Here is a 57,671-nt window from a genome sequence, read left to right on the forward strand (position 1 = left end):
ATGGCCTATGAGTGGCTTTTCCTACGATTTTACATAGGATGGTGGGAAGAAAAAAAGCATGAAAGGAAGCGATGCGAATGCAGGACAAGGAAGTAATTCCTGTTTTAAAGCGGTGTTTGGGCCTTAGGGAATCCATCACAATCACGACCGGAACCGTCATCGGCGTGGGGCTCTTTACCGTGGGGGCCAATGTGGTGGGACTATTGGGACCCGCCGTCATCTTGGCCACTCTCACCGCCCTTTTGATCAGCGTCTATCCTGCGCTGCTCTATGCCGAGATGGGCGCCGCGCTCCCCTATTCCGGCGGTACCTATCAGTATGCCTCTTTAGGGCTGGGGCGTCCTTTCGGCATGCTGGCGGGCTGGTGTTTCATCATCTCCATGGTATCGGTGGCAAGCGGCGAAGCGCTGGCTTTCAGTTATTACATTAGGACCCTCTTGGAGGCGCTGGGGATTTATCTCCCACTCAGCGACCGGTGGATCGCCTGTCTAGCGGTAGTGGGATTTCTCCTCTTAGCAGCCCGGGGCGTGGAGATGAGCGGACGGATGCAAAACGGGTTCCTCTTTTTCTTTTGGGGCGTGGCCGTGGTTTGGATTTTTTCCATGCTCCCCTCCATGCACTTTGGCGGGACGCTTGTGATTCCCAACCCCGCAAGCATGACCCTCGCCGGGTTTCTGCCCTGTGTCGCCATGATCTGGTGGTGCTTTGCGGGATTTGAGACCTGCTGCGCCATGGGCGAGGAAATCCGCCACCCCCAGATCAACCTGCCCCGCGCTTTGATTCTGGCGCCGTTTCTGGTCTTTGCTGTCAATGGGCTTTTCCAATGGGCCCTGCTGTGCATCGTGCCGCCCGCGTCCCTCGCCTCTTTGGCAAGCGCCGCCGCGCCCTACGCCGAGGGGATGAAGCTGGCGGGGGTCATCGGGTTCCCACTTATTCTCCTTTGCCTGGGCATTGCCTTCGGGGGCGACTTTTCCACCCTCAATGCCAGTGTTTCCGCGCCCGCCCGCTACCTGTATTCCATGGCCAAGGACGGCGCGCTCCCCAAATTCCTCGGGAAGCTCCACCCCCGTTTTCAGACGCCCATCCCGGCTATCCTGGTGCTGGGCGGCTGTATGCTGCTCTTAATCTCCACCAATTCCTTATCCATTATCGCCTCCCTCTCCCTCTTTGCCACACTGCTGTATTACGTCATCGGCATAGCGGCCGCTTGTGGGCTACGCATCAAGAATCCGCAGCTTGACCGCCCCTACCGTGCGCCGCTCCTTTGGCTGGGAGCGCCGGTCAGTGTGTTGATCTATCTGCTCCTGATGACCCAACTCGACCCCACGGCTATCGTCGCCGGTGTGATCTGGTGTCTAGTGGGGCTTATTCTCTTCGCCGTCTGCCGCCGCAAATACAAAAAGAGGGAAACACAGCCAACGCTTCCTCCTCTGCCCCCGCCCCCTTCCGCGGAAACAAAGCGGAAAATGGACCGGGAATATCATATCTGGTGCGTTGTGGTGGCCGCCGCCGCTTTGGTGGTCCTGGGGCTGCACCTGGCGTTTTTGCTCTAACATAACGGCAATCCCTGATGCATAATTATGAAACAGACAGGCCAAGCCGGCCTGTCTGTTTCATAATGGATGGAGGGCGAGCCATGGCCAATCATAAGCTGCTGACGGAAGGGAGCCCCTTCTCAACTTTACTGCGTTTCTCCCTGCCTTTTTTGTTATCGAATATTTTGCAGGCGTGTTACGGCGCGTCGGACCTCTTCATGGTCGGACATTTCTCCGACTCCATCGGCGTCTCCGCCGTGGCTACCGGCGGACAAGTGATGCAGACCATCACCGGTCTTTCCATCGGGCTCACCGCCGGCGGCACGGTGCTCATCGGCCGCTATTTCGGCGCGAAAGAGCGGCAAAATATCGCCCATGCCATCAAGACCATGGTCATCGTCTTTACCCTCATTTCCTTAGCGCTCACCGCCGGTACCATCCTGCTGCTGGGCCCCATCTGCTCTATGATGCAGGTCCCCGCCGAGGCGGTGGAGACCACCCGGCAGTATCTGTTGATCTGCGCCAGCGGGATTTTGTTCATTGTAGGCTACAACGTGGTCAGCGGTATCCTTCGTGGGCTCGGAGATTCGAGGACCCCGCTCATTCTCATCACCGTGGCCTGTATCATCAACGTGTCCACCGATCTGCTGTTTGTCGGCGTCATGCGTTGGGGCGCGCCAGGCGCCGCCATTTCCACCGTCCTCGCCCAAATCATCAGTCTAGTGCTCGCCGTCTTCTACCTGGCCTTCAAGGGCTTTCTACAAAAATACCGGCGTAGCGGGCCGCGATTCCGACTCTATGCGGCCAAGGGCGTCCTGTCGGCAGGACTTCCCATCGCGTTGCAGGAGGGCCTTGTCAATATCTCCTTTTTAGTCATCACCGCTATGATCAATAGCCTGGGTCTCATCGCCTCCGCTTCGGTGGGCGTGGTGGAAAAGCTGATCGTCTTCAGCATGCTGCCCACCACCGCCTTTTCCGCGGCCCTTTCCGCCATGACCGCCCAGCACCACGGGGCGGGGCTGATGGAACGGGCCAGGCGTTGCCTTTGGATTGCCATCGGCCTATCCTTAATCTTCGGCCTGGCCTGTCTAGGGCTTTCCCAGTGGGACGCTCCCGCTCTGGTGGGACTCTTCACCGTCGATGCCCAGGTCATCGCCCAGGGCGCGCTATACCTGCGCTCTTACAGCTTAGACTGTGTGCTGGTCTGCTTTGTCTTTTGCATGAACGCGTTTCTCAGCGGCAGCGGCCATTCCTTCTTCCCACTGGTCCATAGCTTGGCCACCACCTTTTTGGTGCGCATCCCCGCCTCCTATTTTCTCATCCATGCCAAGCATCCGTCCATGTTCCACATCGGCTTTGCCGCGCCCGCCGCTTCCTTCCTCTCCATGCTTCTGTGCCAGTGGTATATTTCCAAGCATTATCCAGAACCTCGAAAGGCCGGGAAACACGGCATGTCTCTCTCCGCTCTGTCGTCCTGATATTCCCTATTTCCCGGGCAGCAGGGTGCGAAGCTCCACCGCCGCCTCCAAAAAGGTGCGGTTGGTATGAGGGTCCCCCAAGCTCTCAATGGCCTGCATGAGGCGCAGCGCCTTTTTCCTCGTGCGCTTGCCATGGGAGAGATAGTCGTGAAAGTTGGGCAAGAGCCGGGAAAAATCACTGCGGTATTCTCCCCGTACTTCCACCGCCCCAGAGAGATGGACGATCAGCGTCTCCAGAGCGGGAAGATCCCGGTAGAGCGATTCGACTTTGTGCCCCAGCCGCACCTTTTCCATGGAGGCGATGGTGATGTCGAAGATGAGGAAGGTGAGCATTGCTTCCAACAGCGGCGGAAGCAGCCCGTCGGACAAAAACTGGTTGACCGTCGAGGAGCCAAAGAGGCAGACCGATGCCAGCTTGCCGGAGAGCTTGATGCAGGTCGCCAGAATGCACAGGGCGCCCATCGCAAAATAAAGGGCGGGGCGGCAGCGCATCAGAAGGTGCAGAAACACCACCCACATCAAAAACAACAGATAGCGGCAGGCATAAATCAATCCGTCCTGCACACCAGCCAGACGCTCATAAAAGGAAAAGAGCTCTGAAAGGCTGGTTCCCATTTGGCGAAGATGCGCCAAATAGATAGGGTTACCGGCAAGATGGTGGGCGATTTCCCACTGTTCCCGGCTGATTTGTCCCGCTCGGCCGATCAGGTCCTTTTCCAGGGATATGCCGGTCAGCGTTTGTGGTACCCCGGTCTGGCGGAGCACTTCCTCCGAAAAATAGACGTCTCCGGAAAACTTTCCGCCGGAGGCGTACTGGTAAAGAAGCGACGGGTGCTCCCGCTGCATCCATTGGCAAAAGCCGGAACCCCACAAACGAGAAAGAAATATGACCAGAAAAAACGCGGCGATAGCGGCCGCTGCCTTCCCCATCGTTTTCCACAAATTACTTCACCTGCACTCTCTTTGCCCATTCCTTCCTAGTATTTTTCTTTTGCCCGTGAATAAACATGCCTGCTTGTCCCAAAGCAAAAAGCATGGGAATTTTCCCATGCTTTTTTAGTTTTGCTTTAAAAATTAATGCGTAGAGCATTCGCGCCAAGCGCTTTGCCCTCCATGCGCAAAAATAGCCGCTACTGCGGCTATTTTTTTATTAAGTAAGGGAAAACATCCACGACATAGTCCCCCATAAAGGAATCTTTTTCCTTCGATTTGCGGTCCGCGGCGATTTCGCTGTCAGCCGGTTTTGTCGGCAATCTTTTTCATCCGCTATCGTTCCTATTTAGCCATGATTGTACGTGAGCCCACTTTTGCCGATTTTTCGGTAGTAAGCAAACCCCACCCCGTCGGCAATTACCCAGCCAATGGGAATCGCCCACCAGATACCCTGGAGTCCGATGGCGGGGATGGGGGCCAGCAAGTAAGCCAACACCACCCGGATACCCAGGGATACCACCGTCAGCACCACGGAAATGCCCGGACGCCCCATGCCACGGTAAAGGCCATAAAATAAAAATAGACAACCGATGCCGCAGTAACAGGCTCCTTCGATGCGAAGGTATCCCATACCGATGGCCACAATTTCCGTTTGGGCCGGGTCAACAAAAATCTCCATCAGGGGTCCTGCAAAGGCGAAGACCAGGACGGATATTGCCACACAAAAGAGCAAGACTGTAACCACGGCGGAGCGAATGCCCGCACGTATGCGCCTTTCCTCACCTGCTCCATGGTTTTGTGCGATAAAGGTGGAAAAAGCATTACCAAAGTCCTGGACAGGCATATAGGCAAACGCATCGATTTTCACGGCGGCCGCAAAGGCGGCCATTACCGCGGCTCCGAAGCTGTTAACCAGCCCTTGAATCATTAAAATACCAAAATTCATCACCGACTGTTGGACACAGGTAAGCAGAGAATAGGAAAGAATGTTGCGCACCGTCCTTTGCCGGAATCGAAGATGCCGTTTATGTAGCCGCATTAGGCGGGTCTTGCGGAAGGTATACCAAACGATGCATGCGGCCGATACCCCTTGAGCAATCACCGTCGCTTCCGCCGCCCCCGCGATGCCTCGGTTTAGCGCCAGGACAAAGAAAAGATCCAGCCCCACATTCAAGAGGGCGGATACCCCCAAGAAGACGAGAGGCGCCGCTGAATTTCCCACCGCCCGCAGCAGGGAAGCAAAGAAGTTATACAGGAAGGTAAAGCCCAGCCCCCACAAGACCACCGATAGGTATTCCCGGGTGGGCGCGTACACCTCAGCCGGCACCTGAAGCAGATGGAGTATGGGATCCAGAAGGAGCATGACCCCGAGGTTTAGGAGTACGGTAAGTCCCGCAATCAGCACAAAGGAAACAAAAATGCCTTCCTTCATCCGCTCCTCCTCCTTGGCGCCAAAGCACATGGAAAAGAATACGCCGCTGCCCATACACAGTCCCAGCAAAATGGACGTGAGAAACGTCATCAGGGTAAAGGAGGCCCCCACGGCCGCCAAAGCATCGGATCCGATGCACCGGCCCACAATGAGGGTGTCGGTGACGTTGTAGAGCTGCTGCAATAAATTGCCTAAAATCATGGGCAGGGCGAACAACAGCATGGAACGGGTTACGTTCCCTTGTGTCAAATCTCGTTGCACTTCTCGCACTCCTTACGATTAGAAAGTTTACTCTTTCGTTTCGTTTATATAATACATAATTGACTTTCTAATGTCAATCATGTATCATCATAATGTAGAAAGAAGGAATGCAGGATGTTTCTGGATGGATTGGACGAGATGGACCGCCGCATCGTGGAGCTGCTCATTCACAATGCGCGCATTTCCTATTCGGATCTCGGCAGCGCGGTGGGACTTTCCCGGGTCGCGGTTGCCGCGCGGGTAAGCGCACTGGAAAAACGGGGGATTATTGAAGAATACACCACCGTCATTAACCCCCAAAGGATGAATGGAGCCGTTTCCTGCTACTTTGAGATCGAAACGCAACCGGCCTGTCTGGAGGAGGTCATCGGCATTCTCAATCGCTGTGAGATTGTGACGCAGATCTACCGGGTCTCTGGGAAAAGCAAACTCCACGTGCATGCCGTTGCGGCGGGGCAGCAGGAAATGGAGGATTTCCTAGCCGGTGTGATAGACAGCCTGCCAGGGGTTACTTCCCTTTCCACCAACATCATCCTTTCCCGCATCAAGGACATCAAAGGCCTCCGCCTTTAAGGGTGAAAAGCCGGCGCTCGCAATGGCACCGGCTTTTTGTATGCGGAAAACCGGTGGCTTGGGAAGGGTGGATCCATTAAAATAGATTTCCAGCCTTATCCATGTTATAATGATAAAAGTAATAAAAACAGGAAGGAACAAGCGATCATGGAAAGCAGTATGACAGATATTATTTTTGATTACTTTACTTCCCGGATTCAATTTGGTTATTATGGATATGGGGATTCCTTGCCCTCCATTAGCTATATCCGCCGCCACTTTCAAGTCAGCGCCCTAACAGTGCGCACCGCTTTTTCCCGGTTGGAAGATGAGGGGTATATCAAAACCGCAGAGCGGCGGGCCGCTACCGTCATCTACCGGCAGGTGGGACAGTTGGAACGCCGGTATGCCGCCACCTTTTTAACGCGAAAAGATGGAATGGACGACATCTGCCGATGCAGCGGCATTATTTTTGACCCCATTGCAGCCACCGCTTTTCGGCGCCAGAACCCTGCCGTAATTCGCCAAATTCTGCTGCAGCTGAAAAAGGCCGAGGGGCACGAGGCCAAACAGGTTGCAGGTTTTATGCGGAGGCGATACAGCAGCTCCAAAACCCGCTAGCCCTTAACCTCTATTGGGAAGTGGTGCGCTACATGCGTCTCCCCTATCTGCGCCAACCCGCCAACTTTGGCCAAACTAACGAGGAGGCGGCTACCCACATCAAACGGATCCTTTCCTTCGCGCGGAAAGAACGCTTCGATGAAGCCGTGGCTGAGATGGCAAACTTTAACGGTAACGTCGTGCAAATGTTTCTGCGGCGGCTCCACACCGCCTTTGACCGGGAGGCAGACGTGCAGCAAACTCCCTTTGTGTGGCAGATTTACCGGGACCGTCCCCAGGTATGCTATACCGTTGCCGCTCAAATTATAAGAAAAATTGATGGAAACATTTATCGGGCTGGGGAATTGCTCCCCTCCTGCCAGGCGTTGGCCAAGGAGTACGGCGTCTCCTCCATGACTATGCGCCGCACACTCGCACTTTTGGGCCAAATCCGTATCACCGAGACGATCAACGGCGTAGGCACCAGGGTCATTCCTCAAGGATGCAAAACACCTCCCAATTTTTCGTGTCCGCAAATTCAAAAGAATCTGCTTTTGTTCCTGCAAGCCTATCAGCTTTGTGCTCTGACCTGTCAAGACGTGACAAAACACACCTTTTCGTCGATGGATGGCCATGGATATAGGGCATTGGCCGACCAAATTCAGAAAATTAAAGAAGCAGGACAGATTTTTCTGCTGCCTGGGGTCTGCATCCAGTTTATCGGTGGCCGCAGCCCCTCCCCCTTCATCCGGGAAGTCTATGAGAAACTCAGTGCGCTGCTCCTTTGGGGCCACGCCCTGCGCATCTTCGACCGGAGGCCGGAGAAGAACGAAGCTTGCAGCCGCTGTGCCGTTGAGCTAGAAAAGGCCCTCGAATGCCGGGATGTAACGCGCATTGCCGCCCTGATTTTTGAACGCCTCCATGCGGGTGTGGCGGCTTCCAAGAAGTTGCTTTTGCAGCTCGACTTTGCAGAAAAAGCGCTTATCTAGCTGTCAATCTAAGGATCATGTACAGAAATGAAGGTCCTACATGGAGTGCGGGGAACAATAAGGGTGGGCCTCTTCATCAACTAAGCTGCAAAGCCTCAGATACCCATCCTGTGTCCATCGGCATTTTATATAGTTTTCTTCTCTGTTTGTCGAATTTATTATTGCAATGAGCTACCATGATACGTTATAATAAAAAGGTATCTGCGGCATTTACCACAGCCAAGTGCGACGGTCAGACACCGGCGTGCGGAAAGCGAGGAAGAAGTATATGGAGCCTTATGTGATTAGCTGTTGTTCCACAGCGGACCTAACCGAAGAGCATTTTTTACAGCGGGACATTCGCTATATCTGTTTTCACTTTTATCTGGACGGAAAACAATACGATGACGATCTGGGAAAGTCCATTCCCTTTGCGGATTTTTATAAAGCCATGCAAGATGGCGCGCAAACCAAGACTTCCCAGGTCAACGTGGATGAGTTCATCGACTATTTTACCCCCTTCTTAGAACAGGGGCAGGATATCCTTCATGTCTGCCTGTCCAGCGGGATCTCCGGGGTCTACAATTCCGCCAACGCCGCCAGGGACGAACTCATGGAGCGCTACCCCGACCGGAAGATCTATGTGGTGGATTCCCTGGGCGCCTCCTCCGGGTATGGACTACTCATGGATCAGCTTGCCGACCTGCGGGACGCCGGCATGGGAATCGATGAACTGGCTGCCTGGGCCGAAGCGCACAAGCTGGAAGTACACCACTGGTTTTTCTCCACCGATCTCACCTTCTATATCAAAGGCGGCAGAATCTCAAAGGCTTCCGGCTTTGTGGGAACCATTCTGGGCATTTGTCCCCTGCTCAATATGAGTGACACGGGAAAATTGATTCCCCGCTCCAAAATCCGCTCGAAAAAGCGGGTCATACAAGAAATTGTCAAGCGGATGGAGGAAAACGCCGACGGCGGTCTCGACTACAGCGGCAAATGTTATATCTCTAATTCCGCCTGCTATGACGACGCCAGGGCGGTGGCCGATCTGATCGAGGCACGTTTTCCCAAGCTTTCGGGACGGGTGGAAATCAATCACGTGGGCACCACCATCGGCAGCCACACTGGACCGGGAACGGTGGCCCTCTTCTTCTGGGGCAAAAAGCGGGACAGCTAGTCCTTATTTGTAAACAAACAGGATCATATAAAAGCGAGGGGACATCATGAAGATCAAAGTCACCTCCGACAGCACCTGTGACCTGTCGGAGGAACTCATCAAAGAATACCATATCACCTTGACGCCTTTGACCGTCATCAAAAATGGGGAAAACTTTAGGGACGGGGTGGATATTTCACCAGCGGAAATTTTCGCCCATGTGGACGCGGGCGGGGATTTGTGTTCCACGAGCGCCGTCAACATCGACGAATACCGCGCCCTCTTTTCTGAAATGTCGGCCCAGTACGACGCGGTCATCCATGTCAATCTGGGCTCAGGTTTTTCCTCCTGCTATCAAAACGCCACCCTTGCCGCTCAGGATTTTGACAATGTCTTTGTGGTGGATTCCCAAAACCTTTCCACCGGCCAGGGCCACATCGTCATGGAGGCCTGCAAACGGGCACAGGAGTGCCGGGATCTCACCGACGTTGCAAATTTATGCGAGGAGCTCCGGGCGCTGACCAACCGGGTGGAAACCAGTTTCCTTCTCGACCGGCTGGACTATATGGTCAAGGGCGGGCGTTGTTCCATGGTTATGGCGCTGGGTGCCAACCTTTTAAAGCTCAAACCCTGTATCGAAGTGGTAAACGGTAAAATGCAGGTGGGTAAAAAATATCGGGGCAGTTATGCCAAATGTCTGGAAAGCTACGTCAAGGAGCGCTTGAACGGCCGGGATGATCTCATCGAAGATCGGCTCTTTATCACGCACACCCCCGTTTCCGAAAAAGATCTGACGGTAGTCAAACAGGCCGTTTCCCAGTATGGTCGTTTTCCCCATGTGTATGAGACGACTGCCGGCTGCACCATCTCTTGCCACTGTGGGCCCAACACCCTAGGCGTCCTTTTTATCAGAAAAAAATAAGTACTACAATAAAGCCCGGCGGAATATTCCGCCGGGCTTTTTATCTACGCTATGCGATGGGTTCCTGGGCCGGGCCGCAGATGAGCTTTCCGGTAAAATCAAACCGGGAGCCGTGGCAGGGGCAGTCCCAGCTCTTTTCGTCGGGGTTCCATTCCAGCTGGCACCCCAGATGGGGACAGCGGACGCTTACCACATGGGCCTCCCCGTTCTCGTCCCGGTAGACGCCCACCTTTTGCCCATCCACCTCCACAACGCCGCCGTGACCCATAGGAAGGTCCTCGATGACGGCACGGGGCGGCGCGAAAATCTCCCGGGAGAGGTCTCGGACGGCGTGGCCTCCCTCCTTGAGGAAATTCTTGGCGGAAGCACCGGGAGTAAATCGTTGGGGAGAAAACACCTCCGAGTTGGGGCTGTGCCCGCCACAGATGAGGTTGGTGAGGATTGTTGCCGCCGCCATGGAGCTGGTCATCCCCCACTTTTCAAAGCCGGTAGCCACATACCAACCTGGCGCCGAGGACGCATAGGGCCCGATATAGGGGACGATGTCGAGCGTCATGCAGTCCTGTGCAGACCAGTGATAACGCTCTTCGCTTTGGGGCCAGAGTTCCCCAGCCTTTTTTCGGAGCATATTGTATTTTCCGCCCCCGCGGTTTTCCCCGGTGCGGTGATTACCCCCGCCAAAGAGGAGAAGCCCTTCCGCACTGCGCAGCGACCAACCGTCATCCTCGTCAATGCCCAGGTACATGCCTTTCACCTGCATGGCGTGATCCAGCGCCAGGACATAGCTGCGCTCCTGATGCATCCGCATGAAATAATAGCCGGGCGCGTTGAGGAAAGGATAATGGCAGGCAAAGACGATGTGCTTGGCCCTGACCGTTCCTTTGTCGGTGACAAGTTGGTCCTCCTCCACAGTCTGCACCCGGGTCCGCTCAAAGATGGAGAGCCCCTCCACAATGCTCCGCAAAAAGAGCAGCGGGTGGAACTGGGCCTGTCCCTCAAAGCGGACGGCCCCCTGGACGGGAAAGGGCAGCTCCGTCTGGGTGGTAAAGGAGGCCGCAATCCCTAGTTTAGCCGCCGCTTCCGCCTCTCGTACAAGAGGGTTCATTTCCCGCAACGAATACAGATAGGCGTCCCTTTCTTCAAAGTGACAGTCGATGTTTTCTTTGGCAATGATGTCGCGGTAGGAAGCAATGGCTTCCTCATTAGCTTTCGCGTACTGCCGGGCCAGCTCCTCCCCCATTGTTTCCATGAGCTTGTGGTAGATGAGCCCGTGCTGGGATGTGATTTTGGCCGTAGTGTTCTGGGTCTGTCCGCTGGCCACCCGGTCCGCCTCCAGGACGACGGCTTCCACACCCCGCTCCCTGAGTAGATAGGCCGTCAGGATACCAGCCATGCCGCCGCCGATAATGGCAACTTCCGCCTCATAGTCCCCTGATAGCGCTGGAAACTGGGGCAGGTCCGCCTGATCTCTCCATAGTGCTTGCATCTTCATTCCTCCTTGACCCTTTGCCTTTAGCTTTTACAGCAAATCCCCTTCTTAGTCCAGGCTTTAGAAAATTGCTAAGAAAAAAGCCTTCCCCAAAGGAAAGGCTTCGCAGGTCATAACAAAAAGATTATCGCCCATGAGGGACATAAAGCGCAAAACAAACACGGTTACCCCTGTGAAAACTCACTAGATCCGCCGGGAAATGATACCGGAGTCGGCCATAGAGGTAAAGTCGTCCTCCGCTACGATGATATGGTCCATCAGCTGAATCCCCACTAGGCGCAGAGCCTGTTCCAGATCCCGAGTGGTCGCCACATCAGCGCCCGACGGGATGGCGACGCCGTTGGGATGGTTGTGAGAAATGATGACCGCCGTAGCGTTGGTACGGATGGCGATTTCGATGATATGGCGGGCAGAAACTTGAGTCGCGTTGACGCTCCCCTCCATCACCTGGGTTGTGTTGATCACTTTGCCCTTGTTGTCCAGACAGACGAGATACACCACTTCGTTGGTCCGGCCCACAAATTTGGGGAGGAGAAACTCCCCGGCCCGCTGGGTACTGTCGATAATAAAGCCGTTTTGGTATTTATCATTCAGATAATAGCGGGAAATCTGGGGAATCATCTTGAGAAAAACCGCCGTATTCTTTCCCATCCCCTTGACTCCGCGCAGATCTTCCACCGCGGCGTCCAAGACGCCGGACAAACTGCCGAAAGTGTCGATGAGCCGGTGGGCCAAAGGGTTCATATCGCCCCGCGGTTGGGCATAAAACAGGAGAAGTTCCAGGACATTGTGGGGCTCGAAAGAGTCCAGCCCATCTTTCAAAAAGCGATCTCTCATCCGCTCCCTGTGGTTGGTGTGAAGCTGTTCTTCCATCATTTCCTCCTGACTGCCAGCGGCGGCCAGCATTGTGATGAGATATCGCGTCGATTATTTTTTGACCGGTAGTTTACGGCTGCCGGGTTTGACCAGTTCCACTTTTCCCTCTTTGCACAGCGGGCATTCGTCGGGCTCCCACGCCTGGACGTCCACGGCGATGACGGATTTAAAAGGCACGCCGAAGTCCATTTTGCCATTGGTGCGATCCACAATGGAACCCACGCCCACAATTTCGCCGCCCGCCTCACGGACAAGCTCCATGACCTCTTTGACCGAACCGCCGGTGGTTACCACATCCTCCACCAGCAAAACCTTCATACCCGGTTTGACAACAAAACCGCGGCGCAGCGTCATTTTACCGTCCTCGCGCTCGGCAAAAAAGTTTTCGCACTCCAGGTGCCGGCTGACTTCATAGGCCATCTGCACCGCACCCATGGCCGGGCCGATGACGACTTCTACGCCAGCGTCTTTGAACTGTTCCGCCAGCGCCGCGCAGAGCTCCTCGGAATATTTGGTATTTCTGAAAATTTTGGCGCACTGGAGATACCGGTTGCTGTGCTTGCCGCTGGTCAGCAGAAAATGGCCCTCCAGCAAAACGCCGGCTTCTTTGAGGACTTCCAAAACTCTTTCTCTCGTAATCATCTGTTTACTACATCCTTTTCCTGTCAAATTACTTTGATTCGACCGCCTTTTTCAGCGCTCCGCCGAAAAACGTCGACAACTGTCCCTATTATAAACCAAGCGCCCCCTTTTGAAAAGGCACAATGCGAAGATTTTCGCTCAAAATACCATTTCGCCGTCCAATTATGCTATAATATATTCCACTGATTTTTACTGGAGGAACATCCATGCGTGAGTATTTGATCGGCAAAAACGACGAGGGCAACCGGGTGGACCGCTTTGTCTCCCAGGTCCTTCCCCGGCTCCCCAAATCGCTGCTGTATAAATCCATCCGGCTGAGAAGAATCAAGCTCAATGGGAAGCGGTGTGAAATTTCCACCCGGCTCAGAGAAGGGGACGTGCTGCGCCTTTATATCTCCGACGAGTTTTTCAGCGACGCGCCGGAAGAAAAACGCTTTCTCCTGGCGCCCGCCGTCGTCGATATTCTATATGAGGATGACAACATCCTCTTAGCCGACAAAAAGCCCGGGCTTCTCGTCCACGAGGACGAGAGCGAACAGGTGGACACCCTCATCCACCGCATCCAGCACTATCTCTACGACAAGGGTGAATACCGCCCGGAAGAGGAGCATGTGTTTGCCCCGGCGCTGTGTAACCGCATCGACCGCAACACCGGCGGCATCGTCATCGCCGCTAAAAACGCCGCCAGCTTGCGCATCCTTAACCAGAAGATCAAGGACCGGGAGCTCCATAAAAAATATCTGTGCATCGTCCACGGACAACTGCCCCGGCCATCCGACACCCTGCGCGCCTATATGGTCAAAGACGAAAATAAAAACCAGGTGGAGGTCTTTGACAGCCCGGCGCCCGGGAGGCGGACCATGGTGACCAAATACAGGGTGCTGGACGAGAAGGGACGCTTTTCCCTATTGGAAGTTAATCTCATCACCGGGCGCACCCATCAAATCCGGGCCCACATGGCCCACATCGGCCACCCTCTCTTGGGCGACACCAAATACGGCCGCAACCGGGACAATCGGGACACCGGCTTTCGGTATCAGGCGCTTTATTCCTATGCGCTCACCTTCTCTTTCTCGACCGATGCGGGTATCCTCTCCTACCTGGACGGGAAGACCTTCACCGTCCCCGATGTGTGGTTTCAACGCGAATTTGAGGAGGGAAAAATTCACTAGTCTCAGTACGCAAAAAAGCCGGACGAATTTTCGTCCGGCTTTTTGTTTACTAGTGTTAAAAGGTGGTCATATCCCCCAGCAGACTGCCCACAAGGGCCTGGGTCCGCACGATAGCAGCGCAGAGGGTGGCGCCCACAGCAACCACAGCGGCTACGACACCGATCACTTTTTTGGTTTTGCGCTCTTTCATAGGGCCACCTGCTTTCTTCATTCTTTGTTCATGATTATAGCACGGATGGGCTCCCATGACAAGGGCAAATCTGCACAAAATACGACATGTAAAGACAAAATACTTTACATGTCGTATTTGACCGATTTAAGTATTGCGGTCCACGTTTTTCATGACCTTGAGGTTGGAAATCTTCTTTCTTCTCTCCTCCAGCACGTCCATGACTTCGGAAAGGGGCAGATCGCACTCTGCCATGAGCACCAACAGGTGGTAAAGCAGGTCGCAGATTTCGTTTTTGAGCTCGTCGTTGTCGCAGTTTTTGGCCGCGATGATGGTTTCCGCACATTCCTCACCGCATTTTTTCAGGATTTTGTCCTTGCCCTTTTCAAAGAGATAGCAGGTATAGGAACCCTCACTGGGGTTTTTCTTGCGGTCACAGACCACATCGTAAAGGCCTCGCAGCGTATCGTTCATCCGGATTTCCTCCTATTTGAGTTTTTTAAAGAAGCAGCTGTGGGCGCCGGTGTGGCAGGCGTTGCCGGTCTGCTCGACGATAAACAGGAAGGTGTCGTCGTCGCAGTCTGCATATATCTCCAGCACCTTTTGCAGATGTCCCGAGGTCGCTCCCTTGTTCCAAAGTTCCTGCCGGGAGCGGCTGTAAAACCAGGTATAGCCGGTTTCAAAGGTCTTTTGCAGGCTCTCCCTGTTGACATAGGCGAGCATCAGGACTTCTCCCGTCCCCGCCTCCTGGACGACGGCGGGCAGAAGCTCGGACTTAAGAAAATACTGGTCGTAATTCATGGCGCTACTCCCCCTTTGTCTTTCTCACTGGAATGCCGCATTCCCGCAGGTGGTCTTTGACCTGCCCCACCGTCAGTTCCCGGTAGTGGAACAGGGAGGCCGCCAGCGCGGCGTCTGCGCCGGAGTGGAGGAACACCTCGGAAAAATGCTCCAGCTTGCCGCAGCCGCCCGACGCGATAACGGGGATATTGACCACACCGCAGACGGCGTTGGTCAGCTCTAAATCAAAGCCGTTTTTGGTGCCGTCGGTGTCCATGGAGGTGAGCAGTATTTCGCCCGCCCCCATCTCATAGACCTGCTTGGCCCACGCGATGGCGTCGAGCCCTGTGTCGATGCGGCCACCGTTGACCACCACGTGAAAGCCGCCTGCCCCGTCCCGGCGGGCGTCGATGGCCACCACCACGCACTGGCTGCCGAACTTGTCGGCGGCGCGGGCCACCAGCTCCGGGTTGCGCACGGCGGAGGAATTGACCGACACCTTGTCGGCCCCCGCCCGCAGGATGGTCTTAAAGTCCTCGATGGTGGAGATGCCGCCCCCCACCGTCAACGGAACAAACACGTTTTTGGCCGTTTTACGCACCACGTCGGCCATGGTCTTGCGCCCTTCGTGGGTGGCGGTGATGTCCAGAAAGGTGATCTCGTCGGCGCCCTGCCGGTCATACATGATGGCGCATTCCACCGGGTCGCCCACATCCTTGATGCCCACAAAGTTGACGCCCTTGACCACCCGTCCGTCCCGGACATCCAGACAGGGGATGATTCGTTTTGCTAACAACGATGCTCACCTGCCGTTTCTATGGCTTCTTTCAGATCCAGCGTTCCCTGGTAGAGGCTTTTGCCGCAGATGGCGCCATAGAGCCCCAGCTCCATCAGCGCGCGGATGTCGGAAAGCTCCTTGATGCCGCCGCTGGCGATGATGTCGCAATCGACCGCCCGGTTGAGGGCGTCGAGCTGTTCTAAGTTGGGCCCGGTCAGGGTGCCATCCCGGGATATATCTGTAAAGATGATACACTTTACACCGGATTGTTCCATGGTTTTGGCCAAATCCAGGTAGCTGACGTCGCTGGTATCGAGCCATCCTTCGGTGGCCACCATGCCTTTTTTGGCGTCGATTCCCACGGCGATGCGATTGCCGTAGGCCTCCACCGCCTCCTTGATCAAGGCTGGATTTTTCAGGGCAATGGAGCCCAAAATGACCCGGTCGATGCCATGCTCCAAATAATACGCGATGGTTTTCATGTCCCGGATGCCGCCGCCCAGTTCCATGCGAAGACCGGATTTCTCCTTCACCGCGGTAAAAATATCGGTGTTCATGGGCTTGGCCGACTTGGCGCCGTCCAAATCTACCATGTGGATCCACTGACTGCCCTGGGCCGCAAAGCCCTCGGCGGTGGAAACCGGGTCCTCCGCCACCTTGTGAGCGGTGGTAAAATCCCCCTGTACGAGCCGGACGCACTGTCCGTCCTTGATGTCGATGGCCGGTAAGATGATCAAATGGGCCGCCTCCTCTCTATTTGGTCAGGCGCTCGAAGTTGCGCAGCATGATAAGCCCCGTCTCACCGCTCTTCTCCGGGTGAAACTGTGCGCCGAACACCTGTCCCCGCTGCACCAGCGCCGTGACCTTCTGGCCGTAGTCGCAGGTGGCGGCGATGTTTTTCTCCGCCGTGTACGCCATGTAGGAGTGGACGAAATAGACGTACTCTCCCTCGTCCACGCCCTCCAGAAGCACGCAGGGGTTATGGAATTTCAGCTCATTCCAGCCCATGTGGGGGATTTTGAGCCCCCGGGCGTCAAGCTTGTCCACATATCCGTCGATGAGGCCCAGTCCTGGCACCGTCTCAAACTCCCGGCCCTCGTCAAAGAGCATCTGCATGCCCAGACAGATGCCGAGAAAGGGCTTTTCCCTAGCTGCCTGATGGACGGCGTCTTTGAGCCCGCGTCCGGAGAGCATCCCCATGGCGTCGGGAAAGGCCCCCACTCCCGGCAAGATGACGCCGGAAGCCTTGGCAATGAGGCGCGGGTCGTCGGTAATCTCGCTTTGCACACCCAGGTAGTCCAGCGCGTTTTTGACGCTGAAGAGGTTGCCCGCACCGTAATCAATGATGGCAATCATCGCCCCTCCCCCTTTCTCACAGTACGCCCTTGGTGGACACCGGCGCGCCGCTGTCCAGTTTCTTCACCGCCGCGGCCATGGCGTAGGCGAAGGCTTTGAACATGGCCTCGATCCGATGGTGATCGTTGGCGCCGTAGAGGGAGCGCAGGTGGAGGGTGAGCCCCGCGTTAAAGGCCACCGCCCGGAAGAACTCCTCGGTCATATCGGTTTCGTAATTGCCGATCATCTCGTTTTTGTGGACATTGTCATAGACCAGAAACGGGCGGCCGCTGATGTCCACCGCGGCAAAGCTGAGCGCCTCGTCCATGGGGATATAGGCGCTGCCAAAACGCGCGATGCCCGCCTTGTCCCCCAGGGCCTTGCCGATGGCTTTCCCCAGCACGATGCCGGTGTCCTCCACCGTGTGATGGCAGTCGATTTCCAGGTCGGATTTTTCCACCGCCACCTCCAGATCAAAGCGGCCATGGACCGCAAAGGAATGAAGCATATGGTCCAAAAATCCCACGCCTGTGGCGATGTTCGTCTTTCCAGAGCCATCCAAATCAATGGACACACAGATTTCCGTCTCCCGGGTTCTGCGCTCCTCGCTTGCTTTTCGCATGACTTCCCCTCCTTATTGTAAAATGGCCTCCAAACAGCGGAGCACCTTCTCATTTTCTTGCTCGCTCCCCGCAGAAATCCGCAAATGATTTCCCATCAGCCGCACTGCTACCGACATGGAGAGCAGACGCTCAAAGACTGCCTTCGCGTCCTTCATCCTGACAAAGACAAAGTTTGTACAACTCGGATAGATGCACTCGATGCCGTCCACCCGATCCGAAAGCGCCCGCAGCCCGGCTTCCAGACTGACGCGGGAAGCGATGATGGCGTCCCGCCGTTTCTCGATCAGATCCGGGTGGGAGAAGAGAACGGTTCCCATTTCCTGGGAAATACTGTTGACATTGTACGGTGACTTGACCGCCCGCAGCGCCGTCGTGATGGCGTCACAGGCCACAGCAAAGCCGAGGCGAAGGGCCGCCATGCCCAGCGCCTTGGAACAGGTGCGCAGCACGATGACGTTTTCATAGGTGTGCGCCTGCGAAAGAATCGACTGGTCCCAGAAGTCCATATAGGCTTCGTCGACCACCACCAGCGCGTCCACCGAGGTGACGAGCTTGTGGACGTCCTCTTTGGAGAGGCCCAGAGAGGTGGGATTGCAGGGGTTCGAAAAAATGACCATCCGCGCGCCCGCCTCCCGGATGCGGGCGATGGCCTCGTCCACATCGATTTTGAGGCTCCCCTCTTTGGAGACGTCGATGTTTTTCACCTCATAGATGCTGGCGTAAAAGCGGTACATGGAAAAATCGGGAGAAAGGGTGACGATCACGTCCCCCTTTTCCAAAAAGGAGGACGTGATGACCCCGATGAGCTCGTCCGAGCCGTTGCCCGCCGTCACATGGTCGGGGCTGACACCGTAAAAGGCGGCGAAGCCCTCAATGAGCCGGACGGCGTAGGGGTCGGGATAGCGGTGAAAGTCCACCCTGGCAAGGGCGGCCTTCATTTCTTCCAATAATTTACCGTCAACGGGAAAAAAGCTCTCGTTGGCGTCGAGACGAACCTCAAACTGGCCGCTGATGGGGTCGTAGGGCTTGAGCTCCCTTATTTTTTGTCCGAGCTGATAGGACACGATATCACACCTTTCCATCATTTGGGCGTCGGATTCCTTCCGGACGGGGGGTATTCTAGAAGCGCACCTTGATGGAGTTGGCGTGGGCGGTGAGCCCTTCCCGCTCCGCGATGCGGACGATGTCGTCCTTGGCATCACAAAGTACGTCCTCGGTATAATAAATGAAGCTGGATTTTTTTACAAAGCTGTCCACCGACAGCGGCGAGAAGAAACGGGCGGTGCCGCTGGTGGGCAGGACATGGTTGGGACCGGCAAAGTAGTCGCCCAGCGGTTCCGGGGAGTAATTGCCCAGGAAGACCGAGCCCGCGTTATCCAACTTTCCCAGATATTCCAGCGGGTTTGTCATCATCACTTCCAGGTGCTCCGGAGCGATGTCGTTGGCATAGGCGATCATTTCCTCCACATCCCGGCACACGATGATAGCGCCAAAGTCCCTGAGCGACTGGGCGATGATCTCCCGCCGGGAGAGAGCGGCCGACTGCCGCTCCAATTCCGCCACCGTCTCTTGGGCCAGCTTCTCGCTGGTGGTCAGCAGAATAGCGGAAGCGAGCACATCGTGCTCAGCCTGGCTCATCAGGTCCGCCGCCACAAAGGGGGCCGGGGCGTTTTCATCGGCCATGATGAGGATTTCACTGGGTCCGGCCACCATGTCGATGTCTACCGTGCCGTAGAGCAGGCGCTTGGCCGTGGCCACATAGATGTTGCCGGGGCCGACGATCTTGTCCACCCGGGGGATGCTTTCGGTGCCGTAAGCGAGGGCCGCCACGGCCTGGGCGCCGCCCGCCAGAAAGACCCGGTCTACCCCGGCGATGGCCGCCGCCACCAAAATGTCGGGGTTGGCCCCGCCGGACTTGAGCGGCGGGGTGATCATGACGATCTCCTCCACCTCCGCCACCTTGGCGGGGATAGCGTTCATGAGGACCGAGGAGGGATAGGCCGCCGTGCCGCCCGGCACGTAGAGCCCCACCCGGTGCAGTCCCCGGATGCGCTGGCCCATCATGACGCCGTTTGACTTGGCGTCGATGAAGCTCTGGTGCTTCTGCCGCCGATGGAAGTCCTCAATATTTTCTTTGGCCCGCCGCAGGGAGCCCACAAAGTCGGAGTCCGCTTCGTCCAGCGCCCGCTGGATGTCCTCCTTGGGAATTTCAAACCGCGTCGGGCATTTTCCATCAAAGCGGATGGTATAGTCCCGCACGGCCTCGTCACCCTTCGCCTTGACCGCGTCTATAATCTCGGTGACCGCCGCGGTGACCCGCCGGTCCACCTCTTCACTCCTATTTTTGAGCTGTCCCAGCAGCTTTTTTTCCTGGATGCCATCGGCTTTAACCACCTGTATCATGCTTTTTCCTCCTTTGCCTCGGCAATTTTATCGAGCAGGCCCTCAATTTCGCCCTTGCGCAGCTTGAGGCTGGCGATATTGACGATAACCCGGGCCGAAATGTCACTGATAAACTCGGTCACTTCCAGACCGTTTTCCTTGAGAGTGGTCCCCGTCTCCACGATGTCCACAATGCCGTCGGCCAGCCCCAGCAAAGGCGCCAGCTCCACTGAACCCTCGATCTTGACAACGTCCACGTCCATGTTCTTGCTTTCAAAATAGGTGCGGGCCACCTTGGGATACTTGGTGGCGATGCATTTGGTGTTGTAGCCCGCGTAAAAGTCCGTGCCCCGCTTGGTGGCCAGGGCGAATTTGCACCTGCCAAAGCCCAAATCCATCATCTCATAGAAGGAGGTGCCGTTTTCCATGATGGTGTCCTTGCCTACGACCCCCAAGTCGCAGACGCCGTGCTCCACATAGGTGATCACATCGGCGGCCTTGGCCAGCACCACCTCCATGTTGGCCCCGGGAATCTCTAAAATCAGCTTCCTGCCCTTTTCCTTGAGGTTGGTGCAGTCATACCCGATCTTTTCAAACAGTGCCACCGTGTCCTTTTCCAGCCGCCCTTTGGTCAGCGCGATTCTCATGGGTTTCACTGTACTTCTCCTCCCAACTCCACGATGGTGATGTCCTCTCCTATGAGGTAGAGCTTGCCGATGCCCTTCTCCTTGGCGTAGGCGCGGGTTTCCTCCTCGGTGTCAAAGACCGAAAGCTCGCACCGGCCCAGCTCCCCAATAAGGCGCTTGGTGTACTCGATGGCCTTGGTTTCATAGCCGCTTCTGCCGAAGACGATGGCCTTGGAGGGCTGAGGCGTGAGCAGGGAGCGGTTTTTCATTAGGAACTTGACCGCCAGGTTGATGTCGATGCCAAAGCCGGTGGCGGCAAGGTCCGCGCCGAAATCGCGCAGGAGGTTGTCGTACCGGCCGCCGGACACCAGCGGTTCGCCGATACCCTCCAGATAGCCCCGGAAGATGACGCCGGTGTAGTAGTTGCCCTGGTTGACGATACCGAGATCGATGATGACCTGGCCGCCCAGGCCCAGTTTGCCGAGACTTTCGTAGACGCTTTTCAGATAATCAAGGATTTCGGAGAACTCCTCCAATCCCGAAAGCTCCCGGGCCCGGTCAAAGACCTCCGCCCCGCCGAAGAGGGAGGGCAGTTTTTTGAGCGCCGCGGCCGCCGGGTCCCCGCCGAAACCGTCTAAGATGGTGTTGAGGGCCCCGTAGTTCTTGGCCTCGATGTTGCGCCGGATTTCCTCCTTGGTGTAATCGTCGGCGTCGAGCCGCGCCATCAGGCCCTTAAAGAGGCCGATATGGCCCAGCTCGATGCGGAAGGCGTCGGGACTGATGCGCTTGAGGCACTCCCCCGCCAGCGCGATGACCTCCAGGTCGGAGCGGGCAGTGCCGGCGCCGATGAGCTCCACGCCCATCTGGAAGGTCTCGTCGCTGCGGCCGCTGTGGCTGGGTGTCACCCGGTAGATCTTTCCGTTGTAGTAAAAGCGCAGCGGAATAGGCTGGTTTTGCATCCGTGTGGCGGTGAGCCGCGCGATGGGGGTGGTCATATCGGGGCGCAGTACGATGATGCGGCCCTTGTTGTCGATGAGCTTATACATGGACTCCTGGGGAAAATAGGTGGAATTGGCCGAAAAGACGTCGAAAAACTCAATGGCCGGCGTCATGACCTCCCCGTAGCCGTGGCTTTCAAACTCCTGTTCCAGCTGGGCCGTCACCCAGCGGATGGTCTGACATTCCTCAAACAGGAGGTCCCGGGTACCCTCCGGGGTGATCTTGTCGTATATCTTCATAAAGGTTCTGCATCCTTTCCTTTGATTCGCTTTAGTATGCTAACATAATATCACAATGAAACACTTTGGTCAACTGTTTCGATCAAATTGCCAGGATGACTGCTGTACAAATTTCCAAACAAACCGCGTTTGCCTTTGTATATTTTACCATGGATTCTGCCAAATGACAACGAGTCCGGCCCAGCTGTGGTGGACGGAAGGCAAGAAAAAAAGGCGCGAAAAAGCACCCCGCCAAAACTGACGGGGCGCTGTTCCTTGCTTTTTATTTTGAATGAATGAGGACCTTGTCCTCCTCACTCACCGCAGCGGACTCGGGAGTCGCCGCTTCTTTGGCTTCCTCCTTTGCCTCCTGCTGCATTTTGGCGTTTGCCAGCATGAGCTTGATGCGGTTTTCCTGGTTGATACGGCTGGCGCCCGGGTCGTAGTCCACGGCCACGATGTTCGCCTCGGGGTGGTGCTCCTTGATGACCCGCATCATCCCCTTGCCCACAATGTGGTTGGGCAGGCAGCCGAAGGGCTGGGTGCAGACGATGTTGTTGACTCCCTGCTCGATGAGCTCCAGCATCTCGGCGGTCAGCAGCCATCCTTCCCCCATCTTGACGCCCCGGTTGATGTAGCCCAGCACCAGGTCCTTGGTGTGGTCAAAGGAACCGGCGGCCCGGAATTTTCCGTGCTCCTCGATGGCGGCGATGATGTCCTTTTGCTTTTTGACCATGTATTTGTAGCCAACGCGGGAGAAAAGGCTGGTCAGTCCCCCCGTGCCGTAAAGCTTGTGGTCGGTGATGGCGTTATAGATGCAGTAGTTGAGGAAGTCGAGCAGGCCCGGCACCACCACTTCGCAGCCCTCGGAAAGAAGGAACTGCTCCAAGTTATTGTTGCCAAGGGGGGAATATTTGACGTAGATTTCCCCGACCACGCCCACCTTGATTTTCTCTTCCTCCCGGAGCATCAGCTCGCCGAAGTCGCTGATAATCTCCCGGTAAAACTCCTTGACCTGCTTGTAGCTGGCCTTCTGGCGCAGGGAGACGGAGAGACGCTTGGTCCAGTCCTGTACCAGCTTGTCGGTGGCGCCCTCGATGACCTCGTAGGGCTTGCACTGGTTGGAGAGAAGCATCAGCAGGTCTCCCAGGAGCACCGCGTACACCAGACGGAGCAAAAGCGGCAGGCTCAGCTTGAAGCCCGGGTTTTTCTCCATGCCCGCGAAGTTGAGGGAGATGACCGGGACATGATCGTAGCCGCTCTTTTTCAGCGCCTTTCTCAGCAGATGGATATAGTTGGAGGCCCGGCAGCCGCCGCCGGTCTGGGTGATCATCAGCGCGATTTTGTCCGGGTCGTATTTTCCGCTTTCCAGCGCGTCGATCATCTGCCCGATGACCAGCAGTGCGGGATAGCAGGTGTCGTTGTGCACATTTTTAAGGCCGCTTTCCACCACATTGCGCCCGGAGGTGCTGAGCACCTCGATCTTGTAGCCGTATTCTCGGAAGATCTGGGCGATCATGTTGAAATGAATCGGCAGCATATTGGGCACCAGGATGGTGTGGGTTTTCTTCATCTCTTCTGTGAAGATGACCCGGCCGTTGTCCTGAGGTTTACTCATGTTCCCTTCTGCTCCTTTCATCCATGGCTTCCAGCAGACTGCGTATGCGGATTTTGACCGCGCCAAGGTTGTTGATTTCGTCGATCTTGAGCTGTGTGTACATCTTCCCGCCCGATTCCAGGATGTCCCGGACCTCGTCGGTGGTGATGGCGTCGATGCCGCAGCCAAAGCTCACCAGCTGGATAAGCTCCATGTTCTCCTGGGTCGTCACATATTTGGCGCTGTTATAGAGCCTGGCGTGATAGGTCCACTGGTTGAGGACCTTGACCTTCTGCGGCTCCACCAGATGGGCCACAGCGTCCTCCGTCACCACCACAATGCCGAAGGAGCTGATGAGCCGGTCGATGCCGTGGTTGATTTCCGGGTCGATGTGGTAGGGCCGCCCGGCCAGGACGATGGTCTTCAGGTGATGGTCCTTGGCGTATTTGAGGGCCCGCCGGCCCTCGGTTTTTACGTCCTCGCCCCATTTGGCGTAGGCCTGATAGGCCTTGCTGGACGCCCGGCGGATTTCGCTGTAAGGGATAATGCAGATTTCTTTGTTGATAAAGTTGCGGATGGAGCGGTTAAAGTAGGTCCGGTTGTGGAGCCCCAGGTAGGGGTACAAAAACTTGACATGGTGGAGCTTTTCCATGTTGCCGTAGAGCAGCTCCGGGTAGTAGGCCACCACCGGACAGTTGAAGTGATTGTCCGCCGTCTTCTCGTCGAAGTTATAGCTCATACAGGGATAAAAGATCATGTCCACCCCTTTGGAGATGAGGCTCTCGATGTGGCCGTGCATCAGCTTGGCGGGATAGCAGGCCGTGTCGGAGGGGATGGAATACTGACCGGTTAAATAGAGCTGCCGGGAGGAAATATCGGACAAGACCACCTCGAAGCCAAGCTCGGTAAAGAAAGTAAACCAGAACGGGAGGTTCTCGATCATATTGAGCCCCAGCGGGATGCCGATGCGCCCGCGGGTTCCCTTGGGGGAACGGAGGGCTTTGATGCGGTTTAGCTTATATTCAAACAGGTTGGGGACCTCCTGGGTCTCCTTTTGGCCGAGAGGCCGCTCGCACCGGTTGCCGGAAATGAAGCGACGGCCGCCGCTAAAGGTGTTGATGGTCAGATTGCACTTGTTGGTGCAGCCCTGGCAGATGGTGGCCTTGGCCGTGTGCTCAAAGCGGCGCAGATCGCCGGGCTTGATGACGGAGGAAACGTCCTTATGTAAGCTCTTGGAGAATAAAGCCGCGCCGAAGGCGCCCATGAGTCCCGCGATCTCGGGACGGACGACGTCGTGGCCCAATTCCTTTTCAAAGCTGCGCAGGACGCCGTCGTTTAAGAAGGTGCCGCCCTGCACCACCAGTTCTTTGCCCAGCTCGTCGGCGCTGCGGGCGCGGATAACCTTATAGATGGCGTTTTTGACCACGCTCATGGAAAGCCCCGCCGAGATGTCCTCCACGGTGGCGCCGTCCTTCTGGGCCTGCTTGACCGAAGAGTTCATAAAGACGGTGCAACGGGAGCCCAGGTCCACCGGATACTTGGAAAAGAGGCCAAAGTTTGCAAAGGTGGCGATGTCGTAGCCCATGGATTTGGCGAAGGTCTCGATAAAGGAGCCGCAGCCGGAGGAACAGGCTTCGTTGAGCATGATGGAGTCGATGCAGTTATTTTTAACCTTAAAGCACTTGATGTCCTGGCCGCCGATGTCCAAAATGAAGTCCACCTTGGGATTAAAGAAGCGGGCGGCCCGCAGATGGGCCATGGTTTCCACCAGCCCCGCGTCCACGTTAAACGCGTTTTTGATGAGGTCCTCCCCGTAGCCAGTGACGGCGCTGCCCTTCATGATCACATGGTCACCACAGAGTTTATAAATCTGTTCGAGCTGTTCCTTGACGATGGTGACGGGGTTTCCTTTGTTGGAACTATAATACTCGTATAAGATCTTGTCGTCCTCGGAAAGGAGCACCATCTTGGTGGTGGTGCTACCGCAGTCGATGCCCAGGTATGCCCCGCCGTAGTAGGAAGCGATGTCCCGCCGCTCCACCGTCGCCTTGGCGTGGCGGGCACGAAACTCCTCGTACTCCCCCTCATCTTTAAAGAGCGGTTCCAGATACTCGGTGCGGTCGGAATCGTCCGACGCCTGGGTAATCCGGGCGAGGAAGTCCTCATAGGTGTAGCTGCGCTCCTGCTTTCTGGCAAAGATAGAGGTACCGATGGCCACCGCATAAGGCCCTAAGTCGGGGAACACCGCGTTTTCGTCGGATAGGCGCAGCGTTTCCTTAAACCGGCGCTGCAAGCCTTTGAGGAAAAAGAGCGGTCCACCCAAAAAGAGGACCTTGCCCTTAATCTGCCGTCCTTGGGCAAGACCCGTGATGGTCTGATCGACCACCGCCTGGAAGATGCTGACGGCGATGTCCTCTTTGCGCGCCCCCTGGTTTAAAAGAGGCTGGATGTCGCTCTTGGCAAAGACGCCGCACCGGGAGGCGATGGGGTATATTTTTTCGTAATTGGCGCTCAGTTTGTCCAGCTCGTCGGGCGTGACGGCCAAAAGAGACGCCATCTGGTCGATGAAGGCGCCGGTGCCGCCGGCACAAGTGCCGTTCATCCTTTCTTCCATGCCGCCGGTAAAGAAGATGATTTTGGCATCCTCTCCCCCCAGCTCGATGACTACGTCGGTGTCCGAAGCGTACTTCTTCACCGCTTCCCCGGTGGCAAATACCTCTTGGACAAAATCGATGCCGGTGGCCTTGGAAAGCCCCAATCCCGCGGAACCGGAGATAGCCGCTTTAAATTCCCGGCCAATGAGCAGGTCCTTGGCCTCCGCAAGGATTTCCGCCGTCTTTTGACGCACCTGGGAAAGATGGCGCTCATAGTGCTTAAAAAGCAGTTTTTCCCCTTCGTAAATGACAACCTTGACTGTGGTGGAACCGACGTCCACCCCCACTGTTAATTCCATAGTTCTCCGCCCATTTCTTTATCTTGTCCTACATCTATATGCGAAAGAAGGCCGCTCTAATCGTTCCGGCGATATCTTTTATGCCGGATACAGTCCTTCCCCAAACCTGGGGAGGCAGTCCTTTCGCGCTTTGATCGGCAGTTGACAAAATTTGCTACTAGTTTATTATCATAGCACAAATTCGTGCGTTTTTTCAATCATTTTCCATGAGGATTGTGAAGCGCCTGTGAATTTTGCGGATATTTTCCCGCATTTTTCGCCTCATTCCAACTTCTACTATTATAGTGTATTTACATCCATGTTGCAAGCCCTTCCCACCAATTGCCAGAAATTGAACACGCCAAAAAGACTGCCGTGCGGCTTTCCTCGCCGCACGGCAGTCTCTACTTCTTTTTCATGCTTCCTCTATGCGTAAAAGTCGAGATCGTGGAAATTGTCCGGAAAAATGTAGACCTCGGTGCCGGTTTTGTGGTCTTCCCCTTCCTCCAATGGGCGCCAGACAATCACCTTATAAAGGAGAGCCGTATAGGTCCGTGTTCCGCCGTCCTTATAGGTGGCAGTCAGGGGCGTCAAAAGGACGAGAAGGCTGAGAAAGACGATGACTGCCGTCACAATTCTTTTCTTTCGGCGCTCGGTTTGCTCCCCTGCGGCCGCGAGAGGAAAAAACTCCATCGTCAGCTCCTTGTCATTCATTTTCTTCCTCTTTCTGATCGCTTTCCATCTTTTCCGCTTTCTTAATGGAAGCATCCAACGCGTTTCTTCTACGCCGGCGCGAGCGTCGGATAAAGAAGACCGCCAGGGCCACGATTACCGCGAGAATCAAAATATAAGGCAAGTTGACCACGACGAACAGCGCGAAGCTCCTGCACATTTTCCCCAAATCGCGGAAGGTTTGGCTGATGCCCCGTCCCATCTGTTCCAGGAAGCCCTCGCCCTGCTTTTCCGTGACGCTTTTGACCTCGGAAATCTGGATGTTAAGGGTGGAGTAGTCCACCATATTGTCGTACTGCTTCAGGGAGCTCGTATACCCTTCCAGCTGGCGGCGCACCTCAGTCAGGCGCTCCTCCAAGCGGATAATGGCCTCAATGTCATCGGCTTTTTCGAGCAGGGCCATCAGACGCTCCTGTTCGATTTCCAGCGCCTTCTTCCGCGACTCGGTGTCGTAATAGGTCAGACTGATGTCATCGGCGTATTCGTTTTGAAAGGTCACGTTACTCGCGTCTGAAACGCCGGAGACCACCTCGTCCAGTTTATCCTTGGGGATGCGCAAGGTCAGGGAGCCGTGACGAAGGTCCTGGGAGCCGTCCTGGCGAATTCGTTTGCCCGAGACGGAGGAGTTTTGCACATAGCCTCCCGCCTGTGCCACGTTTTTCTTCACACCGGCGATAAACGCGTCAAAATTGGTGGTTTCCACCTCCATATCGATGGTACGGATGATCTTGGCCTCATTGCTCTGCCAGGCTTCGTCGCCACTGGTATTACTGGATGTTTCCCCAGCGGTATTCGCGTATTCTGGAGCCATGTCCATGGCGGCACCGCCGGCTTCATTCTGGGCAGCCATACTGCTGCTGGAATCCCCCATCCCCACCTTGTTGGCGGAGCAACCCGTCATCACCAGGATAACCGCCAACAGGAGCGCTGTGAGTGTAAGCCATCGTTTCATCGAATTGTTTCCTCCTTCTTTCTGACCTTTCCAAAGTCCTGCTTCTGCTGATATAGTGTCTTTTCTCTTCTTTTTCCCTGCATCCGCTTCTTAATTGTAACCGTTTTGGCATATACTGAAACTGCGCAAAGGGGGACAAAAATATGAAAAAAGCATCAATTTTCCCGAAATACTGTTTACTATGCGGGAAGGTAATGATAACATAAATATAATTATGTAAAAATGCTCCGGCATTCGGCCCAAATGATTCGGAAAGGATTGAGTCCTATTAAAAAACGACACCTGCTCTCTCTCTTGTCCATTTGTATGGCGCTTTCCATCCTCTTTTCTTCCTGTGCTGTCATTGATAACGCGCTCGATTCCATCACAGGACTTTTCCGCGGAAAGCCCCAGCACAAGGATATAGACTTTTCTCAGATGACCTACACCCGTCCAGACGGCGACGCCCTGCTCGCCCTAGTGGAAAAGGCCGTTACCGATTTTGACGGCGCCGATTCCGCCGAGAAGCAGATGGAAGTCTGCAATAGTTTCTCCCAGGATATGGGCAATTTTAATTACATGTACACTATTGCACAAATTCACAGCTACTTAGATGCCACAGACACCTTCTATCAGGATGAAATGTCCTATCTCGACGAGATGTCGGCCAAGATTGACGCCAAGCGCAACACGCTCTTCCGCAAGCTGGTGGATTCCCCTTATCGGGAGGATTTGACCAAACTTTTGGGTGACTGGCAGATGGAAGACCTCACCATGACGACTAAAACCAGCGCGGAAGAAGTCGCGGAGCTCAAAGTGCGGGAAAACCAATTGGTTACCGAATATAACTATCTCTCCGCCACCGCCACCATCGACTACTTTGGGGAGGAAAAGCTCTTTAGCTCTTTGGATTCCAATTTACAGTATTATCTTCTTCCTGTCTACTACCAAAAGTACAACGAAATTCTGGGGGCCAAGTTTTTGGAACTTATCTCAGTGCGCCAAGAGATGGCCCAAAAGCTGGGGTATGACAACTTCATCGGCATGGGCTACGACGCCATGGGGCGCAGTTGTTATGGTGTGAATGATGTGGAAGCCCTTCGGGCCGACGTCAAGAAATACATGGTACCCCTTTACAAAAAGATGATCGAGCAGGCCCAGCTCGACGCGGCCAACGGCTCAGATCACCCCAGCTTTTTGCTCAGTTCCGACGTAGTACCGGTGGGCGGTTACGAGGGCATGGTGGAAAACTTCTGGAAGGCCACCTCTCAGATCTCCGATGAGACCAAAGAGAGTTCCGCTTTCATGCGCCGCAACCATCTCTACGATTTTGAAAAGCGTGAAAACAAGACGGACACCGATATGACCACCATCATCGGCGGGAATTACTATGTCCCCTATATGTTTATCAGTGTCAGTGGGGACAGCTTCTATGACGCGACCACCTTGCTTCACGAATTCGGCCACTACAACGCCATGTATCACAAGGTCTCCCCCCATTCTTATTTTGGTTCCGAGTCCCGTTCAATCGACGTGGCGGAAATCTACTCTCAGGGCATGGAGTTTGTCGCCTTTCCCTACTATGAGGACTTTTTCGGTAAAGGCGCCGACGACGCCAAAAAATCCCAGGTCTTCTCCAAGGTGGAAACCATTGTTAACGCCACCATGCAGGATGAATTCCAGCACCGGGTCTACGCCAAAAAGGACATCACCTTGGAAGAGATCAACGAGATCTGGGCGGATCTTTACAAAGAATATGGGATGGACCTGCTCACCTCCGGCGATATGGCCAATACCATGGGGCTCTCCTGGATTGATATCCCCCACTTTTTCTTAGTTCCCTTCTATTCCATTGATTACACCGTCTCGGCCAGTGTCGCGCTCCAGGTTTGGGAAGAGCTGGAAGACGACTGGCAGGACGGCTATGATACCTACGAAAAACTGGTGGAAGCGCCCGCCAATCTCAACTTCTTGGAAGTTATAGAGGAAGCAGGCGTCGACAGCCCGTTTGAGCAGGACAGCATGAAGGTCCTCAGCGAAAAAATAGAAGTCTATCTCACCCGCTGAGAAAGGCCGGTGCGTCCTGGTGCGATGTAGAAAGATAAAGGAGTGGCAAAAAATGCGCAACGAAAAGGTGGACGCTTTTCTCGCGTCCCATGGCCTCACAGTACAAGAGTTTGAGGAGGGCAGCACGGCGACCGCCCCCATGGCGGCGGCGCAGCTGGGCGTTAAAACCGACCAAATCGCCAAATCTATTCTGATGCGAGGCAAGGACGGCAATCACTATATGGCCGTAATTCCCGGAGAGCAGAAAATTTCTAGTTCCAAAATAAAGGCAGTCGCTGGATGCAAATGCAGTATGGTGGGAGGCGAGGACGCCTTCGCCGTCACTGGATACCTTCCCGGCGGCGTCTGTCCTTTCTTGGTGGAGAATGTAACCATTTTCATCGACAAAAGCCTGGAAGCCCTGGGGGACATCTACCCCGCCGCCGGCACCAGTTCTACCGCCGTCCGGATGGACTATGACACTCTGGTGAAAATTACAGGCGGTACGCCGTGTGACGTTATTGCAAAATGATATCCAATAAAAAAGCCCCCCGGAATCCCGGGGGGCTTTTTTATTGGATATCAAGGGCGCCCTCTGACGCGCCCGCATTTTTAAAAACAACTGATCATGGACTTTGTTATCAGACAATTGGACATGGAAATCAGCGTCGCCTCTCATGTGCTATCTGCTCCCGCTTAGGGGGTGTCCAGTGTATCTTCCATCAACTGATAGAGGCGTTCCGGGTCAATGGGTTTTGCCAAGTGGCCATTCATGCCGGCTTCCCGCGCCTTTACCACATCCTCATGGAAAGCGTCGGCGGTCATGGCGATAATGGGAATGGATGCCGCCCTGGGATGGTCGGATTTCCGTATGGTCTTGGTGGCCTGGTAGCCATCCATGACCGGCATCTGCACATCCATCAAAATCAAGTCATATTTGTCTGCATTTGTACGGAACATGTCCACAGCTTCCTGGCCGTTAGCTGCACAAGAGACCTCCATCCCCGTCATGTTCAGGATTTCCACCGCGATTTCCCGGTTGAGGAGGTTGTCTTCCGCCAGTAGCACCCGGCGGCCTTGCAGCGATGGACGTGCTTTCTCCCCATGGGGCCTCACCGCTTTTTCAATACCAGTCACGGTGAGGAGGGTATTATAAAGTGTGGAAGCAAAAATGGGCTTGGAAAGGAAAGCGTTGGCCCCGGCCTCCCGGGCGCGTTTTTCAATGGAGCTCCAATCATAAGCCGTGATGATGATGATGGTGGTATCGGGTCCCACAAATTCCCGCACCCGCCGAGTCACTTCGATGCCGTCCATGTCCGGCATTTTCCAGTCGATGAGACACACATCGTAGTCTTCTCCCACCTTGTGCGCCTGTACTACTTCTTCCACACAGGCGGCGCCGGTCAACACCCACTGGGACAATATTCCCAAATTTTTAAGCAGTAGCGAGGTATGAATACAGCAGTCCCGGTCATCATCGGCAACCAGCACCTTGAGCGCCTCCAACGCCTGATGGTTGTGGTGGGAAATCTGGTCGGAGGATACCGCAATATCAAAGTCCAGTTCCACCGCGAAGGTGCTCCCCTTCTCTGGTTCACTTTTGACCGAGATGGTCCCGTCCATCAGGGTCACCAGGTTTTTACAAATGGACATTCCCAGCCCGGTCCCACCGAATCTTCGTCCGGTGGATGCACTCTCCTGCTCAAAGGGCAGGAAGAGCCGTTTCATAAACTCTTCGCTCATGCCGATGCCTGTGTCACTGACGGTAAAACGTAACCTGACACGGCCATTTTTCTTTTGTATCTGTTGAATTTCCAGCCGGACCGACCCGCCGGAAGGCGTAAATTTGAGGGCGTTAGAAAGCAAATTGAGTAAAATTTGATTGAGCCGCAATGAGTCGCCGACGAGCACCGTGTCGGTCAGGTCCACCAAAGGCATGGAGAACATAACCCCCTTGGCCTCCGCCTGTGGGTAGATGATCGAGGTGATGGACTCCGCCACGCTTTCCAGATTGAAAGTCTCATGGGCGATGGCCATCTTACCTTCATCAATTTTGGACATGTCCAATACGTCGTTGATGAGGGTCATCAAGTGTTTGGAGGAATAACCAATCTTTTCCAGGCAGTCTTCCACCCGCTTGCGGTCCTCGATATAAGCGGCGGCAATCGTGGTCATGCCGATGATAGCGTTCATGGGGGTGCGGATTTCATGGCTCATACGGGAAAGGAAATTCTGCTTCGCAGCGTTGGCGTTCTGCGCGTTGACAAGGGCATCCTTAAGGGCCTGTTCCCTGCGTATATTTTCCGTCTGGTCTCCGATGGAGATAATGGAACGGGTCACCTTCTGGTTGACGATTTCCGGGAAGCTTTGCAGGCGCATCCAACGAAGTTCACCGGAGGAGAGGCGCATGCGCACATCACAGACTTTGCTGGATTTTGCGCCCATCGGCAGGGCGAATTTCTCGAATTCCGCCCGATCCTCCTCAATCACCTGCTCCTGCAGGATGTCCATATTACAGGTAAAATCGCTCTCTTCTAGTCCCAAAACGCGCTCGCAGTTGGCGCTGACATACTCTAAACCGTCTTTTTCCTGATTGTAAATCAAGAAAACTTCGTCCACGTTGGTGGAAAGGATGTCAAACAAATGTTCCCGATAGCGGATTTCCCGCATGTTTTTGCGTTCCCGCCAAAAAGCTATCAGAAAATAGCCGGGAAGAAAGACCGTGAGCAATACAGACGAAAAAATCGCCTTAGCCGCCGTATCTTCCGCAGTCAGCTCCAGCCCCTTCACTTTTGCGTCCGCAAAGGTAATGATGGTGGTCAGCGCATCGCTGACCGCGTCATATTTGGGGTAGAGGTTCTCCTCGGCATACTCAGCGGTTTCCTCCCTTCCCATAGGGAGAACCAGCGGAAGCGCTTCCAGCTGGGTTTTCTCCAAATCCTGCATAGCCTTTAATAATTCGGCCGTGTCCTGCTTGGGGCCCAAATACTGCCGTGTGATGACTTCAATGGCCTCGTACTGCATGGAGTAGCGCTCGTTGAGAAGTTTCTGCACATTTTCCACATCATAGGTTGGTTCCGCTATGATGTCCAAAAGAAAACCGCGCATGTCCAACAACCGGGAACGCATGGCTCTGGCTTCATTGGATACCGTATAAGGGTGGTCGTAGATCATGGAAGCCGTCCGGTTCATCTGAAAGGTGGAATAAATACTGAATGCGGATAAGCAAATCGCCACCAAACAGACGATCGCCATCCCGATTTCTGTCAGTTTCTTTTTCTGCCCCTGGTAGTCCATCCCATTAACTCCCTCTGCCAAGAGTCTTCTTCCCCTAAAATACTCCAGGCCTTATTATTTCTCTAATTCGACAACTTTTTTTACTAATTATACCCTACCCTCGCGGAAAACTCAATCATTCTTCCTTCTCTTTTGTGTATTTTTGTTGTTTTTTTTGCAATCTCTTGTCTACCAATGTAATATTGCTATGCTGTGTCTGATAAGATTGGCATTTTTAGGTAAAAAGAGGAGAAGATTTTAAAATCTTCTCCTCTTTTTCATCGATGCAGATCCACGCCCTTTGTAACAATATGCTACCCGCGGGCAATCATTTCACCGTATTCTTCCTTTTCCGCCTTGATGAACGCTTCGATGGCCTCCACACTGGGCATATCCGCAGAACAGGCATGGCTTGCAATGAGCATAGCCGCTGAGGCGCTTCCAAATTCCAGCGCTTCGATGACCGGTTTCCCTTCTAGGATGCTGTAAATAAAGGCGGAAGCGTAACCGTCGCCGCCCCCGAAGCCCTTGAGGCTCTTGACCGGGAAGGGTTTGATGGCAAAGCTTTGCCCATCACAGGTGTAGGCGGTGGAGCCTTCCTTCCCGTGCTTGATAATGACAATCCGGTTGCCGTAGCCAATCCAGCGGGCCGCCGTCTCCTGGTCACTGCTGCCCCGGGCGATCAGTCCCTCCATTAAATCAAATTCCTCGCGGGAGCCAAGGATCAAATCGCTCTGCCGCCCGACCAGAGAATAATAGATGGCCATTTCATCATTGCTTTTCCAGTTGTAGGGGCGGTAGTCGATGTCGAAGATGACGACCGTTTTATTTTTCTTGGCATATTCAAGCGCCTTGAGCACTGCTTCCCGGGAAGGGGACTGACTCAGCGCCGTACCGGAGATAACCACCGCTTTAGCGCTGGCGATATAGTCTTCACTGACATCGTCGGTGGTGAGCATCAGGTCCGCCGCCTGGTTGCGGTACATCAGTATACTGCTCTGGGTGGGGCTGAGGATCTCGGTAAAGGTGAGCCCCATCTTTTCCCCGTGCTTGGCCCGGCAGATACCGGAGGTGTCGATGCCCTCGTTTGCAAAGTAATGGGTGACATAATCGCCAAAGCGGTCGTCGGAAACCATCCCGATAAAGCCTACCTTTTTACCCAGGCGCGCAAGGCCCACCGCGATATTGGCCGGAGAACCGCCCACATATTTTTTAAAGGTGGTGCTTTCTTCCAGCGAGCGGTTATAATCCACCGGATTGAGGTCCACCGTCGCCCGGCCGATGGGAATCACATCCAGCGGCCTGCTTTGGTCAAATTCAATATACATGTTTACGCTTTTCTCTCCCATTAGTGTCACCTCATAATAATATTTTGGTCATATGATTGAACATTCTTCGTTTTTCCCATTTGATTATACCACATTCTCTGCATGAGTCAACCATTAATTTCTCATTACCGATAATATTTTGAGTAAATTATTGATTTTATTTTGTGCATCTGTTATAATTAATGCGAAGATAAAAGATTAATAGGGGAAGTCGGTGTGCAAGCGTATGAAAATTAAACGGATTGATGAAATGCAAAAGTACATTCTTCAAAACACAACGGTCACGATTGACAAGCTGTGTGAAGAATTCGGCGTTTCCAAAAATACTATTCGCAGAGATATAGATGAATTGTGTGCCTCTGGCATCATCAAAAAGGTATACGGCGGCGTGACGGCCATTGTCAAAGCCCCCACCTCCTTTGAAGAGCGGGGCAACGAAAACAGCGACCAAAAGCATCGCATTGGAAAGGCCGCCGCAAAATTGGTGGAAAAAGACGACAGTATCTTTATCGACTCCGGTACCACCACCTTCCAAATGGTGCCCTACCTTTCTGAGTGCGGCGGCATCAATGTGTTCACCAACAACATCAAAGCCGTCTTTGCCGCTTACCCGATAGAAAATATTCATCTCTATTCCCTGCCCGGCACTCTCAACCGGAAGACCAATTCACTCATGGGAGCCGATACCACCAAATCCATCGAAAAATACAATATCAACAAAGCGTTCTTAGCTTCCACCGGTCTAACTTCGGAATCGGGCGTCACCAATTCCGAACAGATGGAATATGACATCAAGCGCGCCGTCATTGAAAAAAGCACCAAAAATTATCTGCTCATCGATTCCACCAAATTCGGCAAGGTGTCTCTCATTACCTTTGCTTCCATCTCTGATTTTGACGCTGTCATCACTGACAAAATGCCGCCGGAGGAGTATGTGGAGCTGCTGCGGGAAAATAATGTGGAGCTTATCGTCGCCGACGAATAGAAGATGCCAAAAGCCAGCCGGAAACAGCTGGCTTTTTTCTTTGCTCCTTGAGAGCAGCCTCTCATTCCCACCTCAATGCCATCTTTTTGACAATCCATGCAGAAAGAGAGCCATGGCACAGCACAAAAACGGTAGAAATAAAAGGAATTATGAATAAACCTTTGACTATCTTTACATGATGTACTATAATTCTACCAAAGACAACCTTTAAATTGGATCCTGTGAGACCATAAGGTAGATAGTGGAGATTGTGGAGACGGCGGCGTCTTGCGCGCCGGGTCGTCCTGTGTCTTTGTGGAGCCTTATCATCTGCGGGTGATGAGGCTTTTTTGCGCTTGATCAGGCGGACAATTTCTGCGCCACGGTTGTCGTTTATAACAAAAAGGAGACGAAAGCCAAATGGAAAACAAACTGACCAGTAAGACCTTCCTCTTGGGTATCCAGCACCTGTTTGCCATGTTCGGCGCTACCGTACTCGTTCCCGCCCTCACCGGTATGAACGCCTCGGTGGCACTGGTTACCGCCGGTCTGGGAACCCTCGTATTCCACCTGATCACCAAACGGAAAGTCCCCGTCTTTTTAGGCTCCAGCTTCGCTTACATCGCAGCGTTGCAAATCATCATCGGCAATGATCCCGCCAACATTCCCAAAGCGCAGGGCGGCATCATTATCGCCGGCTGCATCTATGTGCTGCTTTCCCTCATCGTCAGCCTTGCCGGCGTCGAGCGGGTGAGGAAGCTCTTCCCGCCCATTGTTACCGGACCCGTCATCGTGGTCATCGGTTTAACCCTCTCCCCCACCGCCATGACCAATGCCAGCGGCAACTGGCTCATCGCCCTGATCACCCTAGCGGTCGTCATCATCATCAATGTATTTGCAAAAGGCTATTTTAAGCTGGTTCCTATCCTCATTGGCATCGGAACCGGTTATCTCGCCTCCATCATCCATGACCTGGTGCTGCCCAACGCGGACAAGCTGGTCAATTTCTCCGCCGTTGCCAACGCCCCCTGGATTTCTCCTTTCTGGGACTTCGGCGGCTCCTTCTTCACCCTGCCACAGTTTGATATGCACGCCATCCTCCTCATCGCACCCATCGCGCTGGTCACCTTTATGGAGCACATCGGAGACATCACCACCAACGGCACGGTCGTCGGCAAGGATTTCTTTAAAGATCCCGGCCTGCACAAAACGGTGCTGGGCGACGGCGTAGCTACCATCGTCGCCGGTTTCCTGGGCGGCCCCGCCAATACCACTTACTCCGAAAACACCGGCGTTCTCGCCGTCACCAAGGTATACGATCCCTTCGTCCTGGAACTGGCCGCTGTTTTCGCCGTCATTTTGGGTATGTTCGGCAAATTCGGCGCGGTCCTTCAGACCATCCCCGTCCCTGTCATGGGCGGCGTGTCCATCCTCCTCTTTGGTATGATCGCATCCATCGGTATGCGCACCATCTCCGAGGCGGATTTAGACTTCTCCAAGTCCCGCAACCTGATTGTGGTCGCTATGATTTTGGTCATCGGCATCGGCCTGTCCGGCGGTGTCACCATCGGTAACTTCACCCTCTCCGGCCTCTTCCTCTGTGTGGTCGCCGGTACTCTCGTCAACAAAATCCTGCCGCAGAACGCGGAATAAATGGACGCAAAAAAGCCCCGGGAATCTTCCCGGGGCTTTTTTCTATACCATTATGGGTCCAATCGAGCCAGCAACTTGCCGTTAAAGAGACGATTGAGGACAATACAGACGCTTCCCATGAGGGGGGCGTCCTGCTCGAAATGGGAACGGCGGACCTTGACGGTCTGATAGCTGCCGGACAGCTTATGGGCGTTGACCCACTCCTCCATCCGCGTGAGATACTTGTCGGGCAGGAAAGACCCGAAGTGACCGATAAAGACGGCGCTGGGGTTGAGCATATTGACCACATTGACCAGGGCACAGGAGATCTTGTCCACCATATCGGAAAGCACCGCGTCAACCAAGGGATCCTCGTGGAGCTGACAAAATGCTATAAAATCCAGGTCCTTGCCGGTCACCGCCCGCAGTTTACGCTCCACCACCGGGAGGCTGGCATAGGTCTCGAGACAGCCGCGGTTGCCACAGATGCAGGTATCCCCGTTAAAGTTGATGACCACATGTCCAAACTCTCCCACCAGGCCGCTGTTGTCCTGATAGAGGACATTATCGGAGATGATGCCCGAACCGATGCCGTTGTCGATGCCCACATAGAGAAAGTTGGCATAATCTCTGCCGTTACCGAAGAGCTTTTCCGCCAGCGCCGAGCCGTTCATGTCGTTGTCGATGAACACGTCCATGCAGTAACGGCTGGACAAAATATCGCCGATGGGAAGATCGGAAATCCCGAAGAAATCGGGAGGATTGAGTATCATTTTCTCCTTGACATCCAGCGGTCCAACAGTGGAGACGCCGCAGGCGATGATGTTATTTTCCCAGGTGGTCATCTCATCCGTCAAAGAAAAGACCTTCTCCATGAGGCTGTCCTTGGTTTCCTCCCGGCTGAAGGGGATAGTCTTCTTTTGCAGGGTGTGCATCTTAAGATCGGTGAGGATAGCGCTGCAGTGGCTTCTGGCCACTTGAATGCCCAACACCTTGGGCGCATTGGGAGACAAATCCAAAATAATCGGATTTCTGCCCACATTGCTGTTTTGCCCCTGGCTCCCCTCGACGACATAGCCCTGTTGAATCAGTTCGCTGGTAATATTGGTCACCGTCATCTTGGTTAACCCTGTGATGTGGGACAAATCGATGCGGGTTACGCCATCACCGGTACAAATGAGCTTGAGTACTAGGCCGCGGTTTCGGTATTTAAGATGTCGATTATTTTCTCCTCGGTCTTTGCCCACAGTATCCACCTCACCATTATTTATCCCATAAATTAAAAAGAAGTCACTGACAGTATAGCACGAAATGCGACATTGTGCAAAATTTATCGAAAAAGGCAAGGGACGCCTTCTTCCCTTGCCTTTTTCTTATTTCTCAGGTGATGACAAAGCCGCCGTTGGGGCTAATCACTTGGCCGGTAATGAAATCCGCAGCGCTGGACGCGAGAAAAGCGATGACCCCCGCCACATGCTCGGGAGAGCCAAGGATGCCAAGCGGCGTTTCCTCCTTGAGCGCTTCCAGCGTCTCCTCATCAAGCTGGCCGTTCATCGGCGTGTCGATGACGCCGGGCGCTACACAGTTGACCTGGATACCCGACGGGCCCAGCTCCTTGGCCAGCGCCTTGGTCATGCCGATGACGGCCGCTTTGGCCGCCGAGTAGTGAACCTCACAGGAAGCCCCTACCATCCCCCAAATGGAAGATAGGTTGATGATTTTGCCGCTCTTGCGGTGGATCATCTGGGGAAGCGCCGCCTGGGTGCAGTGAAACATCCCCTTGACGTTGATATCGAACATGCGGTCCCATTCCTCTTCTCCGATGTCGGTAAAGAGCTTTTGCTGGGCAATGCCAGCGTTATTGACTAAGACATGAATTTCCCCATAACGCACGGCAATTTCCCTAAACATGGCTTTTACCTGGGCCATATCTGACACGTCGGCCCCAAAGGGCGCCGCCTCCTGTCCCATGGCGCGCAGCTCTTCGCAGAGCCCGCGAGCTCGCTCCTCACCGCTGTGGTAATGGACGGCCACCTGCCAACCCTTCGACCCCATCAGCCGGGCGGCGGCGGCGCCGATGCCGCCGGAAGCTCCTGTAATTAAAACGGTACGTTTCATCATTTTCTCCTGCTCTTTGTGTAATACTTCTATTATACACAAGACCCTTCGCCATGAAAAGGTTTACTTTCCCCATCATTTTCTATATAATGGAAACATTCTCTATCAAGAAAGAACCGAGGTTAAAACATGAAAAATATTGCCGTTCTTGGCTGCGGCTTTGGCACTGCGCTGAGCATCATGTGCCGGCAGATGGGCTACGACGTCACCCTTTGGTCCCCCTTTGCCGAGGAAATTGCAGCCATCCGCCGGGAGGGGGAGCACCGCAAGCTCCTGCCCGGGATCAAGCTCCCCGAGGGCATCCGCCTCACGTGCGACCTCTCCTGCACGGCCCACGCCGATATGATCCTACTGGCAGTCCCCTCCCACGCGGTGCGCGCCACCGCTCAGAAGCTGGCGTCCATTATATCCCCTCGCTGCCTGCTGGTCAACGTGGCCAAAGGCTTGGAGGAAGAAAGCCTCCTCCGCCTTTCTCAGGTGATCGCCGAAGAACTGCCGCAGAATCCGCTGGTGGTTCTCTCGGGGCCCTCTCACGCCGAGGAAGTGGGACGGGGCCAGCCCACCACCGTGGTGGCCGCCTCCGCCGACCATAATGCCGCCGAAGCGGTGCAGGATCTCCTCATGAACCAGTCCCTTCGTATCTATGTCAACGATGATCTAACCGGAGTCGAGCTGGGCGGCGCGCTCAAAAATATCATCGCCTTGGCCGCTGGGGTGCTGGACGGACTGGGCTACGGCGACAACGCCAAGGCCGCCCTCCTCACCCGGGGGATTACTGAAATTTCCCGGCTGGGATGCGCTCTGGGCGCCCGACAGGACACCTTCGCGGGCCTCACCGGCATCGGCGATCTCATCGTCACCTGCACCAGCCCCCATTCCCGCAACCGTCGGGCAGGCATCCTGATCGGACAAGGCAAGACCGCAGCGGAGGCCGTTGCCGCCGTGGGGACGGTGGAAGGATACCGCAGCGCCCGGTGCGCCTACGCACTGGCGCGGCGCACCGGCGTGGAAATGCCGATTATCGAGCAGGTTTATCAGGTCCTCTTTGAGGGAAAAGCCGCAGGGGAAGCTGTGGAATGCCTGATGGCCCGGCCAAAAAAACATGAGATGGAGCGCAGCTGGCTGACGCGCTGATCTACGAAAAAGGCCGTCCCGATGGGACGGCCTTTTCTATGCAAAACTTTCGCAAGGACGCTTACAGCCTGCGCCTGATTTGACGGTCGAAGTGAACATTGCGTCGGCTGATGGCATAACGCTGGCGGACGCCTCTACGGATAACGGCGCGAATGACAAAAAGTGCGGCGACGGCGATTCCCAAAAACACCAAAATTCCAATGCCGACGAGAAGAAAGACGTTGGGGCCTTTGGTCTTCGGTTCCTTGGTGACGCTCATCACCTTGGTATTCACATTGCTTTTGGTGGTGAGCTCTGTGGTGAGCGGCTCATTTGGCATGCAGTCCACCCAGTCCTTGAGCCCCACGGTAAAGCTGGCGGACATCGGCTGGCCCAGAGTGTAATGCTCCGGAACATTGATATCAATTTTAATATCGTTGGCCGTCAGGTGATTGTGAATCAGGTAATGGATTTTTGGAGGGCTGGAGATGGTCACATCCCCGCAAAGATCCCCGTTTTCGTCCTGGATATCCACGCCTTTGGGGATGTCGTCGGACACGTCGATTTCGACGCGCTGGAAGTTCTCAAATCCATAGTTAAAAAGCAGCTCGCAGTCCTTATATTTGGCACTGGCCGCCGTGCTTTTGAGCAGGACACAGATCAGCCGTCTTCCATTTCTCTCCCCCAGCGCCGCCATGGTATTGGTGGCCTCTTCTGTCCAGCCCAGCTTGCCGCCCACCGTATCTTCGTTGTAGTAGTAGGAGGGCTGAATCATCTTGTTTTGGTTCCAGAAGTACCGCTCGCTCTCCTGGTTGTTGGTGGGTGCCATGGTGTACTGGGCCGTGCTGATGATCTTTTCAAATTCGGGCAGGCTCAGCGCGTAGCGCATCATCAGTGCCAGGTCGTAAGCCGTGGTATAGTGATTGTCGCTGTGCAAGCCGTGGACGTTGACAAAATGGGTGTGGGTCGCACCGATCTCTGCGGCCTTCTGGTTCATCATCTCCACAAAGTGATCCAGCGTCCCGCCGATAAATTTGGCGATGAGAGCGGTGGCGTCGTTGGCCGACTCAAGAAGCGCCGCATAGAGGGCGTCCTGCAAACTGATACGCTCTCCCACTGTCAAAGCAATGTGGCTTGTCGATAAACCATAGGAATAGACATCGTCCAGAATCTCCTGGTCCACCGTCAGCACATTGTCCATTTCACCGTTCTCCAGCGCCAGTATGGCCGTCATGATCTTGGTCAGACTCGCCGGATACATCCGCTCATTCATTTGCTTATCGTAGAGCACCTGACCCGAATCCGCCTCCATCAATACGGCGGTTTCCGATATAATTTGATTGGGGGATATGGTACATGCCGGCGTTGTATCCGAAACACTCTCGCTCGTACCCACGCTCGGACTGCTGTCTATTCCGTAAACCATGGTGATCATCATGCTGCATATCAGTAAAACGGCCAATACCGCCATCCATTTTTTCATAATTCCTCCGCCTTGTTCCCTCATTTTTCCTTCTCTCTTCTGTCTCTTCGCCGGTGCGGGACAATAAAACGGGACAGTCCCCTTACCGAACTGTCCTTGCGCGAATCGCATTCGTCTCTTCTGAAAACCAATCTTTCATGTTCCCTTGTTACAGGGACATGCTTTATTATAACAATTTTTATTGCGGATTAAAATGTGCGTACCACATTGTTCACAAAATTGTAAAAAAGTCCAAGAGCTCCTTCTCATTTTTATTCAATCAGACGAAGAGAATTGAAAAAAATACAAAGGGATCAAAGGCAACAGCCTTTGATCCCTTCTCTTTATTCTACGACCTTGACCTCAAATTCACAGTAGTCGTCGCCGTTAGCGCAGCATTTGGTTTCGGTGACCACCACGTGCTTGCCCAGCGGAATTTCAAAGCATCCCGCCGCGGTGCCCGCCTCGTAGCAGCAGATCTTCATGCCGATGTTGGGCATGCCGTAGCAATCGGCACACTCATAGTTGCGGTAGACGGCGTAGTCCTCTCTTGCCACCACAATTTCTTGATGGGCATAGTTGTGGTCCCCCGCGAAATGGAGGTTACTCTCCATAATTTCCGGCAGGGTCTTCCCCGTCAGGTAAGGGGCGATGAATTTCTCCCCGATGAGACGGCCCACCTGGTAGCCAATTTCCAATAGCTCGGGAAACAGCAGGAAGGAAAAGGTCTGGCGGTCCCGCATATAGAGAATCTGCATGTCGTTGGAGAAGTTGGGGCGAATCCACTCTCCCTTATCCATCATCTCATAGTGTTTTAATATGCGCTCGACCAGCTCCGGGCTGCGGTCCACCACTTTGCCCATCTGGGAATAGACGTCGTCAGTAACGGCCAGACGCTCTCTTATGGTCTTGCGGTATTCGTTGAGGGTGTCCAAATTTTCATAGATCTTTTCGTTCATAGGATACTCCTTTGCGAAATTGTTAATAAGCTTAACCGGCCTCCCGGTCGAAGGATTTGCCGGCCGCCGCCGGGCCCTTGGGACGGTTCTTGACGAGGATCAGCACCAGGATGGTGAGGATATAGGGCAGCATCTGGATAATCTGCACCGGCGCCACCTCCTGGAGCCGGAACTGGATGCTCTGGGCCACGCCGAAGAGGAGGCTGCCGCCAAACGCACCGATGGGGTTCCACCCGCCGAAGATGGTGACCGCCATGGCGATGTAACCGCGTCCCGCCACCATGTCGCGGCTGAAGAGCCCGATGTCGCCGATGGAGAGATAGGCCCCGCCCAGGCCCGCAATGGCCCCGCAGGCGAGGACACAAATGTACTGGATGGCGGTGACGTTGATACCCACCGAATCGGCCGTCTGGGGATTTTCACCCACCACCCGCACCCGCAGGCCAAAGACCGTCTTATACAGCACAATCCACATCACCACGCCGATGACGATGAGGATATAAAACAGGGGGGAATGTCCGCTGAGGATGTCACCGAGCACCGGGATATCCTTAAGCACCGGGATGTTGATGGTGCCAAGCGACGCCACCGCGTCGGATTTGCCCCGGTTGTCCCAAAGGGAGACAAGGAGCACCGTCGTTAGTCCCGAAGCGAGCAGATTGATACCCAGGCCGCTGATGATATGTCCCGTCTTATATTTGATGGTCAGCACCGCATGAATGGCGGCGAAAAGGACGCCCGCCAAGATGGCGAAAAGGAGGCCCACCCAGGCGCTGCCGGTGAGATAGGAACCCAGCACGCCTCCGAAGCTTCCGGCGAGCATCATGCCCTCCACACCGATGTTGACAATGCCGCCCCGCTCACAGATGGTGCAGGCCAGGGCGCCGAAACAGATGGGGATGGCAATCCGGATGGCGCCGGAAAGCAGAGTTCCAAGTCCTGCCAAAAACTCAGTCATGGTTCTTCTTCCCCCTTCTTGCAAAATTACGCATGGCCATAATGATGCCCGGCGTCGCCACAAAGATGATGATGAGCGCCTGCATCAGCCCCACAAAGTCGCTGGGAATCTTGGTCATCCGGTCCATCACCTGGGCGCCTGACCGCAGCGCGCCATAGAGGATGGCCGAGACTAAAACGCCCACCGGGGAATTTTGGCCCAGCACGGCGATACTCAGTCCGTCGTAACCGTAGCCCGGGGAAAATCCCTTGATAAAGTACTTGTGTACACCCATGACTTCCACCGCGCCGGCAAGTCCCGCCAGAGCGCCGGAAATAAACATAGTCACGAGAAACTGTTTACCGATGTTGACGCCGCCCGTTTCCGCGGCGGCCAGGTTGTTGCCGATGGCCTGAAGCTCCAGACCAAAGACCGTCTTCTTCATCATCCAGCGCACCACAAAGACGATGATCACCGCCAGGATAAAACCGATGGTCAGACGGCTGTGGGGATAGAGAGCGGGCAGGATAGCGGATTCTGCCACATTGGGGGTTTTGACCACCATACCCTCCGCCTTGACGCCGTAGGTGACGATGTAGTCGGTCAGATAGATGGCAATGTAGTTGAGCATGATGGTCAGCACAACCTCATTGACCTTGAGCTTGATTTTCAAATATCCGGCCAGCCCCGCCCAGAGGCCGCCCGCCACCGCCGCCGCCAGGATGCACAGCGGAATGTGGAGGATGGCGGGCAATCCCTGGCAGAAGATGCCGGTGAGGGCGGCCGCCATGGCGCCTACATAAAGCTGTCCCTCGGCGCCGATATTGATGGCGCCGCCCCGCATGGCGATGGCTACCGCCGTTCCGCACAGGATGAGGGGGGTTGCGATACCCAGGGTGTCGGCGACGCGGCTCATATCCCCGAAGGCCCCGCCGAACATATTGACGTAGGCGGTGAAGGGGTTATAGCCGGAGAAGGCCAGGATGATGCCGCTGACGATCAGCGCCAAGAGCAGAGAAATGGCGGAGACGATGAAGGACTTGCTGGTAAAAAGCTGCTTTATTTTCTGCCGGAGATAGACGCCGCACTTTTTAATGGCTTCCATGTTCCTTCTCCTCCTTTCCATAACCGGTCATGAGCATGCCGAGCCGCCGCTCGTCAAACTCGCTGGCCTTTCCCTGGGCGACAATCTGGCCGCCGAAGATAACGGCGATATTGTCCGAGAGTGCCATCAGCTCGTCGATCTCCGCGGAGATGAGGAGGATGGCTTTCCCCTGCTTCTTCATTTCAATGAGCTTTTCGTGGATGTATTCGATGGCGCCGATATCCACGCCCCGGGTGGGCTGGGCGGCGATGATGATATCTGGGTTCTGGGAGAGGGCCCGTCCGATGACCACCTTCTGCTGGTTACCGCCGGACAGAGAGCTGACCGGGTCGTAAATGCTCCCCACCTTGATGCCAAAGTTTTCCACCATCTCCTGGGCGTACCGGTTCATCTCCCGAATGTTAAGGACGCCGCGTCTGCTGAACTGTCGGCGGCGGTGGTAGCCGAGGATGGTGTTTTCCCGAATGGGGAAGTCCTTGATGAGACCCCGGGAAGCACGGTCCTCCGGGATGTGGGCCACGCCCAGGTTAAGCATCCGCAGAGGCGTCGGGTCCTTGACCTCTTCCCCGCGGACCAGCACTTTGCCGTGGCGTAGCTTAATAATACCGGTGACCGTTTCGATGAGCTGGGTCTGTCCGTTCCCCTCTACGCCGCAGATGCCGAGAATTTCGCCGCTGCGCACCTTGAGGCTCAAACCGTTGAGCTTTTTCACCTTGTGTTCCTTATAGACCGCATCTTTCACTTCCAGGAAGACGGGCGCGCTTTCGTCCACATCGCCCCCGAAGCTTTCCTCCATGGCGTGGACCTTCCGTCCTACCATGAGCTCGGCCAGCTCGTTGGGGTTGGTGTCCGCCGTGTTCTTGGTGCAGACAAACTCCCCGCTTCGCAGAATAGTGACCCGGTCGGAGACCTGCATAATCTCCTTGAGCTTATGGGTAATGATGATGATGGTTTTACCCGCCTCTTTGAGGCCTTTGAGGACGCCAAAGAGTTCCTGCACCTCCAGCGCCGTCAATACGGCGGTTGGCTCGTCCAAGATGATGAGATCGCTCTTGCGGTAGAGGGCCTTGATAATCTCCACCCGCTGCTTCTGCCCCACCGGGATATCCTGGATTTTGGCGCGTGGGTCGATTTTGAGACCGTATTGCTCCGAGAGCGCTTCGATCTCCTTGACAGCGCCTTCAAAGTCGAAAAACATCCCCTTTTTCGGCTCATAGCCCAGCACAATGTTCTCCGCCACCGTCAGCGGCGCCGCCAGCATGAAGTGCTGATGGACCATGCCGATCCCTAAGTTGATGGCGTCCTTTGGGTTGCGAATCCGCACCTTCTTGCCGCCCACCGAAATCGTGCCGGAATCGGGCTGGGTCATGCCGTACAGTATTTTCATCAGGGTCGTTTTTCCCGCGCCGTTTTCACCCAGCAAGGAGTGAATTTCTCCCTTCTGCACGGAAAAATTCACATGGCTGTTGGCCGCGACATTGCCGTAATATTTGCTGATATCGCGCATTTCTACAAAATTCACGGAGGAACACCCCTCACTTTCTCGTGGATTTCTTCCTTTTTAAAAGTCCCCAAACGTCTCATAAGGGGACACTGCATTTGTGTCCCCTTATGAATAATAGATGACTTAGATTCGTTCTTTTCCCAAGCTTAGTCCAGGGTGGAAGGAACTTCGATTTTCCCGTCAATGATGTCCTGTTTTGCTTTGTCGGCCGCCTCGATGGCCTCTTTAGAGGTCTCCTTCTCAGCGCCCTCGGTGGTGTAGCTGACCGCGCCCTCTTTAAAGCCCTGGACGAAAGTGCCGGCCTCAAAGCTACCGTCAATGACCGCTTTGATCTCATTATAGACGACGTTGTCCACTCTGCGGACAGAGGACAGGAAGATGTGGGCCGGATCCAGCGGAATCTGGTTGACGTCGGCGCCGATGGCCAGCTTGTCCTTGTCGGCCGCTGCGGAGAAGACGCCCAGGCCGGAACCGCCGGCGGTCTGATAGACGATGTCTGCGCCCGCGTCGTACATGGAAAGGGCCAGCTCCTTGGCGGTGTTGGCGTCGTTCCAAGCGCCGACATATTTGATCATGACCTCGATGTCCTTGTTGACGGAAGTAGCGCCCGCCTTATAACCGGCGGCAAAAGCGTTGATCAGGGGGATATCCATACCGCCGACCATACCGATCTTATTGGTCTCGGTGGTCATGCCGGCGATGATGCCGATGAGGTAAGCTTTCTCGTTGTCCTTAAAGGTGACGCTGGCTACGTTGGGTGCCTCGGCCGCCTCGCCGTCGATGAGCAGGAATTTCTGCTCCGGGAATTCGGCAGCTACCGTGTTGATCGCGTCGGCCTGGTCAAAACCAATACCGATGATCAGGTCATATTTCGCCTCTTTGGCGAAATCTCTGTGATGTCCCTCGAACTCCGCGATCTCTTTGGGCTCGACATACTGATAGTTGATGCCGAACTCATCTTTCGCTTTGTTGGCGCCTTCGTTGGCGTTGTCGTTAAAGGATTTGTCGCCCAGGCCGCCCAGGCCGAAAACGATGGCGATGTTGACGTCCTTGCCGGAGCCGTTGCCGCCCGCAGCGCTGGAGCTCTCGTTCTTCGCGCCGCATCCGGCGAACACAGTGACAACCATCAGTACAGACAAAATCAGTGCCAGTAATTTCTTAGCCATGAAATGATTTCTCCTTTGAAATTGTTTTATGTGCATGTTACTAAAGACTCGATTATTCAGAAATGCGGTCCTTGACGTTGCCGGGGACTTCGATCATGTAGTCCTTGCAGCTGCATTTCTTCTCCGCCGGGTTGATGGCGGCGATGGCGCCCAGGGTGACGCGGCCGATCTTGTCGGCGCTGTCGCGGTAGTGGTCGAAGATGCTGTCGCCTCTCCAGGTGGGGTCCTCCACACCCTCGGCAAAGTTGCTCACCAGATAGAGGCTGGCGTAGCACGCGCCGATGGCCCGGGAGAGATACACTTCCGGCACAATGGTGTGGCCGGTGATGTCGCAGCGGGCGTCGGCCAGCATTTTGATCTCAGTGGCCGTTTCGAACCGGGGCGGCTCGGTGTTGGCGTAAACGCCTCTGGAAAAGACGCGGGGATACTCCTCCTTGGCCTTCTCAAAGAGAATCTTTCTCAGATCGGGGCAAAGGGGCTCGCGCATGCGAACGATATTGGGGGTAAAGCGGTGGATGTTGGTCGGGCGCTTGGTAAAGTCGACGAAATCATGGGGCACGATGATGTCGCCCGGATCGAGGAGCGGATTGATGGAACCGCCGCTTCCTTCCGCGACGATGTATTTGACGCCCGCCCGCTGGAAGACCCAGAAGATCTGCTCAGAGGGGGTGTTGTAGGGCGCGAGCCCATGGAAGCCGTGAAACGGCACGGTCAGCAGCTTTCTCGGCTTGCCGTCCGCCGTCACGTCGGCAGAAAGCTCCAACAGCTTCATGGCCATGGTCGTGCCGAAAGGGGTGTCGAACTCCATGTCATCCTGGATGACGCTGACGCCTTTGAAACCGGTTGCCTCGGGGAATTCCCCCGCCCATGTGCCGGAACCGCCGATGATGGCGTATTCCACCTGCGGGATTTCTGTCACTTTCATAAACCTTAAACCTCTCTTCCTTTTTACCTGCGACAAAATTTTATGTTTTGGCTCAATCAATACAAGAACATAACATTTCGCCCCAGCCGCTGTCCGCCGCTGGCGTTCCCACGCTTTTTTTGATGAAATCTACAAAAGCCGCTTAAAATTCCATCAAAAAAGCACCTCAGTGTGAAGTTCACACGGGTGCTCGTACCTTTCCGGACGCCATTTGAGAAAAATAGCACCAGAAACATAAAAACACACCCATAGCGTAGATAATTTAAGGTTATCACGTAGAGACTTCTGTGCCCTATTCACAGACTAATATGGATGGATTTGCTGTATCAAAATTGTATTGATTATGTCGAAATTATAACACGTCTATAAACAGACTTGCAATAGCCGTCCAGAAAACCCACTTTTCAACTAAATTTTGCACCACTATTTCCCGGCCATTTGGGCAATTTATATTGTTTTTGATAAGTCATTCTGATCAGCTGTCCTTTTCCTGTCATTTCATCGAAAACACCTGCTCTTAGCCGACAATACGCCCACAAAAAAGAGGAAGGAAAGCACTGGAAAAAACCAGCGCTTTCCTTCCTCTTGCTTTTAGTAGACGACACGGTCCAATATTCCTTTGATCTTGGCGATCAGGATGCCGTAGTTCGTGATGGGGATGCCCTGCTTGACGCAGTGCTCGATGCGGGAGAGCATATATTTGCGGTTAAACATGCATCCGCCACAGTGGACGACCAAGGCGTATTCCCGCAAATCGTCGGGGAAATCGTTGCCGCTGCGGATGTCGATGGTCAGGTTCTTCCCCACTTTCTTTCGCAGCAAATTGGGAATTTTGATGCGTCCGATGTCTCCATCCAGAGGATTGTGGGTGCAGGCCTCCAAAATGAGCACCTTGTCTTGCTCGGTCAGGGTGTTCAGCCGGGAAGCGCCCTGGATGAAGGTGGCAATGTCCCCTTTATACTTTGCCATCAGCACTGAAAAGGAGGTGAGAAGCGTCCCCTCGGGGGTGTGCGCCGCTACCACGTCGAAGACCTGGGAATCTGTGATGATGAGCTTGGGCGGCGCTTTATAAAGGGCGAGGGCCGCTTCCAACTGGTCGGTGGTCACCACCGAAACCAGCGCCCGGTGGTCGAGCAGGTCCCGGATGGTCTGCACCTGGGGCAGGATGAGCCGCCCCTTGGGCGCCTGGATGTCTTGCGGCGCCACCAAAAGCACAGGATACCCCGGCCCCACCAGGTCGCCGGTGATGGAAACTTCCTCCTGGGCCGGGGCCTTGGAGGCGATCATGGCCTTGAGCTTGTCGATGCCCTCGCCGGTTTTGGCGCTGACGCAGACATAGGAAAAGCGCTTGGCAAAGGCGGGAACCTCCGTTCTCTCGTCGGACTTATTGACCGCCACCACCATGGGGACCTTCTTTTCCTCCAACAGGGCGACCCAATTTTCCTCCTCGGAAAAGTCGTCGTTGCTCACGTCGATGACCAACACGGCGATGTCCGTCTTTTCCACCACCTGGGCGGTGCGGCCGGTCCGCATGGAACCCAGCTCCCCCCGGTCGTCAAAACCGGCGGTGTCGATGAGGACGCAGGGACCCAGCGGGTGCAGCTCGATGGGCTTATAGACCGGGTCGGTGGTGGTGCCCGCCACGGGGCTCACCAGCGCCGTGGGCTGGGAGGCGATGGCATTGATGAGCGAAGACTTGCCGCTGTTGACCCGCCCGAAGATACCGATGTGGATGCGGGTGCTGTTGGGGGTTGCGGTGAGTTCATTGACTGGCATCGATCTGCCTCCTCCATGAAATATCGTTTGGTTAATATCCGGCGCGGCGCTCCACAAAGGGAAGCCTGCCTTCTGACGGCATTGTAAAAGAATCTATGCGTGGGGTTCGAATCTTTTTTGCTCCCACACGCGGCGTCCGAACCCATGGGGCTGATTAGAACCGGAAGTCCCGCTTTCCGCCGTCGATGTCGTCGAGATGCTCGAGCACCAGCTTTTTGACCTTCTCGTTGGGGATGTTCTCCACCTCTTTGCGGATGAGGGCCTCGCCTTTGGCCTTTGTCTCAGGCGACGCGTAGTCGTCCAGATATTCTTTCAGGGTCATCAGGGCGTTTGGCTGGCAGCAGTTGGCGATCTGACCGGATTTGACCAGCTGCATGAACCGGTCGCCGGTTCTCCCCTCCCGGTAGCAAGCGGTGCAGAAGCTGGGGATATAGCCCATGTCCAGCAGCCAGCCCACTACCTCGTCCAGGGTGCGGGTGTCGTTGAGCTCGAATTGGGCGGAATTGTCCTCGATCTTTTCCTTTTCCGCGTAGCCGCCCACGCTGGTGCAGGACGCGCCACTGATCTGGGAGACGCCCAGGTGGAGCACCCGCTCCCGGGAAGCCTGGGACTCGCGGGTGGAGATGATAAGGCCCGTATAGGGCACCGCAATGCGCAATACTGCCACGATCTTGGCAAAGATGTCGTCGCTGATGGCGTTGGAGAAGTCGCCGGGATCGACGTCGTCCGCCGGGCGGATACGGGGCACGCTGATGGTGTGGGGGCCCACACCGCAGGCGGCCTCCAGGTGCTCGGCGTGCATGAGCAGTCCCACGAAATCGTACCGGTACATGTTGAGGCCGAACAGGACGCCGCAGCCCACGTCGTCAATGCCTCCCTCCATGGCCCGGTCCATGGCCTCGGTATGGTAGGCATAGTTGCTCTTGGGTCCGGTGGGATGGAGCTCCTCATAGGCCTTTTTGTTGTAGGTCTCCTGGAACAATATGTAGGTGCCGATGCCCGCTTCCTTGAGCTTGCGGTAATTTTCCACGGTGGTAGCCGCAATGTTCACGTTCACACGGCGAATCGCGCCGTTTTTATGCTTGATGGAATAGATGGTCTTAATGCTTTCCAGCACATATTCGATGGGACAACGCACTGGGTCTTCGCCGGTTTCCAGCGCCAGACGCTTGTGGCCCATGTCCTGAAGGGCGATGACCTCCTTGACAATCTCCTCCTGGGAGAGCTGTTTTCTGGCGATGTGCTTGTTTTTGAGGTGATACGGACAGTAGGTGCAGCCGTTGACGCAGTAGTTGGAGAGGTAGAGCGGCGCAAACATGACGATGCGGTTGCCGTAAAACTTCTGCTTGATCTCCTGGGCCAGGGTGAACATCTTTTCATTGAGGTCCTCCTGGTCGCAGTCTAAGAGCACCGCCGCTTCCCGGTGGGTGAGGCCCTTGCAGTCCTTGGCCCGTTCCAGCAGGCTTTCGATCAGCGCCCGGTTATTTTTATTTTGCTCTGCGTATTGGAGGGATTCCTTGATTTCATCGTCGTCGATAAATTCGGTGGCGACTTTGCTCTTTACATCATACATTGATCAGCACTTCTTTCTATAATGGTTGTTTTCCCAACTGGCGGATGGCGTCTTCCAGCTCCATCCTGCCTTTCACAATATCGTCATCCAGACCCAGTCCGGACGGGTAGATTTCATAAAGACGCCGGTAAGCTCCCGGCGTCACCTTGCGCATGACCACGTCGGCCCCGCAGGAAAAGACGTCGCTTTTTTCCCCCTGACTCAGTACCCCCAGCGCCGTGGTAGCCGGCAGATGGAGGTGGGGCATCAAAATACGGCTGAGGGCCACCGCCCGTTTGGTGAGCTCCGTGCTGCCGTTGGGCTGGTCCTTTAGCGCCGTGTCCGGGTGGGCGATGAAAGGCCCGATGCCCGCCATGTCGCAGGAAAGCTCCCGCAGCAATAGAATATCCCCCGCGATGGTGTCACAGGTCTGACCGGGCAATCCGATCATGAAGCCGCTGCCCGTCTCATAGCCCAGCTCTTTGATCCAGCGCAGGCACTGGATCCGGTTTTCCAGTGTGCCGCAGGGATGCAACGCAGCGTAGATCTCCGGGTCGGAGGTCTCGTGCTTGAGTAAGTACCGGTCGGCGCCGCATTCCTTCCAGTAAGCATATTCCTCTTTTGTTCGCTCGCCCAGACTTAAGGTAATGGAGATACCGCACCGGGCTTTGATCTCCCGGATAACCCGGCCGATCATTTCCTTGTCGTAATAAGGGTCCTCCCCCGACTGGAGCACGATGGTCTGATAACCGGCCCGGTAGGCGGCCAGGGTGGTTTGTACCATCTCGTCTTCCCCCATCTGGTAGCGCTCCAGCTTTTTATTTTCGCAGTTTAGCCCACAGTAGCGGCACTGGCGGCGGCAGACGTTGGAAAACTCCAAAATAGCGCGGATGCGCACCACGCCGTGGTTGACTTCCTCATTCACTTGGTCGGCCAGCCGGTAGACTTCGGTAAAATCGTCGAGGGCCAGCGTGTCCGCTAAGGTGCCCAGGGAGAGGGTCCCGCCGGCGACGAGCTCCTCGCGGATGCGTTTTACCGCGTTATCTGCGTTCACTTGTTTTGGCATACAGCGATTTGACTCCAATCCCTTTGATATTCCCGAGCTTCCCCGAAAGGGCGCTCACCACGTTTTCTGGGGCGTCCACCACCACCGAAATGATGCTGACCCCCTTTTCCCGATAGGGCAGCCCCATCCGCCCCACCACATAGGGGGCGTATTGGTGTAATAGCTCGTTGACGATCTGGACGGCATTTTCCTCTTCCACCACAATGCCAATGAGCGCCAGTTTTGTTTCCATGGCATCCTCCCCGACTTTTTGTTTCAAAATAAAAGCGCCTCACAACAAAAACCTGTCATGAGGCGCGGATAGACCCACTGCTGCCGGCAATCCGGCATCAAAGGAGCATGACCGCCAACTTTATCGCGGGCAAAATGCCCTTGCACATGAGAAGGCTTTTGTAAGAAAACCTTGACAGCAGGATCGTCTCCCACTGATGAGGTTACTATTACTATACCATTTTAGTTTAGCCATGTCAAAAGAATTTTTCCAGGATTTTCTCCTGCAATTCCCATTAGGCGGCGGGCTTAATCTCCCCGGCTTTCTTGAGGCTGATCTTGGTGATCATGGGACCAATGATCTCATAGATGAGGGTAGCGCACAGCACCACCGCCCGGATGACGCTGGCATACTGGGGTACCACCGATTCCGCTACCAGGGATAGACCGATGGCCACACCAGCCTGGGGAATGAGGGTCGGGCCCAGGTATTTGCGGACGGTGTCGGGCGCTTTCATGATGGCCGCTCCCGCCCACGCGCCGAACATCTTGCCGCCGACCCGCAACACGACGTAGATGATGCCCACAATGCCGATGGTGGGGATGACGGAGAGCTTGAGCTCCGCCCCCGACAGGACAAAGAAAACCATGAAAAGCGGCGGGGTCACCGTGTCGGTCACCTTCATGATGGTGTCGGAAATCTTGCAGGTGTTGCAGAGGATTGCGCCCATGCTCATGCACATCATCAGAGAGGAGGCGTTGACCAGCTTGGATACGGCGATGGCCGCAAAGACAAAGGCGATGGAGAGAATGAGCCGGTTATTGGTGCTCTTAAAAAAGCGCAGGACAAAGGTGAACACCACGCCCAGCAGCGCCCCCACCACAACGGCGGTCAAAATTTCGATGAAGGGGTTGAGGATGGACATGAGCACCGAACCGGTCTGGGCCGACTCCATGGATTTGGCGATGGTCACGGCAAAGCCGAAGGCGATGAGGGCCACGGCGTCGTCCAAGGCCACCACACTTAGCAGCGTCTCGGTCAACGGGCCCTTGGCCTTGTACTGCTTGATGACCATGATGGTGGCCGCCGGCGCGGTGGCCGCGGCAATGGCACCCAGCACAATGGAAAACGGCAGGCCGTGTCCGGTGAAGGAGAGCCCCAAAATGACAAAGAGGACCGCGCACAGCGCTTCCATGATGGCGATGACGATGGGGGTAAATCCCACCCGCTTAAAATAACTGAGCTTAAACTCACTGCCGATGGAAAAGGCGATGAAGCCCAGCGCCATGTCGGAGAGGACCGTCATCTGGGAGACGGTGTCCCCGGGAATAAGACCCAGCACCGACGGCCCGATGATCAGCCCCGCCACCAAATAACCGGTGACATTGGGTAGCTTTACCTTTTTGGCCAGCTTTCCAAAGAGCAGGCCGCTAAACAAAATACACGCGAGATAAAACAACACATCAAATTCCATAAATTTTTTTGTCCCTCTTCCTCCAAATCCAACTTTCTCTAATCGAGATGAACGCCCTTGATAAAGTCCACCGGCAGGGTGAACACGATACCGGTATCCGGCTCGGACAGATCGCCCACCACCTCTTCAATGGCGCCGATGGCAGACTCCACCTGTTCGTCCTTGAGGACCGTCAGAATAGTCTTGTTCTCATCCCGATCCGGGTCCAAAATCGCGCGCAGGGAGCCGAGGAAGGAATCATCCATATAGTCGGAGAGCGCCCGGGCCATACCGGTGCTGTTTAAAATGGTCGCGCCGTTAATCTGTAAATCCGTAAAGCGCGCCAGCAGCGGTTCGAGCATTTCCACCTTGTTGAGAATCAATACCAGTAGCTTCATACTGCCCATCCTTTCCCTCACCGCTCATTCCTTCATGGTGGGCGGCAAAAATGAACTTTTTATTAATTATAGCACGATTGTTTTTCCGATGCAAAAAGTTTTGCGCCGTCTTTCCCCGGCCGTCTCCACGCAAAAAAGCAGCCGCTTAAATCGGCTGCTTTCATCGCTTTTATTTAGGGCTTGAGCCAACCCTTTTGGATGGAATCTTCGATGATAAACTCCACGACCTTCCAAAGCTCCGGCGCCGCCTTTTCGATGATGGCCGCCCGCGCGTAGACATCTTTGCTCGTCACCACCCCGATGTGCCAGGTGTGGCCCTGGGTCATGTAGTTGTTGATGAGAGGCTGAAGCCGGTCGATGGAGGCGGCGTACTGGGCGTCGGGGGTCTCCATGGCGTCAAACTCCTCCCACAGCGTCCGCAGCTCTCTCCCCTGGTCCTCCGGCAGGATGCCGAAGAGCTCATCGGCGGCTTTGCGCTCTCTTTCCTCTTTGTCCTCGTTGCCCTTTTTGTCGTAGGCGAAGGTGTCCCCCGCGTAGACCTCGATGAGGTCGTGGACAAGCGCCATGCGCAGCACCCGGGAGAGGTCCACCCGGCTGAGGTCCGCGTATTCGGAGAGAATCATCGCCATCAGCGCAAAGTGCCAGGAGTGCTCGGCGTCGTTCTCCCGCCTCGATTTGTCCACCAGCAGCGTCCGGCGCAGGATGTTCTTCATCTGGTCCACTTCCACCAAAAACCGCAGCTGTTTTTGCAGCCTGCTTTCCTCCATAATAACTCCTTCTTTCTCCTGATTTTATACCTTAAAGTCCTTATTGAGATACCAAATGTAGCTGAGGGACACAAACAGGAAGATAGCGCATCCCGCGATGATCCCCGCTCGGATGTCGATAGCGCCGTCCGCGATGAGGGTCGCAGGGGTGCTGTAATGGACGGGGGAACAGTACCACAGCCAGGAAAGGCGCTCCACCAGCTTGGAGGCGATGCCCGCAAAATAGGTCAGAAACACCGCCGCCAGGGCCAGCGGCGTGGCGGTCCGGTGGCTTCGCAGCAAAGAGGAGGCGAAGAAGCCGAAGGCCATAAAGGTAAAGCAGGTTAACAGCAGCCCCGCGAAGACGACCCCGACCCGGGGCAGCATTTCCATAAAATCGACGCCCTCGGGAAGGAACAGATAGATGCTGCCTACCGACGCGAGGGCCACAACCACCGCATAGAGGAGAAAAAGCAGCACATTACAGAACATCTTCTGGGTGACGATGGCCGTCCTGGTCACCGGCTGGGCATACAAAAATTCGATGGTGCCCTCGCTCTCCTCCCGCACTAGGGAGGTCGCCCCCATCACAGCGGCCAGGATGGCGCTTGCCAGCAGCACATACTGGAAGACATAGGCAAAGTATTGGTCAATTTGGGAAAAGTCGGGGATATCCGCCAGGTTAAACGCCTCCAGCATCTCCTGCGGCATGGCGGAGAGCGCCCCGTCCATGAGCTGGGACATCCCCTCCCCGCTCATGCTGGGAAAGACGCACATGAAGACGGCCACCACCACCGCCATGATCAGCGTCCAAATGAGGATGCTTTTCCGCCCATTACGAAATTCCAGCTTAAATACGTTCATTTTCCTTCCCCGCTTTCGTAATAGGATAGGAATTTGTCCTCCAAATCGATGTTGCGAACGGTTAGGTCCTGGATATTGTAATGGGAAAGGAGGCCGAGGATGCCGCTCATTTCCCCGCGGTAGACAAAACGCCAGGCGCTCTCCTCTTGGGAAATGATCTGCGCCCCGCACCCTTCCAGCGCTTCCCTCGTCAACTCCGGACAGGCCACGGAAAAGATCTTTCCCTCCCGCTCCTGGTGGCTGAGCTTTGCCACCTCGATGAGTTTACCCTCCTTGATGAAGGCCGCCTTTTGGCAAAACTGCTCCACCTCCGCCAGGTTGTGGCTGGACATGAAGACGGTCATCCCCGTCTCGTTGCGCTTTTGCAGCACGTCGAAGAGGGTCTTTTGCATCAGCGGGTCCAGACCGCTTGTCGGCTCATCGAGGATGAGGAGCCCCGGACAGGTCACCAACGCCGCGGCGATGGCCACCTTCTTCTTGTTGCCTAAGGAGAATTCCTCCATCTTTTTGTCCGCTTCTATTGCAAACTGGTCGATGAGCTCGTCGGCTAGGGAATCCCAACGCATCTTGTGAAAGTTGAGAGCCGTCTTCATAATCTGGCGGGCCGTCAGGTTCCGGTAATACCGTACCTCGCTGGGTACATAGGCGGTCACCCGCTTGATGGTGTCGGAGCTTTTGACACAGTCCTTGCCAAAGATGCGGGCGGTCCCAGCGGTGGGAAACAAAAAGCCCAGCAGCAGCTTGATGGTGGTGGATTTCCCCGCGCCGTTGGGCCCGATAAAGCCGTAGCGCTCCCCCTCCTGGACCTCTAAGTCCACCTGGGAGATGCCCCGGTGTTTTCCATACGTTTTCGTCAGGTTTTGCGTCGCAATCGCGCGCATCTCGCCACCCCTTTCGGATGTTGATAGCCTTATAGTACCATAAACGGAGCCCATGTCAAATAAAAATAAAG

Annotated in this window: 54 protein-coding genes and 1 riboswitch; of the genes, 13 read left to right on the forward strand and 41 right to left on the reverse strand. The window is 55.1% G+C overall.

The features are described 5' to 3' along the window. Positions 1-77: 77 nt before the first annotated feature. Together H8709_RS02270 and H8709_RS02275 are read left to right on the forward strand one after the other, a co-directional pair. Positions 78-1,553, forward strand: a complete 1,476-nt coding sequence (locus tag H8709_RS02270) for an APC family permease (RefSeq protein ID WP_262396745.1) — start codon at positions 78-80, stop codon at positions 1,551-1,553. An 83-nt stretch (positions 1,554-1,636) separates the two neighbouring features. After that, positions 1,637-3,013, forward strand: a complete 1,377-nt coding sequence (locus H8709_RS02275) for an MATE family efflux transporter (RefSeq protein WP_262396746.1) — start codon at positions 1,637-1,639, stop codon at positions 3,011-3,013. A gap of 6 nt (positions 3,014-3,019) precedes the next feature. Here the strand turns inward: H8709_RS02275 and H8709_RS02280 are convergent, their stop codons facing one another. From H8709_RS02280 to H8709_RS02290, 3 genes are all read right to left on the reverse strand, one after another. Further along, a complete protein-coding gene (locus H8709_RS02280) occupies positions 3,020-3,955 on the reverse strand; it encodes a hypothetical protein (protein ID WP_262396747.1) in 936 nt (311 codons plus the stop codon). 1 nt (position 3,956) lies between these two features. Continuing rightward, positions 3,957-4,103, reverse strand: a complete 147-nt coding sequence (locus tag H8709_RS02285) for a hypothetical protein (RefSeq protein ID WP_262396748.1) — start codon at positions 4,101-4,103, stop codon at positions 3,957-3,959. Between the two features lie 189 nt (positions 4,104-4,292). After that, positions 4,293-5,639 (reverse strand): MATE family efflux transporter, encoded by a 1,347-nt coding sequence (locus H8709_RS02290; protein ID WP_262396749.1) that lies wholly within the window; start codon positions 5,637-5,639, stop codon positions 4,293-4,295. Positions 5,640-5,753: 114 nt separating this feature from the next. On the opposite strand from H8709_RS02290, the gene H8709_RS02295 reads away from it, so the two are divergent. From H8709_RS02295 to H8709_RS02315, 5 genes are all read left to right on the forward strand, one after another. After that, the gene (locus H8709_RS02295; protein WP_262396750.1) at positions 5,754-6,212 is read left to right on the forward strand and encodes an Lrp/AsnC family transcriptional regulator; all 459 of its coding nucleotides are present in this window, start codon (positions 5,754-5,756) and stop codon (positions 6,210-6,212) included. 36 nt (positions 6,213-6,248) lie between these two features. Next, entirely contained in the window at positions 6,249-6,812 is a 564-nt protein-coding gene (locus H8709_RS02300; RefSeq protein WP_262396751.1) for a GntR family transcriptional regulator, read from the forward strand. 32 nt (positions 6,813-6,844) lie between these two features. Then, entirely contained in the window at positions 6,845-7,780 is a 936-nt protein-coding gene (locus tag H8709_RS02305) for a winged helix-turn-helix domain-containing protein (protein WP_262396984.1), read from the forward strand. A 268-nt stretch (positions 7,781-8,048) separates the two neighbouring features. Continuing rightward, entirely contained in the window at positions 8,049-8,936 is an 888-nt protein-coding gene (locus tag H8709_RS02310) for a DegV family protein (protein WP_262396752.1), read from the forward strand. Positions 8,937-8,982: 46 nt separating this feature from the next. Beyond that, complete coding sequence (locus H8709_RS02315) at positions 8,983-9,837, forward strand: DegV family protein (RefSeq protein WP_262396753.1); 855 nt, start codon at positions 8,983-8,985, stop codon at positions 9,835-9,837. A 49-nt stretch (positions 9,838-9,886) separates the two neighbouring features. Here H8709_RS02315 and H8709_RS02320 read toward each other — a convergent pair whose 3' ends face one another. From H8709_RS02320 to pyrE, 3 genes are all read right to left on the reverse strand, one after another. After that, positions 9,887-11,323 (reverse strand): FAD-dependent oxidoreductase, encoded by a 1,437-nt coding sequence (locus tag H8709_RS02320; protein WP_316248737.1) that lies wholly within the window; start codon positions 11,321-11,323, stop codon positions 9,887-9,889. 186 nt (positions 11,324-11,509) lie between these two features. Next, positions 11,510-12,199 carry a JAB domain-containing protein gene (locus H8709_RS02325; RefSeq protein ID WP_262396755.1) on the reverse strand — a complete coding sequence of 230 codons (690 nt, stop codon included), beginning with the start codon at positions 12,197-12,199 and terminating at the stop codon, positions 11,510-11,512. Between the two features lie 54 nt (positions 12,200-12,253). Then, complete coding sequence (gene pyrE / locus H8709_RS02330) at positions 12,254-12,844, reverse strand: orotate phosphoribosyltransferase (protein ID WP_262396756.1); 591 nt, start codon at positions 12,842-12,844, stop codon at positions 12,254-12,256. A gap of 206 nt (positions 12,845-13,050) precedes the next feature. On the opposite strand from pyrE, the gene H8709_RS02335 reads away from it, so the two are divergent. Next, positions 13,051-14,016 carry an RluA family pseudouridine synthase gene (locus H8709_RS02335; RefSeq protein WP_262396757.1) on the forward strand — a complete coding sequence of 322 codons (966 nt, stop codon included), beginning with the start codon at positions 13,051-13,053 and terminating at the stop codon, positions 14,014-14,016. Between the two features lie 55 nt (positions 14,017-14,071). On the opposite strand, the gene H8709_RS02340 is transcribed toward H8709_RS02335, so the two are convergent. From H8709_RS02340 to H8709_RS02410, 15 genes are all read right to left on the reverse strand, one after another. After that, positions 14,072-14,206 (reverse strand): hypothetical protein, encoded by a 135-nt coding sequence (locus H8709_RS02340; RefSeq protein ID WP_262396758.1) that lies wholly within the window; start codon positions 14,204-14,206, stop codon positions 14,072-14,074. Positions 14,207-14,332: 126 nt separating this feature from the next. After that, positions 14,333-14,659 (reverse strand): phosphoribosyl-ATP diphosphatase, encoded by a 327-nt coding sequence (gene hisE / locus H8709_RS02345; protein WP_262396759.1) that lies wholly within the window; start codon positions 14,657-14,659, stop codon positions 14,333-14,335. A gap of 12 nt (positions 14,660-14,671) precedes the next feature. Beyond that, positions 14,672-14,986, reverse strand: a complete 315-nt coding sequence (gene hisI, locus H8709_RS02350; protein ID WP_262396760.1) for a phosphoribosyl-AMP cyclohydrolase — start codon at positions 14,984-14,986, stop codon at positions 14,672-14,674. A gap of 4 nt (positions 14,987-14,990) precedes the next feature. Then, complete coding sequence (gene hisF / locus H8709_RS02355) at positions 14,991-15,761, reverse strand: imidazole glycerol phosphate synthase subunit HisF (protein ID WP_262396761.1); 771 nt, start codon at positions 15,759-15,761, stop codon at positions 14,991-14,993. Then, positions 15,755-16,480, reverse strand: a complete 726-nt coding sequence (gene hisA / locus H8709_RS02360; protein WP_262396762.1) for a 1-(5-phosphoribosyl)-5-[(5-phosphoribosylamino)methylideneamino]imidazole-4-carboxamide isomerase — start codon at positions 16,478-16,480, stop codon at positions 15,755-15,757. Before hisA ends, hisF begins: the two co-directional genes overlap by 7 nt. 16 nt (positions 16,481-16,496) lie before the next feature. Beyond that, positions 16,497-17,099, reverse strand: a complete 603-nt coding sequence (hisH, locus tag H8709_RS02365; protein ID WP_262396763.1) for an imidazole glycerol phosphate synthase subunit HisH — start codon at positions 17,097-17,099, stop codon at positions 16,497-16,499. A gap of 16 nt (positions 17,100-17,115) precedes the next feature. Further along, positions 17,116-17,700: an imidazoleglycerol-phosphate dehydratase HisB gene (hisB, locus tag H8709_RS02370; RefSeq protein ID WP_262396764.1), complete on the reverse strand. Its 585-nt coding sequence runs from the start codon at positions 17,698-17,700 to the stop codon at positions 17,116-17,118. 12 nt (positions 17,701-17,712) lie between these two features. Next, the gene (hisC, locus tag H8709_RS02375; RefSeq protein WP_262396765.1) at positions 17,713-18,786 is read right to left on the reverse strand and encodes a histidinol-phosphate transaminase; all 1,074 of its coding nucleotides are present in this window, start codon (positions 18,784-18,786) and stop codon (positions 17,713-17,715) included. Between the two features lie 34 nt (positions 18,787-18,820). Continuing rightward, on the reverse strand, positions 18,821-20,104 hold the full coding sequence (gene hisD, locus H8709_RS02380; protein ID WP_262396766.1) for a histidinol dehydrogenase: 1,284 nt from the start codon (positions 20,102-20,104) through the stop codon (positions 18,821-18,823). After that, on the reverse strand, positions 20,101-20,730 hold the full coding sequence (gene hisG, locus H8709_RS02385) for an ATP phosphoribosyltransferase (RefSeq protein WP_316248741.1): 630 nt from the start codon (positions 20,728-20,730) through the stop codon (positions 20,101-20,103). Before hisG ends, hisD begins: the two co-directional genes overlap by 4 nt. A 5-nt stretch (positions 20,731-20,735) precedes the next feature. Next, positions 20,736-21,947 (reverse strand): ATP phosphoribosyltransferase regulatory subunit, encoded by a 1,212-nt coding sequence (gene hisZ, locus H8709_RS02390; protein WP_262396768.1) that lies wholly within the window; start codon positions 21,945-21,947, stop codon positions 20,736-20,738. A 262-nt stretch (positions 21,948-22,209) separates the two neighbouring features. After that, positions 22,210-23,544 carry a 2-hydroxyacyl-CoA dehydratase gene (locus tag H8709_RS02395; RefSeq protein WP_262396769.1) on the reverse strand — a complete coding sequence of 445 codons (1,335 nt, stop codon included), beginning with the start codon at positions 23,542-23,544 and terminating at the stop codon, positions 22,210-22,212. Then, complete coding sequence (locus tag H8709_RS02400; RefSeq protein ID WP_262396770.1) at positions 23,537-26,476, reverse strand: acyl-CoA dehydratase activase-related protein; 2,940 nt, start codon at positions 26,474-26,476, stop codon at positions 23,537-23,539. Before H8709_RS02400 ends, H8709_RS02395 begins: the two co-directional genes overlap by 8 nt. 405 nt (positions 26,477-26,881) lie before the next feature. Next, positions 26,882-27,169: a hypothetical protein gene (locus H8709_RS02405; protein ID WP_262396771.1), complete on the reverse strand. Its 288-nt coding sequence runs from the start codon at positions 27,167-27,169 to the stop codon at positions 26,882-26,884. Then, a complete protein-coding gene (locus H8709_RS02410) occupies positions 27,162-28,139 on the reverse strand; it encodes a DUF4349 domain-containing protein (RefSeq protein WP_262396772.1) in 978 nt (325 codons plus the stop codon). The genes H8709_RS02405 and H8709_RS02410 overlap by 8 nt, the downstream gene beginning before the upstream one ends. Positions 28,140-28,445: 306 nt before the next feature. Here H8709_RS02410 and H8709_RS02415 point away from each other — a divergent pair, with 306 nt between their 5' ends. Together H8709_RS02415 and H8709_RS02420 are read left to right on the forward strand one after the other, a co-directional pair. Beyond that, complete coding sequence (locus tag H8709_RS02415) at positions 28,446-30,185, forward strand: M3 family metallopeptidase (protein WP_262396773.1); 1,740 nt, start codon at positions 28,446-28,448, stop codon at positions 30,183-30,185. 52 nt (positions 30,186-30,237) lie between these two features. Next, the gene (locus tag H8709_RS02420) at positions 30,238-30,696 is read left to right on the forward strand and encodes a YbaK/EbsC family protein (RefSeq protein WP_262396774.1); all 459 of its coding nucleotides are present in this window, start codon (positions 30,238-30,240) and stop codon (positions 30,694-30,696) included. 164 nt (positions 30,697-30,860) lie between these two features. On the opposite strand, the gene H8709_RS02425 is transcribed toward H8709_RS02420, so the two are convergent. Both H8709_RS02425 and iolC read right to left on the reverse strand, forming a co-directional pair. Then, the gene (locus tag H8709_RS02425) at positions 30,861-33,482 is read right to left on the reverse strand and encodes a response regulator (RefSeq protein WP_262396775.1); all 2,622 of its coding nucleotides are present in this window, start codon (positions 33,480-33,482) and stop codon (positions 30,861-30,863) included. Between the two features lie 272 nt (positions 33,483-33,754). After that, positions 33,755-34,768, reverse strand: a complete 1,014-nt coding sequence (iolC, locus tag H8709_RS02430; protein WP_262396776.1) for a 5-dehydro-2-deoxygluconokinase — start codon at positions 34,766-34,768, stop codon at positions 33,755-33,757. Between the two features lie 226 nt (positions 34,769-34,994). Between iolC and H8709_RS02435 the strand changes: the two genes are divergently transcribed. Together H8709_RS02435 and H8709_RS02440 are read left to right on the forward strand one after the other, a co-directional pair. Further along, positions 34,995-35,753, forward strand: a complete 759-nt coding sequence (locus tag H8709_RS02435) for a DeoR/GlpR family DNA-binding transcription regulator (RefSeq protein ID WP_262396777.1) — start codon at positions 34,995-34,997, stop codon at positions 35,751-35,753. Positions 35,754-36,152: 399 nt separating this feature from the next. Further along, positions 36,153-37,385, forward strand: a complete 1,233-nt coding sequence (locus tag H8709_RS02440; RefSeq protein WP_262396778.1) for a uracil-xanthine permease family protein — start codon at positions 36,153-36,155, stop codon at positions 37,383-37,385. A gap of 50 nt (positions 37,386-37,435) precedes the next feature. Here H8709_RS02440 and H8709_RS02445 read toward each other — a convergent pair whose 3' ends face one another. Then, entirely contained in the window at positions 37,436-38,611 is a 1,176-nt protein-coding gene (locus H8709_RS02445; RefSeq protein ID WP_262396779.1) for an ROK family protein, read from the reverse strand. A 133-nt stretch (positions 38,612-38,744) separates the two neighbouring features. Beyond that, positions 38,745-39,482 carry an elongation factor P 5-aminopentanone reductase gene (gene ymfI, locus H8709_RS02450; protein WP_262396985.1) on the reverse strand — a complete coding sequence of 246 codons (738 nt, stop codon included), beginning with the start codon at positions 39,480-39,482 and terminating at the stop codon, positions 38,745-38,747. 129 nt (positions 39,483-39,611) lie between these two features. Between ymfI and H8709_RS02455 the strand changes: the two genes are divergently transcribed. Continuing rightward, positions 39,612-40,616, forward strand: coding sequence for an NAD(P)H-dependent glycerol-3-phosphate dehydrogenase (locus H8709_RS02455; RefSeq protein WP_262396780.1), 1,005 nt, complete (start codon positions 39,612-39,614; stop codon positions 40,614-40,616). Between the two features lie 61 nt (positions 40,617-40,677). On the opposite strand, the gene H8709_RS02460 is transcribed toward H8709_RS02455, so the two are convergent. The 16 genes from H8709_RS02460 to H8709_RS02535 all read right to left on the reverse strand — a co-directional run bounded on the left by H8709_RS02460 (position 40,678) and on the right by H8709_RS02535 (position 57,600). After that, complete coding sequence (locus H8709_RS02460) at positions 40,678-42,078, reverse strand: D-alanyl-D-alanine carboxypeptidase family protein (protein WP_262396781.1); 1,401 nt, start codon at positions 42,076-42,078, stop codon at positions 40,678-40,680. Between the two features lie 323 nt (positions 42,079-42,401). Beyond that, the gene (locus tag H8709_RS02465) at positions 42,402-43,016 is read right to left on the reverse strand and encodes a V4R domain-containing protein (RefSeq protein ID WP_262396782.1); all 615 of its coding nucleotides are present in this window, start codon (positions 43,014-43,016) and stop codon (positions 42,402-42,404) included. Between the two features lie 31 nt (positions 43,017-43,047). Further along, positions 43,048-43,974, reverse strand: a complete 927-nt coding sequence (locus H8709_RS02470; RefSeq protein WP_262396783.1) for an ABC transporter permease — start codon at positions 43,972-43,974, stop codon at positions 43,048-43,050. Next, on the reverse strand, positions 43,967-45,058 hold the full coding sequence (locus H8709_RS02475) for an ABC transporter permease (protein WP_262396784.1): 1,092 nt from the start codon (positions 45,056-45,058) through the stop codon (positions 43,967-43,969). Before H8709_RS02475 ends, H8709_RS02470 begins: the two co-directional genes overlap by 8 nt. Then, complete coding sequence (locus H8709_RS02480; RefSeq protein ID WP_316248738.1) at positions 45,045-46,580, reverse strand: ABC transporter ATP-binding protein; 1,536 nt, start codon at positions 46,578-46,580, stop codon at positions 45,045-45,047. Before H8709_RS02480 ends, H8709_RS02475 begins: the two co-directional genes overlap by 14 nt. 128 nt (positions 46,581-46,708) lie before the next feature. Then, positions 46,709-47,728: a BMP family lipoprotein gene (locus H8709_RS02485; RefSeq protein ID WP_262396785.1), complete on the reverse strand. Its 1,020-nt coding sequence runs from the start codon at positions 47,726-47,728 to the stop codon at positions 46,709-46,711. A gap of 52 nt (positions 47,729-47,780) precedes the next feature. Then, on the reverse strand, positions 47,781-48,653 hold the full coding sequence (locus H8709_RS02490) for an MTAP family purine nucleoside phosphorylase (RefSeq protein WP_262396786.1): 873 nt from the start codon (positions 48,651-48,653) through the stop codon (positions 47,781-47,783). A 229-nt stretch (positions 48,654-48,882) separates the two neighbouring features. Then, positions 48,883-48,985: riboswitch (purine riboswitch) on the reverse strand. Positions 48,986-49,244: 259 nt separating this feature from the next. Then, positions 49,245-50,429 (reverse strand): [FeFe] hydrogenase H-cluster maturation GTPase HydF, encoded by a 1,185-nt coding sequence (gene hydF, locus H8709_RS02495; RefSeq protein WP_262396787.1) that lies wholly within the window; start codon positions 50,427-50,429, stop codon positions 49,245-49,247. Positions 50,430-50,583: 154 nt separating this feature from the next. After that, positions 50,584-52,002 (reverse strand): [FeFe] hydrogenase H-cluster radical SAM maturase HydG, encoded by a 1,419-nt coding sequence (gene hydG / locus H8709_RS02500; protein ID WP_262396788.1) that lies wholly within the window; start codon positions 52,000-52,002, stop codon positions 50,584-50,586. Between the two features lie 16 nt (positions 52,003-52,018). After that, complete coding sequence (hydE, locus tag H8709_RS02505) at positions 52,019-53,047, reverse strand: [FeFe] hydrogenase H-cluster radical SAM maturase HydE (RefSeq protein ID WP_262396789.1); 1,029 nt, start codon at positions 53,045-53,047, stop codon at positions 52,019-52,021. Then, positions 53,022-53,279 carry a TM1266 family iron-only hydrogenase system putative regulator gene (locus H8709_RS02510; RefSeq protein ID WP_262396790.1) on the reverse strand — a complete coding sequence of 86 codons (258 nt, stop codon included), beginning with the start codon at positions 53,277-53,279 and terminating at the stop codon, positions 53,022-53,024. Before H8709_RS02510 ends, hydE begins: the two co-directional genes overlap by 26 nt. A gap of 274 nt (positions 53,280-53,553) precedes the next feature. Then, positions 53,554-54,732, reverse strand: a complete 1,179-nt coding sequence (locus H8709_RS02515) for a cation:proton antiporter (RefSeq protein WP_262396791.1) — start codon at positions 54,730-54,732, stop codon at positions 53,554-53,556. A 38-nt stretch (positions 54,733-54,770) separates the two neighbouring features. Further along, entirely contained in the window at positions 54,771-55,109 is a 339-nt protein-coding gene (locus tag H8709_RS02520; RefSeq protein WP_262396792.1) for a hypothetical protein, read from the reverse strand. 173 nt (positions 55,110-55,282) lie between these two features. Beyond that, positions 55,283-55,876 (reverse strand): HD domain-containing protein, encoded by a 594-nt coding sequence (locus H8709_RS02525; protein WP_262396793.1) that lies wholly within the window; start codon positions 55,874-55,876, stop codon positions 55,283-55,285. A gap of 24 nt (positions 55,877-55,900) precedes the next feature. Then, positions 55,901-56,719 (reverse strand): ABC transporter permease, encoded by an 819-nt coding sequence (locus H8709_RS02530; RefSeq protein ID WP_262396794.1) that lies wholly within the window; start codon positions 56,717-56,719, stop codon positions 55,901-55,903. Then, positions 56,716-57,600, reverse strand: coding sequence for an ABC transporter ATP-binding protein (locus H8709_RS02535; RefSeq protein WP_262396795.1), 885 nt, complete (start codon positions 57,598-57,600; stop codon positions 56,716-56,718). Before H8709_RS02535 ends, H8709_RS02530 begins: the two co-directional genes overlap by 4 nt. Between the last annotated feature and the right edge of the window lie 71 nt (positions 57,601-57,671).

The organism is Zongyangia hominis (assembly GCF_014385095.1).
GTDB lineage: Bacteria > Bacillota > Clostridia > Oscillospirales > Ruminococcaceae > Zongyangia > Zongyangia hominis.

Coding starts and splice junctions, on each gene's coding strand:
- H8709_RS02535 (WP_262396795.1), bottom strand. CDS start 57,600: ATGCGCGCGATTGCGACGCAAAACCTGACGAAAACGTATGGAAAACAC.
- H8709_RS02270 (WP_262396745.1), top strand. CDS start 78: ATGCAGGACAAGGAAGTAATTCCTGTTTTAAAGCGGTGTTTGGGCCTT.
- H8709_RS02285 (WP_262396748.1), bottom strand. CDS start 4,103: ATGCTCTACGCATTAATTTTTAAAGCAAAACTAAAAAAGCATGGGAAA.
- H8709_RS02415 (WP_262396773.1), top strand. CDS start 28,446: ATGGCGCTTTCCATCCTCTTTTCTTCCTGTGCTGTCATTGATAACGCG.
- H8709_RS02305 (WP_262396984.1), top strand. CDS start 6,845: ATGCGTCTCCCCTATCTGCGCCAACCCGCCAACTTTGGCCAAACTAAC.
- H8709_RS02520 (WP_262396792.1), bottom strand. CDS start 55,109: ATGAAGCTACTGGTATTGATTCTCAACAAGGTGGAAATGCTCGAACCG.
- H8709_RS02420 (WP_262396774.1), top strand. CDS start 30,238: ATGCGCAACGAAAAGGTGGACGCTTTTCTCGCGTCCCATGGCCTCACA.
- H8709_RS02485 (WP_262396785.1), bottom strand. CDS start 47,728: ATGGCTAAGAAATTACTGGCACTGATTTTGTCTGTACTGATGGTTGTC.
- hydE (WP_262396789.1), bottom strand. CDS start 53,047: ATGCCAAAACAAGTGAACGCAGATAACGCGGTAAAACGCATCCGCGAG.
- hisG (WP_316248741.1), bottom strand. CDS start 20,730: ATGAGAATCGCGCTGACCAAAGGGCGGCTGGAAAAGGACACGGTGGCA.
- H8709_RS02275 (WP_262396746.1), top strand. CDS start 1,637: ATGGCCAATCATAAGCTGCTGACGGAAGGGAGCCCCTTCTCAACTTTA.
- H8709_RS02310 (WP_262396752.1), top strand. CDS start 8,049: ATGGAGCCTTATGTGATTAGCTGTTGTTCCACAGCGGACCTAACCGAA.
- H8709_RS02460 (WP_262396781.1), bottom strand. CDS start 42,078: ATGAAAAAATGGATGGCGGTATTGGCCGTTTTACTGATATGCAGCATG.
- H8709_RS02475 (WP_262396784.1), bottom strand. CDS start 45,058: ATGGAAGCCATTAAAAAGTGCGGCGTCTATCTCCGGCAGAAAATAAAG.
- H8709_RS02405 (WP_262396771.1), bottom strand. CDS start 27,169: ATGAATGACAAGGAGCTGACGATGGAGTTTTTTCCTCTCGCGGCCGCA.
- hisE (WP_262396759.1), bottom strand. CDS start 14,659: ATGAACGATACGCTGCGAGGCCTTTACGATGTGGTCTGTGACCGCAAG.
- H8709_RS02515 (WP_262396791.1), bottom strand. CDS start 54,732: ATGGAATTTGATGTGTTGTTTTATCTCGCGTGTATTTTGTTTAGCGGC.
- H8709_RS02320 (WP_316248737.1), bottom strand. CDS start 11,323: ATGCAAGCACTATGGAGAGATCAGGCGGACCTGCCCCAGTTTCCAGCG.
- H8709_RS02315 (WP_262396753.1), top strand. CDS start 8,983: ATGAAGATCAAAGTCACCTCCGACAGCACCTGTGACCTGTCGGAGGAA.
- hydG (WP_262396788.1), bottom strand. CDS start 52,002: ATGTATGATGTAAAGAGCAAAGTCGCCACCGAATTTATCGACGACGAT.
- H8709_RS02340 (WP_262396758.1), bottom strand. CDS start 14,206: ATGAAAGAGCGCAAAACCAAAAAAGTGATCGGTGTCGTAGCCGCTGTG.
- H8709_RS02440 (WP_262396778.1), top strand. CDS start 36,153: ATGGAAAACAAACTGACCAGTAAGACCTTCCTCTTGGGTATCCAGCAC.
- H8709_RS02410 (WP_262396772.1), bottom strand. CDS start 28,139: ATGAAACGATGGCTTACACTCACAGCGCTCCTGTTGGCGGTTATCCTG.
- hisZ (WP_262396768.1), bottom strand. CDS start 21,947: ATGAAGATATACGACAAGATCACCCCGGAGGGTACCCGGGACCTCCTG.
- H8709_RS02295 (WP_262396750.1), top strand. CDS start 5,754: ATGTTTCTGGATGGATTGGACGAGATGGACCGCCGCATCGTGGAGCTG.
- hisI (WP_262396760.1), bottom strand. CDS start 14,986: ATGAATTACGACCAGTATTTTCTTAAGTCCGAGCTTCTGCCCGCCGTC.
- H8709_RS02530 (WP_262396794.1), bottom strand. CDS start 56,719: ATGAACGTATTTAAGCTGGAATTTCGTAATGGGCGGAAAAGCATCCTC.
- pyrE (WP_262396756.1), bottom strand. CDS start 12,844: ATGATTACGAGAGAAAGAGTTTTGGAAGTCCTCAAAGAAGCCGGCGTT.
- ymfI (WP_262396985.1), bottom strand. CDS start 39,482: ATGAAACGTACCGTTTTAATTACAGGAGCTTCCGGCGGCATCGGCGCC.
- hydF (WP_262396787.1), bottom strand. CDS start 50,429: ATGCCAGTCAATGAACTCACCGCAACCCCCAACAGCACCCGCATCCAC.
- H8709_RS02400 (WP_262396770.1), bottom strand. CDS start 26,476: ATGGAATTAACAGTGGGGGTGGACGTCGGTTCCACCACAGTCAAGGTT.
- H8709_RS02455 (WP_262396780.1), top strand. CDS start 39,612: ATGAAAAATATTGCCGTTCTTGGCTGCGGCTTTGGCACTGCGCTGAGC.
- hisC (WP_262396765.1), bottom strand. CDS start 18,786: ATGATGGAAAGGTGTGATATCGTGTCCTATCAGCTCGGACAAAAAATA.
- H8709_RS02335 (WP_262396757.1), top strand. CDS start 13,051: ATGCGTGAGTATTTGATCGGCAAAAACGACGAGGGCAACCGGGTGGAC.
- H8709_RS02325 (WP_262396755.1), bottom strand. CDS start 12,199: ATGGAAGAACAGCTTCACACCAACCACAGGGAGCGGATGAGAGATCGC.
- iolC (WP_262396776.1), bottom strand. CDS start 34,768: ATGTATATTGAATTTGACCAAAGCAGGCCGCTGGATGTGATTCCCATC.
- hisB (WP_262396764.1), bottom strand. CDS start 17,700: ATGCGAAAAGCAAGCGAGGAGCGCAGAACCCGGGAGACGGAAATCTGT.
- hisH (WP_262396763.1), bottom strand. CDS start 17,099: ATGATTGCCATCATTGATTACGGTGCGGGCAACCTCTTCAGCGTCAAA.
- hisD (WP_262396766.1), bottom strand. CDS start 20,104: ATGATACAGGTGGTTAAAGCCGATGGCATCCAGGAAAAAAAGCTGCTG.
- H8709_RS02470 (WP_262396783.1), bottom strand. CDS start 43,974: ATGACTGAGTTTTTGGCAGGACTTGGAACTCTGCTTTCCGGCGCCATC.
- H8709_RS02435 (WP_262396777.1), top strand. CDS start 34,995: ATGAAAATTAAACGGATTGATGAAATGCAAAAGTACATTCTTCAAAAC.
- H8709_RS02525 (WP_262396793.1), bottom strand. CDS start 55,876: ATGGAGGAAAGCAGGCTGCAAAAACAGCTGCGGTTTTTGGTGGAAGTG.
- H8709_RS02490 (WP_262396786.1), bottom strand. CDS start 48,653: ATGAAAGTGACAGAAATCCCGCAGGTGGAATACGCCATCATCGGCGGT.
- H8709_RS02465 (WP_262396782.1), bottom strand. CDS start 43,016: ATGAACGAAAAGATCTATGAAAATTTGGACACCCTCAACGAATACCGC.
- H8709_RS02510 (WP_262396790.1), bottom strand. CDS start 53,279: ATGGAAACAAAACTGGCGCTCATTGGCATTGTGGTGGAAGAGGAAAAT.
- H8709_RS02395 (WP_262396769.1), bottom strand. CDS start 23,544: ATGAGTAAACCTCAGGACAACGGCCGGGTCATCTTCACAGAAGAGATG.